Here is a 56,577-nt window from a genome sequence, read left to right as displayed (position 1 = left end):
ACTCCTGAATCTGTTTGACCCTGCGCCGCCCCAGCGCCTTGGATCGATTGTGTGTGAATGCATGCAGCCGCCGCCAACCGGTGATGCCGGCTGCAGTGAAATGCAATGTCCTGCCTGTTTCGTCGCCCGTCTTGCAGATGCCCGCCGCCAAAACTGTCTTATTTTTAATGACAGTTATGAAATAAAAATGAGGACCGTTGACCGATCCTCCTTTTTCGAGCATCCCTGAATGCGGCTTTTCGCCTTATGCGCAAGGCCTGGTAATCCAAAATCAGATCATCGGCCTTGTCGTGAATTTCATTGTTGATCCGGCCCGCTTGCTAGCCGCAGATCGTGGTGACCAGTTCGGATAGTTTCCTGCCCTTCAGCACTTTCAGCATCGCGCCCTCGACTTCGGAAATCACCGGTTCCAGCGCCATATCCATGCCGCAACTGACGCGGCAACATGGATCCTTGGGCCGCGTATTGTGCTTGAGCACCGGCTCTTCTTCCACCGCCTGGTAAATTTCAGCCAGGCTGATTTGCGAAGCCGCGCGCGCCAGTTGCGCGCCGCCGCCCTTGCCTTCCTTGGTCACGACCAGATGCGCCTTCGACAACTTGCGCAGCAGTTCGCGAACAAACACCGGATTGGTGTTGACGCTGGCCGCGATGGCGGCGGAGGACAAAAAAGCTTCCCCTCCCCGGGTCGCGTGCTCGACGCTGACCAATATGTGTGCCGCCACGGCAAATCGACTCGACTTCATACTGTATTTATATTCGATACAGATAGCGAAGTCAAGCAACTTGTCCGAATATGCTTATGCACCTGTTAAAACAACAAGCCCGAAACGAGCCTGATCAAGCGTCCGCAGCCGTCGATGTCGGCACGACCGTAATCTCGGTCAGCACCGAATTGGCCAGGAAACATTCTTCATGGGCCGCATGGTGCAGGACCTCGTCCTCATCCGACGTCGGCACACGGCCGCGATACACGACGACCGGTTGCAAGGTCGCCTTGCTGACCACCAGCTTGCCCCTGGCGTTCTTTTCCATCACGGCGCCGGCGCGGTCGACATAGCGATCGACCACGAAACCACGCTTTGCCGCGATGGCCAGGAACGTCAGCATATGGCAACTCGACAGCGACGCCAGGTAAGCCTCTTCCGGATCGACATTGTCCGGCGAGGAATACGGCAAAGGAACGATATGCGGCGATGACGACGCCGGCACTTCCACCCCGCCGTCGAAACGCCAGCGATGCACGCGGCTGTAGCGGTTGTCGGCGAACGCCTCTTCACTGCCGCGCGCCCACAAGATGGTTGCCTCGATTTCTATCATGTGCAATCTCCCGTCGAAGTGCGCCAGCATACCTGCAAAATTCCCCGGCTGCAGGCGAGCGTTTGGCGCCGGCCAACGAAAAAGCCCCGCACGGATGCGAGGCTTTCGAATTTTTTGGCTCCCCGACCTGGACTCGAACCAGGGACCTGCGGATTAACAGTCCGTCGCTCTACCGACTGAGCTATCAGGGAACAGCTGAGGGCGCGATTATGAACTAAATTTTCCTTCGCGGCTATATTTCCACGCCAGAAAATTGCTAAATAATTCGCTACGCACCGCCCTCTTCTTCATCGCGCATTGCGGACAACGCGCGACCACGAAAAACGATTCTGAAACATCTCGCGCTTGCTCGCCACCAGGCATGCGGCGCCATGCAGAAACAAACTCCGGAATAGAAAAAGCCCCGCACGAATGCGAGGCTTCTTCGATTTTTTTGGCTCCCCGACCTGGACTCGAACCAGGGACCTGCGGATTAACAGTCCGTCGCTCTACCGACTGAGCTATCAGGGAACAGCTGAGAAAAAGATTATGACTTGATTTTCACTTCCTGTCAAAACCTTTTTGCGTCCCGCCCGTTTCAGGGTGGAACGCTTTTCTCTTTAGAGCACCTTGGCGATGGCGTCAACGACGGCGTCGATATTCTTGCTGTTCAGTGCGGCGACGCAAATGCGGCCGGTATCAACGGCATAGATCGAGAACTCATTGCGCAGACGCTCGACTTGCGCCTTGGTCAGGCCCGAGTACGAGAACATGCCGCGTTGCTTGATGACGAAGTCGAAATCGTGCGCAGGCGCTTTTTCCTTCAGCTTCGCGACCAGCAGCTGACGCATTTCGCGGATGCGCACGCGCATCTCGGCCAGTTCGCTTTCCCACAGAGCACGCAGTTCCGGCGAAGCCAGTGCAGTGGCGACAACCTGGCCACCGTGGATCGGCGGGTTGGAATAGTTGGTGCGCACCACTCGCTTGAGTTGCGACAGCACGCGTGCAGCTTCTTCGTTGGTCGAAGCGACGATGCTCAGCGCGCCGACGCGCTCGCCGTACAGCGAGAACGACTTCGAGAACGAGTTCGACACGAACAACGGACCGCCTGCTTCAGCGAAGCGACGCACGACCTTGCCGTCTTCTTCGATGCCGTCGCCGAAACCTTGATAGGCCATGTCGAGGAACGGGATCAGGCCGCGCGATGTCACTACTTCAATGACTTGGGTCCATTGATCGGCAGTCAGGTCGGCGCCGGTCGGGTTGTGGCAGCATGCGTGCAGCAGCACGACCGAGCCGGAGGCCATAGTCTTGAGCGCATCGAGCATGCCCGCGAAGTTCACGCCGCGGGTGGCCGCGTCGTAGTAGGGATAGTTGTTGACGGTGAAGCCGGCCATCTCGAACAGCGCGCGATGGTTTTCCCAGCTCGGGTCGCTGATCCAGATCTGGGTCGATGCCGGCGAGAAATGTTTGATGAAGTCGGCGCCGAGCTTCAGTGCGCCGGTGCCGCCCAGGGCTTGCACGGTGATCGCGCGCTTCTCTTGAACAACCGCGCTATCGGCACCAAATACCAATTCCTGGACCGCCTTGTCGTACGTTGCCAGACCGTCGATCGGCAAATAGGTACGCGGCGCCAGTTTGGCGGCCAGTTCAGCTTCCGCCTTTTTCACGCACTCCAGCAACGGCACCTTGCCGTTATCGTCATAGTAGACGCCAACGCCGAGGTTGGTTTTGCCTGGATTCTTGTCGGCATTGTATGCATCGGTAATGCCGAGGATAGGGTCGCGGGGCGCCATTTCGATGGCGGTGAAGAGGGAGGCTGAGAGAGATGCGTTCATCGTGATAACATAAAAAGTTAGCTGCAAACGTAGATTGCAGTCGGGATGGATGCAGGGCAAAGCCGCGAGCCGAGCACCGTTTTGCAACACGTAATTTTACCAAAGGTCGAATGACAATGGCTGATTTATCCCCCGTTACTGCAGCATCTTCTACGCTCGACGAGAGCAAGTTCCTGACGTTCCCGGATTCTCCTTACCGTCTGTACCAGCCCTTCCCGCCTGCCGGCGACCAGCCGGCCGCAATCGAGAAGCTGGTCGAAGGGGTGCATGACGGCCTGTTCTTCCAGACCCTGCTGGGCGTCACCGGTTCGGGCAAGACCTATACGATGGCCAACGCCATCGCACGTCTCGGCCGGCCGGCAATCATCTTCGCGCCGAACAAAACGCTGGCAGCGCAGCTTTACAGCGAATTTCGCGAGTTCTTTCCGCAAAATGCGGTCGAATATTTCGTCAGCTACTACGATTACTACCAGCCGGAAGCCTACGTCCCGCAGCGCGATCTGTTCATCGAGAAAGATTCCTCGATCAACGAACACATCGAACAGATGCGCCTGTCGTGCACCAAGTCGCTGATGGAGCGGCGTGACGTTGTCATTGTGGCAACCGTCTCGGCGATTTACGGTATCGGTAACCCCAACGAATACCACCAGATGATCCTGACCTTGCGCGCCAAGGACAAGGTCAGCCAGCGCGACGTCATCGCGCGCCTGATCCAGATGCAATACTCGCGCAACGAAGTCGACTTCGGCCGCGGCACCTTCCGCGTGCGCGGCGACACCATTGACGTGTTCCCCGCCGAGCATGCCGAACTGGCCGTGCGCATCGAGATGTTCGACGATGAAATCGACAGCCTGCAATTGTTCGACCCGCTGACCGGCCGCGTGCGCCAGAAGATTCCGCGCTTCACCGTTTATCCCGGTTCGCACTACGTCACCCCGCGTGCAACGGTGCTGCGCGCCATCGAGACGATCAAGGACGAGTTGCGCGAACGGCTGGAATTCTTCCGCAAGGAAAACAAGCTGATCGAAGAACAGCGCCTTGAGCAGCGCACTCGTTTCGACATCGAAATGATGACCGAGATCGGCTTCACCAAGGGCATCGAAAACTATTCGCGCCACCTGTCCGGCGCCAAGGCCGGCGATCCGCCGCCGACGCTGGTGGATTACCTGCCGGCGGATGCGATCATGTTCCTCGATGAGTCGCACGTGCTGATCGGCCAGCTCAACGGCATGTACAACGGCGACCGCGCCCGCAAGACCAATCTGGTCGACTACGGCTTCCGGCTGCCGTCGGCGCTGGACAATCGGCCACTCAAGTTCGACGAGTTCCAGGGCAAGATGCGCCAGACCATTTTCGTCTCGGCCACGCCCGCCGAATATGAAAACACCCATTCCGACCAGGTGGTCGAGCAAGTGGTGCGTCCGACCGGCCTGGTCGACCCGCTGATTTCCGTGCGTCCTGCAACGACCCAGGTCGACGACCTGATGCAGGAAATCACCATGCGCGTGAAGAAGAACGAGCGCGTGCTGGTGACCACGCTGACCAAGCGCATGTCGGAGCAGCTGACTGAATTCCTCAGCGACAACGGCGTCAAGGTGCGCTATCTGCACAGCGACATCGACACCGTCGAACGCGTTGAAATCATCCGCGACCTGCGCCTTGGCACCTTCGACGTGCTGGTCGGCATCAACCTGCTGCGCGAAGGCCTGGATATTCCCGAAGTCTCGCTGGTGGCGATTCTCGACGCCGACAAGGAAGGCTTCCTGCGTTCCGAGCGCAGCCTGATCCAGACCATCGGCCGCGCCGCGCGCAACCTCAACGGCATGGCGATCCTGTATGGCGACAAGGTCACCGACTCGATGCAGAAAGCCATCGGCGAAACCGAACGCCGCCGGGCCAAGCAGCTTGCCTTCAACGAAGCCAACGGCATCACGCCTATGGGCATCAAGAAGGAAATCCGCGAACTGATCGACGGCGTCTACAGCCCGCAGGAAGCGCGCGTGGAACTGATGGTGGCGCAGGAACAGGCCAACTACGAAGCCATGAGCGAAAAGCAGGTCAGCAAGGAAATCAAGCGCCTCGAAAAGCTCATGCAGGAGCACGCCAAGAACCTCGAGTTCGAAAAAGCCGCCAAGGTGCGCGACCAGTTGCACCAGCTCAAGCAGCAATTGTTCGGCGCGGCCGGCGACGATACGGTGGCGGTGGCGTAATTGCGTTCGTCATGAAGCATCCCGGGCTGCCCGCATTGATTTATGATGCGGGCAGCTTTTTTATTTCCGATCAACCCTCAGCAATCGCTTCCTCATGCCGGCTACCGTCCCGACCGCCCTGCTCGACCTCTGCGCCACTGCCGATCCGTCCTGGCGCGCCATCCTGAAAACCGGCCTGCAGGCCATCGCCGCTCTCGACCCGGACTATCTTCCCGCGCTGGTGCAAGACGCGACCTATCTGCCGACCGAAGGCCGCATCTTCGCCGCGTTCAAACAGCCGATCGACGAGGTCCGCTACGTGTTGGTCGGCGAAGGCCCTTATCCGCGCGCGGCCAGCGCCACCGGCGTGTGCTTCATGGACGGCGCGGTCGGTTCGCTGTGGTCGGACAAGGGCTTGTCCAAACAAGTCAACCGGGCGACTTCACTGCGCAATTTCATGAAGATGCTGCTGGTCGCCGATGGCCGCGTGCCGGTCGACAAGACCAGCGGTGACGCCCTGCTCGACATCGCCGCCAAAGCGCAGGCCGACACCGCAGGCACCGTCCAGACACTGGCCGACCTGCAGGACAACCTGACCGCGCAGGGCTTCCTGCTGCTCAACGCCAGCCTGGTGTTCCGCACGCACGTCAAGCCGGTCAAGGATGCCAAAGCCTGGAAACCGTTCTTTGAAACCGTATTGAAGGGATTGGCGCAGTACGCCGAGGAAAAGAAGAAAGCGCTGCCGACGCTGGTCCTGTGGGGCAAGATCGCCGAGGAGCTGCACGGCTTGCCGGTGGTGGAACGCTTTCCGCGCGCCGTGGCGGAGCATCCCTACAACCTGAGCTTCATCGCTCACAGCGGAATGCAGGAGTTGTTCGGCCCCATGCATCTGCTGAAAAAGAAAAAGCGCGCCTGAGCATTGCCCCGGCGCGCAAAAAAGCCGGCCCTCGGCTACGGCTGCGGGCCGGCTTTTTTCATCTCAATTACTTTGCGAAAATCTGGTTCATCGAGGCGAAACCCTTGAACTCCAGCGAGTTGCCCGATGGGTCCTGGAAGAACATGGTCGACTGTTCGCCCGGCTCGCCCTTGAAACGCGTCTGCGGTTCGACGATGAACGATACGCCAGCCGCGGCGATGCGCCGAGCCAAGGCGTCCCATGACGTCTGATCGAGGATGATGCCGAAGTGCGGGATCGGCACGTTGTTGCCGTCGACGTTGCCGGCGCCCTGCGGCACCACCAGGTCTTTTTTCAGATGCAGCGACAACTGGTGTCCCATGCAATCGAAGTCGACCCAGCGCTCGGTGCTGCGGCCTTCCGAAAATCCCAGCACGCCGCCGTAAAAACCGCGCGCCTCGTCGAGGTCGCGCACGAAGAAAGCCAGGTGAAATGGGTGCAATGCGTTCATGTTCCGTTCCAGTTTGGGCAAATACATAGCTTATCGCATTCCGGTCATCGGGGCGGCAAGCCGCCTGCCGATCGCGGGCATGGCAAGAACATGAGACGGTTTCGCGCCGCCTGCGGCAGATCCTGCGCAGGCGATAACTTGCGGTGTCGAGTCAGAGGGCAGCGACAAAATTCGCTGCGGTGTCGCCGTATCCCGTGCATGCGGGACGGCATCTTGATTGCCGCGAGCCGGGGAAAATTCGTTCCGGCTCGGTCTCCAGGGTGGCGCATTTCAGGTTTCAGGATTGAAACCGGCGCCCATCATTTACATCTCTGGCATCACGCCAACATTCCAGCTGCATTGCAGTTTCATTGCAGCTTGTTTCAGCCCTTACGGCTGCAGCAGCAATCAGAATTGCGCTTGCAGTTGCGACAGTGCGCGCAAATGGCTGCGATCGAGTTCACGCAAACGGCGTTCCATCTCGGCGTGGCTGGTAACGCCTTCCAGGTAAGGAGCATCGTTGAGGTCGAACAGCGCGCCGTCGACAGTCTTGGCAGGCGAGCTGAATGCGCGCTCGACAAAGAACTGGAAAGCTTCCAGCAAACTCTGTAAATTATTAGAAAAACCGGCGGATTGATAAGTAGTCATTTCTTTCTTTCACATGAATAACGTTGCAGTGATAGTGAGAATAGGGGCTACCCATCACTTTAAAAAGCAATATTTTCCGACACCTGCATTAGAAAAACTTACATCATGTCACTTTCCTTGCCCCCCTTGAAGGCCCTCAAAGTGTTCGAAGCGGCCGCCCGTACGCGCAGCCTGACGATTGCGGCGCACGAGTTACACATCACGCACAGCGCAGTCAGCCAGCAAATAAAATTGCTGGAAGAGCATTTCGGCCAGCCCTTGTTTATCCGTTTGCCGCGTGGCGTGGAAGCAACGGAAGCGGCGCAAGCCTTTTATACCGAAGTGCGCGCCGCGCTCGATCGCATCGCCATGGCGGCGGAGCAGCTGACGCTGACCGGCAAGAACCGCATCGTGCGCCTGATCACTGCGCCGTCGGTGGCGATGCGCTGGCTGATTCCACGGCTGTCGCAGTTCCAGATCGACAATCCGCGCATCGAGGTGCGCGTGACGACCACCGTCTCGGAGCATTTCGAAGACCTCAAGGATCCCTTCGACGTCGTGTTATGGCGCAGTCCGCTGGAGCGCAGCGGCTTTGAATGCGTGCGCTTCCTCGATGACGTGTCGGCGCCGCTGGCCTCGCCGCATTACCTGGAGCTGCACCCGATTAACAAGCCGGCGGACCTGCTGCAGGCGTCGCTGATCCATCTGAGCGTGCGTGCGGACGCCTGGCAGCAGTGGCTGATCAAGGCCGGCGTGCCGGTGAAGAAGAAATTGCCGGGGACGAGTTACGAACACTTTTTCCTGAGCTTGCAGGCGGCGTCGACTGACCTGGGGGTTGCGATGGGATCGCTGGCGCTGGTGGACGACGACTTGTCGCACGGCCGCCTGCGCCAGCTGTTTCCTGAGGTGGTATTGCACGGCCAGGGCTTCCATATGTTGCACCGTACCGGCGAAACCAATGGCAATGCCCTCAAGACTTTCATTACGTGGCTGATGCAGATGGGAGCGGCATCAGCCTACGATCCGGGAAAAATTTACTCCGCCGATTCCATGACGTGAACGGCGCGTGCGGCGATCAGGTCCTTGGACTTGTCGCGGTAGTCGAGCATGTGCGGCTGGGTGAAGTGGAGCTTGAGCGCATCGGCGCTTTCCCATTTTTCGATGAAGGCGAAAGTGTCGGGGCCAAGTTCAGCCTGAGAACCGCCGAAACCCGGCACGTCGATGACCGGACCGTAGTCGATGCAGCCCTGCTCGGCGCGGACGGCGGCCAGATTGGCGCGCACCAGTTTCAGCAGTTCTTCGCGCTTGCCAGGCTTGGCGGTAATGATTGCGACTACGTGGACCATGTTGTCATCTCCGGTTGTTGTGAGGAAAAACGACAAGCATACGCGAAGTTGCGCAGACGTGACGGCGCCCTCCGTCATGCATGGCCGCGCGATCAGTTCAGCTTCATCTGCGCCAGCAACTGCCCGATGTTGTAACGCATCAGCTTCAGATAGGTCGGCGCAGGGCCGTCGGCCTGCGACAGCGCATCCGCATAAAGCTTGCCGCCCAGCGTGACGCCGGCTTCCTTGCTGATCTGTTGAAGCAGTTTGGGACTGCTCATGTTCTCGATGAAGACGGCGCGGATTTTTTCCTTGCGGATCTGGCGGATCAGACCGGCGACTTCCTTCGCGCTCGGTTCGCTTTCGGTCGACACGCCTTGCGGCGCGAGGAAGCGCACCTGGTAATGCGCACCGAAGTATTCGAAGGCGTCATGGGAAGTAATCACCTTGCGTTTGGCCGGCGGGAATTGGGCGAATTGCTGTATGGCCCAGCGGTCCAGCTCGTTGAGCGAGGCAATGTAGGCGTCGCCGTTCTTGCGATACAGCGCGGCGCCGGCCGGATCGAGCTTGCTCAGCGCGGCGACGATGTTTTGCGTGTAGATCACGATGTTGGCGGGGTTCTGCCAGGCATGCGGATCGTTCTTGCCGTGATGATGATCGTGGCCGTCGTGGCTGTCGTGATCATGTTCCTCTTCAACACGATCCCGCACCGCGATGCCCTGGGACGCCACCACGATGTCGCCGCGATAGTTGGCCGACTGCGTCACGCGCTCCATCCAGCCCTCGAAGCCGAGGCCGTTGACCACCACCAGTCTGGCGCGCGCCACCGATTTGATGTGATCCGGCGCCGGCTGGAACACGTGCGCATCCTGGTCGGGTCCGACCAGCGTGGTAACGACAATGCGGTCGCCGCCGATATTGGCGACGATATCCCCAAGGATGCTGAAGCTGGCGACTACCGGCAAGCGGGCATCTGCGGCGGATGCGCCCTGGACAGCCAGCATGGCTGCAATCGAAAGAAAGACTTGGCGAAACAGTTTCACGATGACTCCCGGAAGAATTAAGCGCGCAGATGCGGCCGGCGCAGGATGCGCGGCAACCAGCCGCGCGGGGCGAAGATCAGAGACAGAAAATAGAAGCCGCCGGCGCACACGATGATCACCGGCCCGGACGGCACCGAGGCGTAGTACGACAGCATCAGCCCCGCGTAGCCGGCCAGCGCGGCCTGCACGGCGCTGTTGGCCAATTGCGCCGGCAAGGTGTCATGCCACAACCGCGCCGACACCGCCGGCAGCATCATCAGGCCGACCGCCATCAGCGTACCCAGCGTCTGGAACGAAGCGACCAGGTTCAGCACCACCAGCATCAGGAACAATTGCTGGTACACGGTATTGCGTCCGCCGCCGGCGGCCAGGAAGGACGGGTCGAAACTCTCCAGCAGCAGGCCGCGATACAAACCCGCCATCAGCAGTACGCTCAGGCTGGATACGCCGGCCACCAGCAGCAGGCCCTCGGTATCTACGCCGAGGACGTTGCCGAACAGGATGTGCAGCAGGTCGAGCTGGGTGCCGTGTCCGGAAATCATGATCACGCCCAATGCCAGCGCGACCACGTAGACGGCGGCGAGGCTGGCGTCCTCCTTGAGTTCCGTATGGCGGCTGATCCAGCCCGCCAGCGCCACCACGATCACACCGGCGAGGAAGCCGCCGATGCTCAGCGCCGGCAGCGACAGGCCGAAGAAAATGAAACCGGCCGCCACGCCGGGCAACACCGCGTGGCTCAGCGCCTCGCCAAACAGGCTCATGCGGCGCAGCGTCAGCATCACGCCCAGCGGCGCGCTCGACAGCGCCAGGGCCAGCGTCGCCACCAGCGCGCGGCGCATGAAGGCGAACTCCTGGAACGGCGCAATCGCGAATTGATAGAAATCGTGGAGCAGCATCATCGCGGCGCACTCCCTTCATGGCCGGCATCGTGGACATCGACTGCGCACAGCGGCGCATGCTCGTCGACCGCTTCGGCCATGGAACGCGCGCGGTGCAGGTTTTCGTGGCACAGCACGCCTTCGGTCTCGCCCCAGGCGACCACATTGCGCGCCAGCAGCAGCGATTGCGGGAACGCCTTGCGCACTTGGTCGTAGTCGTGCAGCACCGCGATCACGGTGCGCTGCTCGGCGTGCCAGGACTGGATGATGCGCAGCAAGTCGCCGGCGGTCCGGGTGTCGATGGCGTTGAACGGCTCGTCCAGCAGGATCAGCTCGGCGTCCTGCAGCAGGATGCGCGCGAACAGCACGCGCTGGAACTGCCCCACCGACAAGCTGGAAATGGCGCGCTGCGCGAAGCCGCCGAGGCCGACTGCGGCCAATGCCTCTTCCGCACGCTGCACCATGTCGCGGCTGATGCGGCGAAACAGCCCGGCGCGCGCCCAATAGCCCAGCAGCACGCAATCGAGCACCGAGATCGGAAAGCTGCGGTCGATCTCGGCCTGTTGCGGCAAATAGGCGATGCGCTCAGCCGCCAGATGCGTGACCACGCGGCCGCTATTGCAGCGCACCTGACCCATGATGGTTTTCAGCAGCGTACTCTTGCCGGCGCCGTTGGGACCGACCACGGCGGTCAGCGAACCGCGCGCGAACTCCCCGCTGACATGATGCAAGGCGGGATGGCGGCGGTAGGCGACGGTGAGATTTTCCAGCGAGATGACGGCGGACATGTTCAATCTCCTCCCAGGGCCCACATCACGCCCAGCCACAGCAGCAGGCACACCGGCGCGACCAGCAGCACGCGCTGCCACCACGGCAGCGCAAGCACGCTGGTTTGTTGAATGAAACGGAAGAGCATGGGAACGAGATTTTCTTGTTGGGTTATGGAACAGCTTCTTGCCGGGCAGGCGTCGAAAAATAAGCTGCAACCGAGTTGCATTTCGATGAAAGATCGGAATTATAATGCAACATTGTTGCAAGATGTGACAAAAACCCAAGAAATCGCTCAATCCAGTCAAAATGCAGCCCGGGACAGCTTTCCGCTTTGCGGATCGCCCTGTGCAGCTCACCTGAAGAAAGATCTCGCCCATGTATTCCCACTTCCGCAAGACCCTGCCCCTGGCCGTCGCCGCTGCCCTGCTGTTCTCCGCTGCGCTTGTCCACGCCCACGAAGCACACGTGCACGGCGTCGGCAAGCTCGATGTCGCGCTCGACGGCCAGACGCTGTCGCTGCATCTCGATTCGCCGCTGGTCAACCTGGTCGGCTTCGAACACGCCGCCAACAGCGCGAAGGACAAGCAAGCTGTCCAGGCCATGACCAACACCCTGCGCAACGCCGGCGCCGTGTTCGTCACCAGTCCGTCAGCGGAATGCAAGCTCAATGGAGTCAAATTGGAATCCGCCGCGCTGGACCCGGCATTGCTCGGTGAAGCGGCAGCGGCCAAACCGGCTGCGCAAGCCGACCATGACGGTCACGCCGATCTCGACGCCGATTTCACTTTCCGCTGCGCCCATCCGGAACGGCTGCAGAAAATCGAGGTCCGTCTGTTCGATGCGTTCAAGGGATTCAACAGCATCGACGTGCAACTGGTGACAGGCAAGCGCCAGGGCGCAGCCAAACTGACGCCTGCCGCCAACAGCATTACCGTCCCCTAACATTTTTCAGCCAGCGAACATCACGATATGAGCGACGCCGCCATCGCCTTGCGCGACATCACCTTCACCTGGCCCGGCCAGAAAACGCCGACGCTGGCGCTGGACCGGTTCGAGGTGCAGGCGCGCGAGCAAGTCTTCGTCAGCGGTCCCAGCGGCAGCGGCAAGAGTACGCTGCTGGCGCTGATCGGCGGCATCAGCAGCGCCCAGGCCGGCAGCGTCGCCATCCTCGGGCAAGCGCTGGAGGCGCTGCCGGCGTCGCGGCGCGATCGTTTCCGCGTCGACCATATCGGCTTCATCTTCCAGCAGTTCAATCTGATTCCTTACCTGTCGATTCTCGACAACGTAGTGCTGCCCTGCCGCTTCTCGGCCTTGCGCCGTGAACGTGCGCTTGCGCAGGGCAGCGATTTGCGCACGGCGGCCGAATCGCTGCTGCGCAGCCTCGACCTGACGCCGGACTTGTGGACGCGTGCAGCGACGCAGCTGTCGATCGGCCAGCAACAGCGTGTCGCTGCCGCCCGCGCGCTGATCGGCCGGCCGGAAATCGTGGTCGCCGACGAGCCGACCTCGGCGCTCGACAGCGACCGTCAACAGGCTTTTCTGAACCTGATCCGGCACGAGTGCGAACAAGCCGGCGCCAGCCTGGTGTTCGTCAGCCACGACCAGCGCCTGGCCGAACGCTTCGACCGCCGCATCGCCCTCAACGACATCAACCGCTGCGCGCAGGAGGAACCGGCATGAGCTTCCTGTTCCGCCTGGCCGCGCGCAGCGCCTGGAATCGCCGCTACACGCTGGGCCTGATGCTACTGGCCATCGCGCTGTCGAGCGCCATGCTGCTCGGCATCGAGCGCGTGCGCCATGAAGTGCGCGACAGTTTTTCGCAATCGGTGTCAGGCACCGACCTGGTGGTCGGCGCGCGCACCAGTCCGGTCCAGCTGATGCTGTACGCGATCTTCCGTATCGGCGGCGCCACCAACAACATGGGTTGGGACAGCGCGCAAAAGCTCGCGAAGAATCCCGCCGTCGCCTGGACCATTCCATTGTCGCTGGGCGATTCTCATCGCGGCTTCCCGGTGTTGGCGACCAACGGCGACTATTTCAGGCATTTCCACTACGGCGACGGACAGCCGCTGCAACTCGGCGAAGGCCGCGTCTTCGGCAATGTCTTTGAAACCGTACTCGGCGCGGAGGTAGCGCAACGCCTGCATTACAAGCTGGGCGACCGCATCGTGCTGAGCCACGGCATGGGCAGCCTGCATCTGACCGACCACGCCGACAAGCCGTTCACGGTCACCGGCATCCTGGCGCGCACCGGCACCCCGGTGGACCGCACCGTGCATATCGGCCTTGACGCGATGGAAGCCATCCACCTCGACTGGGAAGGCGGCGCGCCGATGCCGGGCCTGTCGATTGCGCCGGCGCTGGTGAAAAAATTCGACCTCACGCCGAAGACCGTGACCGCCGTGCTGGTCGGCCTGAAAAGCCGCGCTGCAGTCTTCGGCGTGCAGCGCGACATCGCCGACGACAACAGCGAACCGTTGATGGCGGTACTGCCGGGCGTGGCGCTGGATGAATTGTGGCAAGTAGTCGGCATCGGCGAAAACGCCTTGCTGGTGGTATCGGGCATGGTCGTCATCGTCGGGCTGGCCGGGCTGGTGTCAGCGATTCTCGCGAGCCTGGGCGAACGGCGGCGCGAGCTGGCAGTGCTGCGCTCGGTGGGCGCACGGCCGGGCGACGTGTTCTTGCTGCTGGCGCTGGAAGGACTGGCGGTGATGCTGGCCGGCGTGGTGCTGGGCGTGGTCCTGCTGACGCTGGCGCTGTTCGCGCTGGGGCCCTTCCTGAGCGCGCAATTTGGCGTAACATTGCATCCTGCCTTGCCGGCCGCCGGCGAGCTGCAGCTGCTGGGCTGGACCGTCCTCGCCGGCTTCGCCGCCAGCCTGCTGCCGGGCCTGCGCGCCTACAGGCTAAGCCTGGCCGACGGCCTGACTCCCCGACTTTAATTTCGCGGCCTCGTTGCCGCAACTATGACGACTGCAACATCATGAAAAGCATTACCTGGATAGGCGGCATCGTGGCTGCCGGATTGCTGGTCGGTTACTCGGTGCATCTGGCGGCCACGCCGAACGGGCCCAAGGCCGCGCCGGCTGCAGAAGCTGCCGCGCCCGCAGCGACCACCGCTGCAGCAGCCCCGTACTCCGACAACGCCCAATACAAGGTCGGCGACCACCTGCAACAGGCACCCGACCTGCAAAAGACGCCTTACAAGCCCTCCGGCAAAAACGAAGGCGGCTTCCGCGAAATCGCCTGGGAGTCGCTCATGCCGAAAGACTGGGACGCCATGGCGCCGTTCAAGGGCCTGAAGCTGGACAAGATGGAAGACGGCGACCCGCGCGCCATGGAAGCATTGTGGAAAGCCAAGAAGTACTGGAAGAACGCGCCCGTCGATCCGGCCATGAACGGCGCGGCAATCCGCATTCCCGGCTTCGTCGTTTCGTTGGAACGCGAGGGCGAGGCGTTGAAGGAATTCCTGCTGGTGCCGTATTTCGGCGCCTGCATCCACGTACCGCCGCCGCCCGCCAACCAGATCATCCACGTGCACAGCAGCAAGCCGGTCAAGAACACCCGCACCATGGATGCGGTCTGGATCAGCGGCGTGCTGAAGATCGAACGCTCCGACACGATGATGGGCAGCGCCGGCTACAGCATGACCTCGGTCAAGGTGGAACCGTACACCGACGGCGCACCGCAAGGCGGTTGAAACAAGGTTGGGATACTGCGAATTTGCTGTGGATTTGTCGGGAAGTTATCCCCACATTTTGGTAGCAAGCCTGTGGATAAGCACTGGAGAACTTGCTTAAGTCGTTGATAACAAGGGAAATTCCATTCCTGGTCATTCTTGAGCAAGTGGAAGACAAAAACGCACCCCGCGCCGCCGGGCTGGATCACCAGCAGGGAGATTGGCGGCTTCCATGACGTGTGCGTGCAGCCGGGTTACGACGCCACTATCCGGCATTGGCTACTTCAACGGACGCTGCGGCAACTGCGCAGTACAAAATTCTGAGAAAAAAAAACCTGCGATACGTCTGTATCGCAGGTGAATCTAAAGCAAGTTTAGAGGAGACAAACGAGATTCTATCGGCATCGTATGACGGCTTCGTGACACTCTGAAACGGTTTCGCGCATTCCTGAATCTCGCAGCAACCACCATGGGATGATTGTCACTGTCATCAACAAGTCACAAAGCCGGCTTATCCTGTCAACTCTTTCGCGATACATGCAACCGATATGCATGATTGCACGGTGTGCCGGACCAATCGTCCGGTGCACCACTCCCCCTTCTCCCCCACTCCTGCTCCCCTCAAGACGACAACTACAGTTCACTTCCCCAAGTGCTGTACGTACTTCTGTTGCTGCTACTGCTGCTTCCCCCACCCCAAATTCATATGCCTCGCGGCAGCCGTCACCAGGCGCCGGTAATCTGCAAGCGGCTCAGCGCCATCCTGGTGCCTTCGCCTTCGGCGTTCTGCATGACCACGCCGCTGCCCAGTTCCTTCGGCGGCTTCTGGTACCAGTCCATGCACACCTGCGACAGATTGCTCAGCGCCGGCTTGTTCATGAACTGCTGCAACAAATCACGCGTCAGCGCCAGGTTCGGCTCCAGCCTGAAGTCTCCCAGCGCGCTCAATCCCGTCGGCGACGCCGACATGCGCGCCAGATCCTTCTGGAACATTTGGCGCGGCACCGCCATCGGATGGCCCGCGTCTTCCAGCAATTCTTCAAACACCGGCGCCATGAAGTCCAGCGCATAACCGTCGCATTGCACCCAGCAGTGGAACGCGTCGCTGTTGCTGTCGACCTTGTCGCCGTCCAGCGTGCCGAAGGACAAGGCGCCGCTGCCATCTTTGCTGATCAGGTAGAACGCCGCACCGGCGACCGGAAAGGCGTTCTTCTTGTAAAACTTTTTCAATATCTGCGCCGCGGTGACGCTGAAGAAAAAACTCGCGGCCGGGATATTGGCGTCGACACTATCGAGTACCGAGTGAATGACGCGAAAAATACGTTGGTAATCCGCAAGCGGGATGAGGGGGCGAATGTTGGATGATTTCATCCGCGTATTTTCTCATACCGCATGCGGCTCCAGCCGGGTCAGGCCGACTCAGGCAGCATTCTTGCCTGTGGCGTCGGCATCGTTGCTGTGCAGGAAGCATGCGCAGTTGACGTCGTGATGCACCGAGCAGGCGGTCAGTTCGCGCAGGCGATCCGAATTTTCCCGGTCGGCCGAGAGTACGCGCAGGCGCTCGCGGGACAACTTCATTTCACGCTTGTTCCACTCGCAATCGGCGCGAATGAACAGAAACATCAGCAACATGCAGAAACCCAGGTAAGTGACGAACATCAGGGCGATATCGTTCGGCACTGTATCGACGATGAATTGCATATGACCTCCATGAGCTTGATTACGCAGAAGGTCTGTTGTCGCAGGGCTGTCGCCGTGTTGCAAACCGTCTGTCCATGGAGTGCATCATAGACACGCAGGCAGGCACAATCTATCGGGGAATTCCCTATGCCGGCACGGGTGGTGGACAGCGCGATACAAGTGCAAAACAAGCGCAAAACAAGCGCAATAGAAGCGGGAAAGCGAAGAGGAAAAGCAGAGGAAAACAAAGTCGGGAACGCGTGTTCCTGCACAGACGCCGCAGTTGCTGCGCCCTGCGCCCTGCGCTCAGGGCATCAGCACATCAGCGCGATTGCGCGTCGATATCGGCCAGCGATTCACGGCCGCGCTGGGTGATCTCGAACTGCTTGCTGCCTTCCTTGGCGACGATATGCCCCTTGCGGCTGAGGAAGATCGCGACGTCGGCGTCGACCACCGCGTCGGCATCCGCGTTCAGGCCGCGCAAGGCTTCGATGCAGCGATAGATGAACAGCGTCTGCAAACCCTTTTCCGTCAGCGCCAGATGGCCTTCGCGGGTGTATTCGAGCATCTTGATGCCGGTCAGGCGCTTGGTGTTGCGCGCCACGCAGGCGCTCGGGCGGCCGCGATGTTCCTTGCGGCTGATCTGACCGAGGGCGTCAAATTCATCTTTGGTCAAATCATTGCTCATTGCTGCGTTCTCCGGGTGGGCTTGCTGTAGGCGGATATCCGAACGGATGTCCCGGCCGCCATGGTACGCGCGAAACGCCGTTCTGCCCAGACTTGACCGCCGAGTTACCCACAGCGCCTGTGAACAGCCCTGTGGACAAGCTGTGGGGGATCGGCGCAATCCCTTGCTGCGACGGCACCGGCAACAGATTGATTATTTATTGGGCGGCAACGTGAGCGATCGGCGAAAAAAAACCCGCCGGGCGCGGGCCGGGCGGGTTCAATCTCAAAAACTTCTTCCAGGAGGTTATTGAGGAGACAGTGCCACTTTAAAGCCAAAAACCGCGCATGGAAACGATCAATATCCTATTCGCTTATTCCATGGCGGCATAACAAGCTGCCTCCCTGCCATACTCACATCGGCGGCTTGACGCCATCCTTCTCGATCAGGAGACGTCCGGCCTTCCACTCCTCGCCGCTGCGCGACGCCACCGCAAATACCGCCAGGCCCGGTTTCAGGTCCTGTGCAGTGGCCGGCACGAAGGTCACGACCGGCACATCCTTCGGGACCTGAATCTTGATGCTCTTGCCCTGGTAAGTCAGCTCCAGATCGCGTCCGGCATTGCCCGACACCACCGCCGAGACGGTGGCGTTGGTCATGCTGCTGCCCGGCAACAGGTCCCAGTCGTAGTGACCTTCACCGGAACCGCGCGCCTCTTCGGGGAACACCACGACTTCCAGCGCTTCGATGCCGCCGTTGGCGGTCGGCTTGCCGGCCGTACCGATGAAGCTGCCTTGCTTGATCGATGCCAGGTCGAGCGCCTTGACGAAGGAATAGCGTGTGGCGTCGTTCAGCTGCAGTGTCAGCTTCTTCCCTTCGCGCGTCAGTATGTCGACGCTATTGCCGCTGATTGCGGCAACCGTGCCGCGGATCCTGGCGGGCGCCGCATTCTGCGCCTGGACCAACATGGGCAACGCCAGCGCGGCAACTGCAAACAAGGACAACAACCTGGAGCGACTCGACATGACGATTCCTTAGGTGAGAGAAAAAATCAGTCTAGCATCGGACCCGCAATGCTGCCGGCGCGCCACAGACGCGCATTTGTCGCCTGCCCGCCACGCGCCGTGTCCTCGCCCCGCGATTCGTTTTTAAGCCGGGAGCGCTCACCGCACGTTCAACCAGCGACAAATCAGCGAGCAAAATATTTACAAAACAAAAAATGAAGTTATTTGCCAAGGTAGCAGGACGAGTATTGGATTCGACGGCAATAACTATCTCGTAACTCTCGAATTTATTCGATATGAATTGCCTCCCGGATTTGCCAGAATGCAGTCAAGTCACTCGCATCCCTATCGGTTACTGCACCTGAAGCCGCTCCTCTTCAGGCGCCATTGCAAGTCCGTGGACCACGTCCCGGGCCGCCAGGTTTTTCGGGGGAGTGACGAGCTTTCCCGGTGCCGGTTCCCCTGGCACCGGGTTTTTTTATGCCGCGGCAAAAACGTCCCGCCATGAAAAAAGCAGCATCCGACGCGATGTCGAATACTGCTTTCAGCCCTGCATTCCCACTTCTTCGCCGCTTGCCGTCAAGCGCGGCAAAGGCGCGGCAAGACTTATCCCAAACGCCAGTTGGAACGATGCCGATAGCGCGATTTGACGATATGCAACTCGTCGTTCGCCGCCGGTGACGTCCGGCGGAATACATTGCGACCCGCGCTGGTCAGGTTGAAGGCGCCGCCCAGATTGGGAATGCCCAGACCCTTGCTGATCACGCTCTGCACCACGCGACGCGGAATGATGCGGAAGTCGCCCTTGAACACGCTGTACATCCAGCGCAGTTCTTCGCCGGTCAGTTCGACGTCGGGATCGACTTCGGCAACGGCGCGTACGGGTTTCTTCGGGATGCTTCGCTCGCTGATTTTCTCGGCGCGGTCTTCTAGCGTGTATTCGGTATCCAGCTCGATAGTTTTCATGATTTCCTCACGGCAATGAATCGATACTAGCACAAACTCCGGAGAAGTGTGAAAGCCTGAATGCCGCGCCCAGCAAGGGATGCCAAGGCATCAACATGTCTTTTGCACATGTTTTTGCGGACGTAAAAAAAGCCGGCTCAGCCGGCCGGGCGATGCCGCGTGGAAATCATGCGGCCGTTTCTTCGGTCATCGCCTTGCGGGACGTACGCCGGATTGCGACATGCGCTGCTGCACGCTCTTCCGCCGTGAGGTCCAGCATGTCCTGATACACCAACTGTTGCGCCTGCAAGCCGTTCAGATGAGGGAACAGCGCACACTTTTCTTCGACCAGACGCGCGGCTTTCCGACGGTCGCCGTCGCAGACGTCGACGATGAAATCGTAGCGGCGCTGTTCCGGCGTGGCGGCGACGCGGTTGTCGGCGGTGGCAAAGCGATTGAACACATAGGCCAGGCCGCAGAAGGCAACGAAGATCCAGAGAAGGCTGTTCATGACAAACTTTCGCAAGTGGGTGGATGCCTTGCATTGTGATTTTTTGCCGCTCCGGGCGATATAGGAAAACTCTCAAATGCAGCCTGGCCATCGTCATCAGTTACACTGAGGCCTGCGCGCAACAAGGAAAGCGGCCACTAAACGCCCACTTCGCGCTACGAAAACAAGTCATCTTCTGGTAAGATGTCGCATAACCTTCCGACGCGCGATGTATCAGGATCCGCACTTCACGCCACTTTCACGCACCCACTTATAAAAATGGAAGTTACCGAGACCCCCAGCCCGCTGATGCGTCCTCGCAAAAAGACCCAAAGCCTGTCGCAGGAAGTGGTCGGCGCGATTTCCGAAATGATTTCCAACGGCTCGATCAAGCCGGGCGAGAAGCTGCCCACCGAGTCCGAGATCATGCTGACCCAGGGCGTCAGCCGCACCGTGGTGCGCGAAGCGATTTCGCGCCTGCAGGCCGCAGGGCTGGTGGAAACGCGGCATGGCATTGGCACCTTCGTGCTGGAGGCGCAAAAAGCCGGCAACATCAACATCGATCCGGCCACCATCACCACGATGAAGGACTTGCTGGCGCTGCTGGAACTGCGCATCAGCCTGGAAACCGAAACCGCCGGTCTGGCCGCAGCGCGTCGCAGCGAGGCGCAATTGCTGGAAATCCGCCAGGCGCTCGACGCCTTCCACGAGAACCTGAAAAAGGGTGTCGACACGGTCGGCCCCGACTTCCGCTTCCACTTCCAGATCGCCAACGCCACCGGCAACCGCTATTTCATTGAGATCCTGAGCCACCTCGGCGCCGGCGTGATTCCGCGCAAGCGTCTCAACACGGCCGAACTGGCGCGCGATCCGCAGGCCAGCTACCTCGACCGCGTGCAGCGCGAGCATGAAGACATCTACGAAGCCATCGCCCGCCGCGACACCGAAGCCGCGCGCGCCGCCATGCGCAACCATCTGACCAATAGCCGCGAGCGCCTGCGCCGCGCCCAGGAAGCCGCCGAATCGGCTGCCGACGCGCAACAGCAGGAAAAAGCGTCGGACAAGTAGTCATTGGCAAAACAGCAATCAGGTAGCAAGGCACGACCCGGCCGGCAGCAAAAAACTGCTGGCTTTCTTTTAATTCATGTTGTACGATGACTGATATCTTAAGTTCGCATGAATTCAAATGAGCCGAATCCATCCGGTCACTGGACTCATCCCGGCCCGACGGACTGAACAGCCCTGAACGGACACACTGCAGCGCGAAGATACTTTTCTCTCATCACTGGCACCTACCGACACCGACATGTACACACCACAAGACCTGAAACAAATCCTCTCCGCCGGCCTGCTCTCTTTCCCGCTGACCGACTTCGACGAACAGGGCGACTTCCGTCCGAAGAGCTATATCGAGCGCCTGGAATGGCTGGCTCCTTACGGCGCCAGCGCACTGTTCGCGGCAGGCGGCACAGGCGAGTTCTTTTCGCTGGTGCCGGGTGAATATTCCGACATCATCCGTACCGCCGTGGATACCTGCAAAGGCAAGGTGCCGATCATCGCCGGCGCCGGCGGCGCGACCCGCGCCGCCATCGGCTATGCCCAGGAAGCCGAACGCCTCGGCGCGCACGGCATCCTGCTGATGCCGCACTACCTGACCGAAGCCAGCCAGGAAGGCATCGCCGAACACGTTGAAGCCGTCTGCAAATCGGTCAAGTTCGGCGTGATCATCTACAACCGCGGCGTCTGCAAACTCAACGCCGACATGCTGGAACGCCTGGCCGACCGCTGCCCGAACCTGATCGGCTTCAAGGACGGCGTCGGTGAAATCGAATCCATGGTCACCATTCACCGTCGCCTCGGCGACCGCTTCACCTACCTCGGCGGCCTGCCGACCGCGGAAGTCTACGCAGCGGCTTACAAGGCGCTGGGCGTGCCGGTCTACTCGTCGGCCGTGTTCAATTTCATTCCCAAGACCGCGATGGACTTTTACCACGCGATCGCCAGGGAAGACCACGCTACCGTCGGCAAGCTGATCGACGATTTCTTCCTGCCTTACCTGGCCATCCGGAACCGCAAGGCCGGTTACGCAGTCAGTATCGTCAAGGCCGGCGCGCGTGTCGTCGGACACGACGCAGGACCGGTGCGCACCCCGCTGACCGCCTGCACGGAAGCGGAACACGAAGAACTTGCGGCACTGATCAAGCGCCTCGGCCCGCAATAAATGCACCGCAGTTTTTTCACCGATAAGAAGTAATCAAGCCAAAACTGACCGCCGGAAGATTCCCGCGGTCAGTTTTGGCTTCCACATTCAGGAGATCACGATGTCCCAATTTGCGAACTACATCAACGGCGAATGGCTGCAAGGCGCCAGCGTCAACAAGAACATCAACCCATCCGATCTGTCCGACGTCATCGGCGAATACGCACAAGCCGACGCAGCGCAAGCCGACATCGCCATCGCCGCCGCCCACGCCGCTTTCCCCGCCTGGAGCACCGGCAACATCCAGGCGCGCTCGGATGCGCTCGACAAGATCGGCTCGGAAATCCTGGCGCGCAAGGAAGAACTCGGCCGCCTGCTCTCGCGCGAAGAAGGCAAGACCCTGGCCGAAGGCATCGGCGAAGCCGGCCGCGCCGGCAACATCTTCAAGTTCTTCGCCGCCGAAGTGCTGCGCATCCAGGGCCAGAAACTGGCATCGGTGCGCCCTGGCATGGATATCGAAATCACCCGTGAACCGGTCGGCGTGGTCGGCATCATCGCCCCGTGGAATTTCCCGATGGCGATTCCCGCCTGGAAGATCGCGCCGGCGCTCGCCTACGGCAACACCGTCGTCTTCAAACCGGCCGAACTGGTGCCGGGCAGCGCCTGGGCGATTGCCGACATCATCAGCCGCTCGGGCATCCCGGCCGGCGTCTTCAACCTGGTCATGGGCCGCGGTTCGGTAGTCGGCCAGCGCTTCATCGACGACCGCCGCGTCACCGCCCTCACCTTCACCGGCTCGGTCTCGACCGGCAACCGCGTGGCGCAAGGCTGTATCGCGCGCATGGCGAAGTTCCAGCTGGAAATGGGCGGCAAGAATCCGCTGGTGGTCCTCAACGACGCCGACCTCAACGTCGCCGTCACGGCAGCCGTGCAAGGCGCGTTCTTCTCGACCGGCCAACGCTGCACCGCTTCGAGCCGCATCATCGTCGAAAAGGATATCTACCCGCGCTTCATCGAAGCGGCACGCGCGCAACTGGCCGGCCTGAAGATCGGCCACGCGCTGTCGGCAGACACCAACATCGGCCCGGTGGTCGATCAGTCGCAACTGGATCAGAACCTGTCGTACATTGAAATCGGCAAGCAGGAAGGAGCCAGCCTGGTGTCCGGCGGCGAGCGCATCAAGCGCGACACCGACGGCTTCTACATGACGCCGGCGCTGTTCGCCGACTGCAACAACGACATGCGTATTTCGCGTGAAGAAATCTTCGGACCGGTCGCCTCGGTGATCCCCGCCGACAACTACGAACACGCGCTGCAACTGGCCAACGACACCGAGTTCGGTCTGTCGTCGGGCATCTGCACCACGTCGCTGAAGCACGCCACCCACTTCAAGCGCCACGCACAAGCCGGCATGGTGATGGTCAACACGGCGACCGCCGGCGTCGACTATCACGTCCCGTTCGGCGGCCGCAAGGCGTCGAGCTACGGTCCGCGCGAACAAGGCGCGTACGCCGCCGAGTTCTACACCACGGTCAAGACTTCATACACCGCGGCATAACGCGTGCACGGAATGTAGCAAGCTTACCTCCTCAGGTATCCACAGCTGCCGGCAACGGCAGTTTCAGCGCCGGCGCATCAGCTCCGGCGCTTTTTTTTTGCGCGGGCTGCGTCTTTCTGCAACCTACTAATCATAAGGTGTCCGAATATCTATCCAGAGCGTCAATGGCAAGAAAAACATCAGAAATATCCCGATAGCATCCCCGCATTTCGCACACTACTCTTCCCTCTGTTCATTGCCCGGCGGTCACATTTTTGAGGTCGTCTTCCTTGGATATCGCCGTCCCTTACAAATCGCGCCTGCTCTGCCCCATGACCACCTGCAAGCGCACCCAAACCCCGACATAGAGGAGTAGAAAATGAAAATCTCCAATCTCAAAATAGGTGTCCGTCTTGGCTCAGCTTTCGCCTTGGTGGTCGCCCTGCTGATCGGCACCGCCGTCGTCGGCATCCGGCATCTCGACACCAACAACGAAAAAATGGATCGCATCGTCGGCGAACGCTATTCGCTGATCGCCATCAGCAATCAGATCAAGAACAACGGCAACAAAGGCAACGCCATCCTCAGCAACCTGCTGCTGACAAGCTCGCCCGAACGCGCCAAGCAATATATGGACGACTATGCCGCCTTGCGCAAGACCAATGCCGAGGCATATTCCAAGTTCGAAAAGATGCTGAAGAACGACCAAAGCAAATCCCTGTTCAAGCAACAGTTCGAATCGCGCTCGGCCTATGGCGTCACGGTGCGTAAATTCTTCGAACTGATTGCAGAGAACAAGTCGCAGGAAGCACGCGATATCTACCAAGGAGACATGGCTCGTACGCAGGCAGCCTATTACGTACTCGTCGACAAGATGGTCGACTATCAGGCGAAGGAAATGGAAAACGACGTCATCAATGCGGCCGTACAGGCCCGCAATGCGAAGATCCAGATGGCGATCCTGTCGGCTTGCGCAGTGATGCTGTCCATCGTGACCGGGATCTTCATCACCCGCACCATCACGCGGCCGATCAATCGCGCGGTCGACCTGGCGGAGGCAGTCGCCCAGGGCAACCTGACACACCACCTTCAAATCGATAGCAAGGACGAAATCGGCCGCTTGCTCGTCGCACTGAAAATCATGATCGAGAACTTGCACGGCATCGTGAGCAACGTGCGCAAAGGCACCGATACGATCGCCGAAGCTTCGCGCGAGGTCGCCAGCGGCAACATGGATCTGTCCAGCCGGACCGAACAGCAGGCCAGCTCGCTGGAAGAAACCGCCTCTGCGATGGAGCAGCTCACCTCCGCCGTCAGGCAGAACGCCGACAACGCGCGCCAGGCCAACCAGCTCGCGTCCAATGCATCCGCCGTTGCGGTCAAAGGCGGCGACGCCGTCGGCCAGGTGGTCGACACCATGACCGCCATCAACAACTCGTCGCGCAAGATCGTCGACATCATCGGCGTGATCGACGGCATCGCGTTCCAGACCAATATCCTCGCCCTCAACGCCGCCGTCGAGGCAGCCCGCGCCGGCGAGCATGGCCGCGGCTTCGCCGTGGTCGCCAGTGAAGTGCGCAACCTGGCGCAACGCAGCGCCGTCGCCGCGAAAGAAATCAAGACCCTGATCGACCACTCCGTCAATCAGGTCGGCAACGGCAGCAAAATGGTCGAGCAAGCCGGACAAACCATCCAGGACGTCGTCACCAGCATCCGCCACGTCACCGACATCGTTGCGGAAATCAGTTCTTCCAGCCAGGAACAAAGCATCGGCATCGAACAGATCAACCAGGCCATCACGTTGATGGATCAGGTCACGCAGGAAAACGCCGCGCTGGTCGAGCAAAGCGCCGCAGCGGCGCAAGCGCTGCAAGACCAGACCGGCCGGCTGACCGGGATGATGAGCACTTTCACGCTCCAGAGCGACTTGCTGCCGGCGCCCGGTAACGCACGCAGCGGCATGCCCGGTGCGCGCCGTTCAGTCGACATCACTGAAAAGCCATCCCGCCTGAACGGCACCAAGACGCCGGAACTCGCGTTCAGCGCCACGGCATAAAAAGTGCGGGCCGCTCTTCGCGGAGCGGCCCGACATGGAGCAGCGACTTTCACAACAACACCTATCCTATCCTCTCCCCGCCATGTCCAACAATTATCCTGAACATCTCGCGCTGCCGCGCTTGTCCTTCCTCCCGTCCCACGAACCTGCAGCCGATGCCGATGCGCTGTCGTCCTGGCACATCGCGCAGTTCATCCAGGCACACCGTAACGCCGGCCATCGCATGGCCCGCCTCGATCCGCTGACAGCGACGGCTCTGCAATCCGCGCCGGCTTTGCCGGAGCTGACGCCCGAATTCCATGGACTCGATCCCGCCATGCCGCGTCCGCCCGGCAGCACTATTTTTCCTGCGGCAGTCACCGTGCAGCAGCTGGACCGCCAGCTCAAGGCCATCTATTGTGGCGCCATTGCGCTGGATTGCAGCGGCGTCCGCGATGAAGCGCGCCGCGACTGGCTGTTCGCACGGATGGAAAACGCATCCCCCGCCGTACCTGCTGCGCAGCGCCAGTCCATACTGCATCGCCTGATCACGGCGGAGGTATGGGAACGCCACCTCGCCGTCACGGCGCCGCACGCCAAGCGCTTTTCAATGGAAGGCTGCGAAAGCCTGCTGCCGCTGATGGACCTGCTGATCGAGAACGCCGCGCGCCATGGCGTGCAGCAAATGTTCCTCGGACTGCCGCATCGCGGCAGGCTGAACATGCTGGTCAATCTGATGGATATGCCGGTTGAACATATCCTCGCCTGCCTCAATCCCGACGCTCCCGAATCCGTCAGCCAGAACGACCTGCCCTTCCATCTCGGCGGCAGCGCCGTGAAGCAAACCGGACAAGGCGAAGTCGCGCTGTTCCTGGCGCACAATCCGTCGCACCTGCAAAGCGTTTATCCGGTCGTCAGCGGCATGGCGCGCGCCTGGCAGGACGACAATCCCGATCTCGGCTGCGTGCCGGTCATGGTGCACGGCGACGCCGCATTTGCAGGCCAGGGCATCGTCATGGAGACCCTGAACCTGACGCGCACACCTGGCTATACTCTCGGCGGCACCGTCCACATCATCGTCAACAACCAGATCGCGTTCACCACGTCCAATGCCATGGATGTGGCCGGCAATCTCTATTGCACCGACATAGGCCGCCTGGTCGATGCGCCGGTGATCCGCGTCAATGCCGATCATCCCGACGAATTGGTGCGCGCCGCGGCCATCGCTCTCGATTACCGCATGAAATACGGCGCCGATGTCATCATCGACCTGATCGGCTATCGCCGCCTCGGCCATTCCGAACACGACATCCCGGCCCTCACGCATCCGCGTTTGCAGGCTGCCATCACGCGCCATCCTCCGGTCACCGAGCTTTACCACGCCCGGATCGCGGGTGAAACGGCGCATGCAGCAACGGCGGATTCGCTCGACCGTTTGCGCATCGACATGTTGAGGATGGTGCTGACAGGTGTCTTGGCCGGTAAACCCGCCATGCAGATGCTGCCGGCAATCGACGACGATGCCTCCGGCATGTTCTCGCGGCCGCCGTCGATCGAGCGCCTGCAAGCGCTGGCAGCAAGCATCACCACGCCGCCGGACAACTTCCAGGTACACGAGGTCATCGGCAAGCTGATCCGGAAATGGCAAACCGGCGCCGCCGACGCGCAAAATCCGATCGACTGGTGCTTCGCCGAAAACCTCGCCTGCGCCTCGTTGCTCGGTGATGGCGTCGACATCCGCCTGTCCGGCCTGGATGTAGGCCACGGCACCTTCATGCACCGCCATGCCCGCTGGTTTGACCAAAACGACGTCGATGGGCAAGCAGGCGAGGTATTCGTTCCGCTCGATCACATCGGCCCCGGCCAAGGGCGCATCGACATCGTCAACTCCCCCCTGACCGAAGAAGCCGTGCTCGGTTTCGAATACGGCTACAGCGTCCAGGCACAACGTCGGCTGGCCATCTGGGAAGCGCAGTTCGGTGACTTCGTCAACGGCGCCCAGGTCATCGTCGACCAGTACATTGCGTCCGGCGAACACAAATGGGGCTATCGCTCGGGCCTGACCATGCTGCTGCCGCACGGCCAGGAAGGCGCCGGTCCGGAACACTCGACCGCTTATCTGGGGCGCTTCCTGCAACTCTGCGCCGACCGTAACATCCGCGTCGCGTTTCCCTCGACGTCGGCGCAATGGTTCCACCTGCTGCGCCAGCAAGCCGTGACGGCAGATCCAAAACCGCTGGTCGTGATGTCGCCGAAGTCGCAACTGTATGGCAACCCGCGTTCGCATTCGTCGTTGCAGGAATTAAGCGAAGGGGGATTCTTGCCGCTGCTGGCAGATAAGAACGCCGCTGATCCGGCGGCGGTGAATCGCGTCATCCTTTGCAGCGGGAAGTTCTTTTACGACATCGAGGCGGCGCGCAATGACACCCATGACGCATCCACTGCGGTGATCCGGGTCGAGCAGCTCTACCCTTTCCCGCAGGAGGCCCTGGCTGATGCGCTGGCGGCTTTTCCGAATTTATGCGAGGTGGTGTGGACGCAGGAAGAGGACAAGAACCAGGGCGCGTGGCGTTTCGTACGCGACACTCTCGAACACTGCCTGCCGGCAGGAGTCTCCCTGCGCAACGTGTGCCGCATCGCTACCGCGGCCGGCGCGCACTCGTCGATAAGGCGCCACCAGCAAGAGCAGCGCCGGCTGGTGAGCGAAGCACTGGAAAGAAAGCAGAGCTAGCGGAAGAAAGCCGCAGCGACGCTGTCGCTGCGGCAGTAGCTGTCCGGATCAGAACTGTTCCCAATCGTCATCGGAAGCCGGCGGAAGCTTGGGTGCGGTCCGGGCGATCACAGGCTTGGCCGGTGCCGCGTTGGTGCTTGCAGCAGCAGCGGGAAGCGCGGCGGCAGGAGCGCTTCCCGCTGCTGCTGCCGCGACTTTAACGGCAGCACGCGGCGTCAAGGCGACCGGTGCATGTTGCCGTCCCGCCGCCACGGCGCCGGCGTCGATCCGGAAAATACTCACCGCCTCGGCCAGCGTCACCGCCTGCGTCTGCAGCGACTGCGCCGCTGCGGCGGCCTCTTCCACCAGCGCTGCATTCTGCTGCGTCACTTCATCCATCTGCGCAATCGCATTGTTGACCTGGGCGATGCCGTCGCTCTGCTCACGGCTGGCCGAGCTGATCTCGCTGACGATATCGGTCACACGGCGCACGCTGTCGACCACTTCGCCCATGGTCATGCCGGCGTGCTCGACCAGGCGGCTGCCCGACTCGACCTTGTCCACCGAATCGGTGATCAGTCCCTTGATCTCTTTGGCCGCCGCCGCCGAGCGTTGCGCCAGGCTGCGCACTTCCGACGCCACCACGGCAAAACCGCGGCCCTGCTCGCCGGCGCGCGCGGCTTCCACTGCCGCGTTCAAAGCCAGGATATTGGTCTGGAACGCGATGCCGTCGATCACGCTGATGATGTCGACGATCTTCTTGGAAGAGTCGTTGATCGCGTTCATGGTATCGACCACCTGCGCCACCACCTCGCCGCCCTTGACTGCCGTCTGGGACGCCGAATGCGCCAGCTGGTTGGCCTGCTGGGCGTTCTCGGCATTCTGCTTGACGGTGCCGGTCAGTTGCTCCATCGACGCAGCGGTCTCTTCCAGCGAGCTGGCCTGGGTCTCGGTGCGCGACGACAGATCGAGATTGCCGGAAGCGATTTCCTGCGCTCCGGTATTGATGATGTCGGTGCTGGTGCGCACGCGCGAGACAGTACTGAGCAAGGCCTGCTGCATGCTGCGGATCGAGGCGAACAGACGGCCGATTTCATTGCGGCCCGGTTCGCTGATCTTCATCGTCAGGTCGCCACCGGCCACCTGGTCGAGCAAGCTCACGGCGCGGTTGAGCGGCCTCAGCACGATGCTGCGCAACAGAAAATGCACTGCCAGCACAAGTATCAAGGCGCCGATCAGGCCAACCGTTACCAGCCAGACCACCATGTTGTATTCACGGCTGCGCTGGTCGACGATGTCTTCGGAGACGTCCTTGGTCAACTTCTGGAACTTGTCCAGCTGCGTGGAAAAGTTCGCGCCCCGGGACGTGATGTCGCGGCCGTTGATTTCGACATAGGAACTGGTGTCGTTGGCGCGCAAGGCCTCGGCGGCCTTGTTGAGTACATCGGAGAGCTGCTTGCCGGCGCTGACCAGATCCGCCTTGAGCTTGTCGTCCTGGCCCTTGAACGGCGCCGCCTTGTCAAACTCATCGATCAGCTTGAGCGTACGATCGTAACTGGCCTGCGCGCTCTTCAAGGCGGAATTCTTGACCTCCTGGTCGTTCTGCTCCTTCAACGCGCTGTACGCGCGCGTCAGGGCGGCGCGGGTGCGCGTCGTGTCCTTGTAGGCGTCATTGATGGTCAGCGCGCGCGAAGCCACGTCATGCACCATCACGGTGGAGTCGTTGGCGCGGCCCAGCGCGAACACGCCCACTGCGGCGCCGAACACGATCATGGCGGCAAACAGCGCCAGCGCGCTCATCAGACTAAAACGAACGGTGATGTTCCGCATTTCTACTCCCAGTATCGGTATTTTAATTTTCGATGCACGTGGACGTGCCCTGCGCAATCTTAAAGCAAGGGAAAATACCCGATGCGATTTTCTGTACGGTTTTTGAGCGACATCAAATGCCGCATTATCGAATCGACAACTCCGGCGCTTCAATGCAAAATCCCCCGCACGCCATAGCCTGCGGGGGATTTTCTCAAACTGAATAGCGCCGCATCAGGGAAACGCGACTATCTCCACCCAGTTCGGATTCTTGCCCAGCTCGTAGTGTTGCAAAGGCGTCAGCGCACCGGTTTTCCGGTTGATGGCGTAGCTGGTCAGCCCGTTCGATTTTTGTCCGACCGCGAGCAGGTATTTGCCTTGCGGATCGATGTTAAATCCGCGCGGCTGAGTCTCGGTAGCGACGTTGCCGATGGCGGTCAGCTTGCCGGTTTTGGCATTAACCCGATAAGCCGCCAAGGTGCTCGACGTGCGCTCCGATGCGTAGAGGAAGCGTCCGTCCGGCGTCAGGTGGATATCGGCGGCGGCCGGCGCATCGCCCTTGAAGCCCGGCGGCACGGCCGAGACGACGCTCTTTAAAGTGAGCGTACCCTGAGCGGCGTCATAGGCGTACGTGTTGACTGTGCCGTCGAGCTCGTTGGTGGAAAACACATAGCGCAGGTTCGGATGGAACACAAAGTGGCGCGGACCGGCGCCGGCCTTGGTCGCGACCGACGGCGGCGTATTCGGCGTGATCTTGCCGGTAGTGGCGTCGAACTTGAATTGCAGGATCACGTCGCTACCCAGATTGGATGCGAACAGGAAACGGTTGTGCGGATCGGTGGCAACCGCGTGGGCGTTCTTGCCGGTGTTGATGACCTCGACGCCCTCTTGCTGCACCAGACCGGTTGCAGAAATCGGATTGATGGAAATCTTGTGGCCGGTGTAGGACGCCGCCAGCAGGAAGCGGCCGCTCTTGTCGGTAGCCAGATTGGCCATGTTGTCGGCCAGCGGAACCGTCGCCAGCGCTTTCAGTTTGCCGCTCTGCTGATCGATCGCGAAAGTCGTCACCGAATACGGCTGCGAGCGCAGCGACGCGTACAGGCGATGGTGATCGGGACTGAACGCCAGCGGCATCACCGTGCCGCCGGTCGGCACCTGCTCGACCGGCGTCAGGCTGCCGTCCTTGTTCAGTTGCAAGACCGAGATGTCCTTGCTGTCGGCGTTGGACACGTACACCATTGTCGCCGCGTTGGCGCCGATACTTGCCGCACAGCCAAGCACTGCCGCGCCGGCCATCAGTGCATACTTTCCGAATTCCATGCTTCCTCCCGTTGATAAAAAATGCTCCCGCTATCGATGACGCGGGAGCTTGTAGTTTTGTGTTTTCCTGTACTGAATCAGGTGATCGGCGCCGGGTTGAACAGCGTCAGCGCGTTATGCAATTTCCACTTCTCGGCCCAGGTCTGCTTGCGGCCGCTGGCCACATCCAGCATCAGCTGGAACAGCTCCCAGCCGACGTCGGCAATGGTTGCCTCACCGCTGGCGATGCGGCCGGCATTGACGTCCATCAGGTCATGCCAGCGCCGTGCCAGATCGTTGCGCGTGGCGACCTTGATCACCGGCACCGCAGCCAGGCCGTATGGCGTACCGCGGCCGGTGGTGAAGATATGCAGGTTCATGCCGGCGGCCAGCTGCAAGGTGCCGCAGACGAAATCGCTGGCCGGTGTGGCGGCGTAGATCAGACCCTTCTGTTTGAGCTTGTCGCCCGGCGCCAGCACGCCGGAAATCGGCGCGCTGCCCGACTTGACGATGGAGCCCATGGCCTTTTCGACGATGTTGGCGAGGCCGCCCTTCTTGTTGCCCGGCGTGGTGTTGGCGCTGCGGTCGACGCCGCCTTTTTGCAGGTAACTGTCGTACCAGTCCATCTCGCGGATCATGGCCTGCGCGACTTCTTCGTTGATCGCGCGCGAAGTCAGCTGATCGATGCCGTCGCGCACTTCAGTGACTTCCGAGAACATCACGGCGGCGCCCGCACGCACCAGCAGATCGGTGGCAAAGCCGACCGCCGGGTTGGCGGTCACGCCCGAGAAGGCGTCGCTACCGCCGCACTGCACGCCGACCACCAGATCCGACGCCGGGCAAGTCACGCGACGGCGCTTGTCGAGTTCCTGCAGGCGCAATTCGGCCATCTTCAAAATGGAGTCGATCATCGAGTTGAAGCCGACGTGTTCCGAATCCTGCAGGCAGACCACGTAAGCCTCGCCCTCCTTGTGGATCGGGATGATGCTTTCCGGCAGCAGGCGATTGGGTTGCAGCTTTTCGCAACCGAGGCTGACCACCATCGCCTGGCCGCCGAAGTTGGGGTTCAGGCTGATGTTGCGCAATGTGCGGATAGGGATGTCGGCGTTGGGCGCATCGATGGCGACGCCGCAGCCGTAGGTGTGTTCCAGCGCCACCACGTCTTCGACATTGGGATACTTCGGCAGCAGCTCCTCACGGATGCGCTTGACCGCATGCTCGACCACGCCGGCCACGCATTGCACGGTGGTGGTGATCGCCAGCAGGTTGCGCGTGCCGACCGAACCGTCGGCGTTGCGATAGCCTTCGAAGGTATAGCCTTCCAGCGGCACCGAGGCCAGCTCGGGCGCCTTGCGCGTGGCGATCGGCAGGTTGTCGAGTTCGCGCGCCGGCGGCAAGGTCACCACCGATTCTTCGATCCAGCTGCCTTTGGCGATATCGCGCGCGGCATAGCCGATGGCGACGTCGTAGCGGATGATCGCTTCGCCCTGGGCAATATCGCGCAAGGCGATCTTGTGGCCTTGCGGCACCTGGCTGACCAGCGTCAGGCCATCCGGAAAAACCGTGCCGGCCGGCAGGCCGCGGTCGTTGACGACGATGGCGACGTTGTCGTTCTCGTGCATCAGGATGTAGCGAGGAATATTGGTGTTGCTGGCTTGAGTGGTTGTTTCGGCGCTCATGGCGATTCCATTGACAACGTGCTGCTGGTTAACGACATCGCCGGGACACGCAGGTCCCGGCAACTACACATGTTTATTGCGACGTCAGAGCGGCTTGAGCTCGACGCGCTTGATTTCCTTGACGATCACCAGGTAGCTGATCACCGTCACCAGCGCATTGGCGCCGACGAAGATCAGGGCGCCGCTGAACGAGCCGGTTTCCTTCAGGATATAGCCGATCACGATCGGCGTGGTGATGCCGGCGATATTGCCGAAGGTGTTGAACAGGCCGCCCGACAGGCCGACGATTTCCTTCGGTGCGGTATCGGCCACCACGGCCCAGCCCAGCGCGCCGACGCCCTTGCCGAAGAAGGCCACGGCCATGATGCCCACCACCATCCACTGCGCATCGACGTAGTTGCACAGGATCATCGTGGTCGACAGCAGCATGCCGCCGACGATAGGGATTTTGCGCGACATGGTGACGCTGTTGCCGCGCTTGATCAGGCGATCCGAAATCAGTCCGCCGACCACGCCGCCGATGAAGCCGCATACCGCCGGGATCGATGCCACGAAGCCCGCCTTCAAAATCGACATGCCGCGCTCCTGCACCAGGTACACCGGGAACCAGGTCAGGAAGAAATAGGTGATCGTGTTGATGCAGTACTGGCCGATGTACACACCCAGCAGCATGCGATTGCTCAGCAGCTGTTTGATGTAGCCCCACTTGGCCTTGCCGGCGTCAGTCCCGGCGGCCGCTTTCGGCTTGGCCTGGTCCATGTCGACCAGCCCGCCGCCCTGCTCGATGTGCTGCAGCTCGGCATGGTTGATCATCGGATGATCCTTGGGGCTATGGATGATCCGGATCCAGATGAAGGTCAGCAGGATGCCGAATGCGCCCATCACCGTGAACACATGGTGCCAGCCGTAGACGTGCGTGATCCAACCCATCAATGGCGTAAACAGCACCGCCGCGAAATATTGCGCCGAGTTGAAAATCGCGGATGCCGTGCCGCGTTCCGCCGTCGGAAACCACGACGCGACGATGCGCCCGTTAGCCGGGAACGACGGCGCTTCCGCCAAGCCGACCATGAAGCGCAGCAGGAACAGCAGCACTACCGCAGCGGCCGTGCCGAACCAGGTGACGCCGCCTTGCAGCAGCGTGAAGAAGGACCACAGGAAAATGCTCAGCGCATAAATTTTCTTGGAGCCGAAACGATCCAGCAACCAGCCGCCCGGCAATTGCGCCAATACGTAGGCCCAGCTGAACGCCGAGAAGATATAACCCATCATCACCGGATCGAGACCCAGTTCGGCCTTCATCGACGTGCCGGCAATCGACAGCGTGGCGCGGTCGGCGTAGTTGACCGTCGTCACGATGAACAGCATGAACAGGATCAGATAGCGAACATGGCTTGGCTTGATGTTTTCCTTGGCGCTTGCGCTGATGGCTGCGCCGACTTGATTGACACTCACTGATTGTCTCCTGACCGGAACTGCGCCGGCCCGGGAGGAAACGCCAAATAACGAACCGGAATGCAGCGAAGCGCGGCGTTCAGCTCATGTTTGGCGTTGTCCGACGAAGCGGCAGCGACAGTATCTATTATTGAAAGGCTGCATGACAACTTTGTCATCAGTCATCATACAACACAGATCGCAGTATAAACATGCCTTTTTGGTTTGGCAACGGAATTATTGCCGGCGCTCTTTGGCCCCTTGAAATCCTTTACGGCATTGGAATTTGGCAACTTCCCGAGTCGCCGACAGCGCCAAAATCCGATCTGCCCTCTTCAAACAGTCTTCCGGCCTCCGGCGCACTCCCCATCGTTAAATGAACGTAGTTGTATGACCATTCAGGGAGAAACAAACCTGCGCCCACAAAAAAGCCACCCTCGCGAAAGGATGGCCTTGGATGCCGGAAGAGATCCGGCTCGCAATCTGAGGCGCCTTATTTCGGCAGCAGCTGACCGCGGATTTCACCGCCCGGATGTGCAGCCGTATGGACGTTGACGTACAGTCCGCCGGCCAGGTAGGCGGCATATTGCTCCTCGGTGAATTTGGCGCCGGCGGGAACGGTCCAGCCGTTATCGCCGTCCTTGGTCAGGCCCACCAGCACCGGACCATTGGCGCCGGCGGCGCCGGTATGGATGTGCGCCATCTTGCCCTCGATGCCGGTGGTCGTGATCTTGCCGCTCACGCTTTTATCGGCTGCGACGCTGATGCTGCCGGCGCCGCTGGCGGTGGAGTTGTTGGCGGGGACTTCGCTGGCGCCCTTGAGGTCGACGCTGACGGTTTGTGCGATGGCGGCGGTGCTGAACAACAGGACTGCGGACAAGGCGATGGCGATACGGCTGGCTGTGACGTTGATCATGCTTAGTTCTCCTTGATGTTGTGGACTTTTTGAGGAAACCGCTCGCGCAGTGTAGAACACAAACGCGAGCGTTGCAGCGCAACGGCTCTTTCCATATCCTTCATCAACGCTGCTTCAAACCTTCTGCAACGCCGCCTTCACTCGCTCCGGCGTGAACGGCACCGTGCGCAAGCGGATGCCGACGGCGTCCCACACCGCATTGGCCAGCGCTGCCGTCACCGGCGACGCCGCCGCCTCGCCACCGCCCAGCGGCGGCATGGCGGGACGGTCGATCAGTTCGATGCGCAATTCCGGGACCGCCGGGAACGCCAGGATGGGATAGCCGGCCCAGTCGACGTTCTGCACCCGGCGCGTATCGAAACGGATCTCTTCATACAAGCTGCGCGAGATGGTTTGCAGGATGCTGCCCTCGATCTGCGCACGCAGGCCGTCGGGATTGATGATGAGTCCGCAATCATGCGCGCAGGCCACGCGCAGCACGCGGATCTCGCCGCTGGCGCGGTCGACCTCGACTTCCATCGCCATGGCGACATAGGTTTCGTTGTGCTTGTAATGCGAATAGGCGATGCCGCGTCCGCGCTTGTTGGTCTTGTTGGTCTTGTTCGCGTTGTTGGTCTGGTTGGCGACGCCTGCGGCGACGGCGCGCGATTGCCAGCCGAACAATGCCGCCGTACGTTTGAGCACTTCCGCACCGCGCGCATCCTTGAGCGATTGCAGGCGAAACGCCAGCGGATCCATGCCCGCCTGCGCCGCCAATTCGTCGGTGAAGCATTCCACCGCATAGATGTTCGCAATCTTGCCGGGCGCGCGGATGTTGGCCGGACGCAGCGGTGCGCTGTCATGCCAGTGCACGCCGACCGTGACGTTGGCCACCTCGTACGGCGGATCGCCGTTCTGTGAAATCAGGCCCGTGGAAATTCCCTTCGGCTGCGGCATGCCCGCCGTCTGCGGCGCCAGCAAGGGCACCGTCGGCAGGCTGGCGGTGGCGCGCGGCAGCCACATTTCTGTGCGCCACACCGCGATCGACTTGTCGGCGTTCAACGCGCCTTCCAGCGTCAGCGCCTGCGGCGGTCCTTTCGGATCGAAGCCGTGTTCGTCCTGGCGCGACCACTGCACTCGCACCGGCTTGCCCAGCGCCTTCGACATCAGCGCCGCATCGGCGGCGGCGTCGTCATGGCCGTTCATGCCGTAGCAGCCGGCGCCGTCGACATATACTAGGCGCACCGCTTCATTGGGCATGCCCAGCATCTGCGCGTAGGCCGGACGATAGCGATGCGTCCCCTGCGAGGCGGTATAAATGGTCGCCTGCTTCGCGCCCACGTCGGCTACCGCACACGAGGGGCCGATCGAACCGTGCGTCTGTATCGGCCAGTAATAGCTGGCGCTGATTTTTCCTGTCGCACCTTGCAAGGCGGCGGCCGCATCCCCTTTTTTGACCAGCGTTTCTTCAGCGTCGAAAGGACCGTTGCGCAACCACTGCTCGACCTTGTCGTGGCCCATCAGTTTGTCGCTGACGCTCCAGACCACTTTGAGCGCGGCGGCGGCCTGGATCGCATCCCATTCGTCGGGCGCCGCGACGGCGAGGAAATCGCCCAGCCGCACCACCTTCACACCGGGGAATTTACTGATCGACGATTGATCGACGGAGACGATATGCGCCCCTTCGGATGCAGCACGAATCACGCGCCCATGCAGCATGCCCGGCAACTTCACGTCATGGACATAGGTATGCGTGCCGGTCACCTTGGCCGGCACATCCGGGCGCAACAGCGGCTTGCCGACCACCCGGTAATGTTGCGGATTGTTCAGCGGCGCCTTGGCATCCACCTTGAGATCGAAACGCTTGCCGCCGACCAGCTCGGCGAAACTCAATCCAGCCCCGCCGGCTTTCGGCCGCACCACTCCATCCTGCACCGTCAAACCGGACGCCGGTGTCTGCAAACGCGCGGCCGCCATGGCGATCAGCGCCTCGCGCGCGGTCGCGGCGGCCTGGCGGATCTGCACGCCGCCGCGCATGACGCCGCTGCTGCCGGCGGTCGGTCCCTGGTCGGGCGTGAGCGCGGTGTCGCCCTCGATCATTTCTATCTTGTCGACGCCGATGCCGAGTTCTTCCGCCGCCATTTGCCGGATCGCGATGCGCAGCCCCTGGCCGAGATCGACCTTGCCCGAAAACAAGGTCACCGTGCCATCCTGATGGATCGCGATATAGCCATCCACGGCGCCGGCGTCGAGCGTCTTGTCCAGCAGCGCATGGGCCTGCGCGTTGCCGGCCTTGTCGCGCAATACCTGTTCCGTGGCCAGTACCGTCACCGGAGCAACCAGCGTCACCACCAGCGCGCCGCCGGCTTTGAGCAGCCGGCGCCGGCTCATTTGCATGTCGAAAGCGGCGTTCATGACGGCGTCCTCCCCGAAGCGCGCATCACCGCGCGCAGGATGCGCACGTGGGTGCCGCAGCGGCACAGGTTGGCCGCCAGCGCGTCCTTGATTTCGGCTTCGCTGGGCTTGGGGTTCGAGGCCAGCAAAGCGGCGCTGGTCATCACCATGCCGTTGGCGCAGTAGCCGCACTGCGCCGCCTGCTCGGCGATGAAGGCGGCCTGCACCGGATGCGGCTTGTCGGGCGTCCCGAGGCCTTCAATGGTGGTGATGGATTTGCCGGCCACCGCCGACAGTGGCGTGACGCAACTGCGCAGCGGCGTCTGGTCGAGCAGCACGGTGCAGGCGCCGCATTGACCCAGCCCGCAACCGAACTTGGGACCGGTCAGGCCGAAGCTGTTGCGCAATGCGTAGAGCAGGGGTTGGTCGGGATCGCGGACATCAACGGAACGGGCGGTGCCGTTGACGGTGAAAGTGACGGTAGGCATGACGCTCTCCGGGTCATTGAAGCTGGATTAAAAATCTGCGGGGATTTCCAAATCACTCGCGCTGCCATTGCAGGTAGCGCGATGGATTCTAGCACGGCGACATTCGCGGCAGAATGATTCCGGCCTGATGAAATGATGATGGTCTTGCAAGAAAAAAGGAGCCGGAAGGCTCCTTTTCGTTGCCGCACCGCAGCCGGCCTACCAGGTGCTTTTCGCCTTCTGCCATTCTTCCAGCGCCGCCCTGCCGGTGCCGCTGAAATCGGTAAAGACACCGTCCACGCCGGCATCGAAGAAGGCCTTGTACTCCGCCTTCGGATCGCCCTTGTAAGTGGCGGTCAGGCGCGCCGCTTCGTCGCGGAAGGTGAACGGATGCACGAACAGGCCGAGCCGGTGGGCGTCGGCCACCAGCGAGGTCGGCACCATGTTGGTTGCCTGGCTCAGCGCCTTGACCGGATTGCCGGCGCCATCCACGCCCTGGGCTGAGATGATGTACACCTTCCATGGACCGATGCCGTCGGCATAGGTCTTGATCTCGGCCAGCCCCTCCGGCGTCGCCATTGCCGCGAACGTGCGCGGATCGCCATGCTGCAGCCATGAATACGGTTTGGCCGTGTCGGGCGAGTTGTAGGTCAGCATGCCGTTCCGGAAGTCGATGCCGTCGCCGTCCATCAGCTGCACCGCGCGGGTCTTCAGGCCGAGGCGGCGCATCATCTTCAGGCTTTCCGGCTCGAAGGACTGCACGATGATCGGCGCGTCGAAGCTGTTCCAGCCTTCCTTGTTGATCATCTCCACCAGCTTTTCTTCCAGCGGCACGCCCAGCAGCCGCTGGAAGATCGGGTTCTTGGTTTCCGGATAGACCAGCAACTTGCTGGCGGGATTGGCCGCGCGCGTCGCCTTGGCCAGGTCGATCACTTCCTGGAATGTCGCCAACGGATATTGGCCGTCATATTGATGGCTGCGCACCGCAATCGGCTGTTTCACGCGCAGGGTCTTCAGCTCGGCTGCGGTGAAGTCGCTGATGTACCAGTCCGGCGGCACTGCCACGCCGTCGACGCTGCGGGCCTTTTTGCGCGAGGCGAATTCGGGATGATTCGCGACGTCGGTGGTGTCGCTCAGAAAGGGATTATGGCAAACGAACAGCACGCCGTCGCTGGACGACATCAGGTCCATTTCCAGCGCGTCGGTACCGGCGGCGATGGCGGCCTGGTAGCCGGCGATGATCTCTTCCGGATACAGTCCCGGCAAACCGCGGTGGCCGATGATCAGGGGTGCTTTGCCGTCCAGCGTGCGGTTGCCGGCGTATCCCTGCGGACCGGCGCAACCGGCCAGCAAGGTGACGGCAGCGATGAGGGAGATTGAAAGTGAGGCTGAAAGTGAGGCTGAAAATGCGAATGATAGGCGGTTCATGCGATCTCGGTTCATGCGTTCTCTTTTCCTGGCTGAGGGTTTCGGAAAGCGGCTTCCTGCAAATCTTGGCTGCCGAAAAGTAGACCGTATTAATGTGACCTTGGTATGACGCTACGCAGGGCCGCCTGCCTGCCGGACTCCCTGGCTCGTCCGCGCGAACCAGCCATGGATCAGGCCGCATTGGTAAAACTGCACGGGCGCGTCGAAGCCGGCGGATGCAATGATCCCGCCGACCAGTTTCGGCGCCAGGATGGCAACATCGCGCCGGTACGCCGTCCGCATCTGTTCCAGCTTTTCCTGGCTGAGATCGGCGCCGGCCATGGTGCGCATCCAGACTTCCAGCAGTGCGCCGTAGTGCGACGCATCGACATCGGAAGCGAGATCCGAATTGATCAGCCAGCCGTCCGGGCGCAAACGCTCACGAATGCCGCGGAAGAAACCGGCGCGCTCATCCTGCTGCAGGATGAAGTGCGACACCAGCAGCGAGGTGGCGGCATCGTAGGGTTCCCCGTGCGGCAGCGAATCGAGATAGCCCGCATGAAACGTGCAGCGCGATGCAATGCCCTGCTCTTGCGCCTTGCGGCGGAACACGTCGAGCATCGGCGCCGACGGCTCGACCGCAGTGAAATGCCAGCCCGGGAATTTTTCGGCCAGGGCAATTATCTCCGCACCGGTGCCGGCGCCCACGCACAGGATGTGCGCCTCGGCCGGTAGCCCGGTCAGGACCGCGGCCGCAAGCAAGTGCAGCGCGTCGCGGAACGGCGCCAGCCTGGCCCACTGGCTGTCATAGGCCGAGGCGGCCTGCTGGTTGAACGTGGCCTGGAGTTTTTCGTCGTTCATGGCTTACCCGCCTTCCGTCGTTTCTTTTCAAATCGCTGGTGGAAGTCCGCACTCAGCATCGCCAGCGTCACTTCGCCGAAGCGGGACAGCAGCAATGCCTCGGCGTCATCAAACGTCTTGTTCAGGGCGGCATTAACCGCTTGCTCCACCAGGCAGGCCGGTGTCTCGGTCCTGCTGCCGATGGCCAGCAAGGACGGGCTACCCAACGCCGTATAGACGTCGCGCAAAGTGATTCGATGAAGATCGCAGGTCAGCATCCAGCCGCCGCCATGCCCCTTCTCCGAACTGACATAGCCTTGCTCCCGCAAACCGGCCATGATGCGCCGGATCACCACCGGATTGGTGTCCATGGCTTTCGCCAGCGACTCGGAAGTCATCGGGGTCGGATGTTCGGCAAGGTGCAGCAGCACGTGCAGCACGCCGGATAGTCGGCTGTCTTTTTTCATGTAACTTTTATTATTACATGAAATCGACGGACCGATGTTTTTTGTGCCGCGGCGAGCTGCTCCGCCGGAAAGACGAGAGTGTCCGTAGCCCGATGACCGCTAACGCGGTTGCAAGCGCTTCAGGGCGCCGGCGTTTCCGAAGCGGCGGGAGCCGGCTTGCTGCGGCGGGTCTTGCGGCGCTCGCCATGTTGCATCACGGCCATGCGTTCTTCGTTGGTAAGTTCGAGCATGTCGAGATACACATCTTCCACGGCCTGCTCGTACGACAAAGTCGTATCGAGCGCCATCTTCTCGGTCATGAGTGCGCTGGATTTCTTGAGGTTGCCGTCGCACACGTCGCGGATGAAATCGAGCTTGCGCTGGAAATCCGAAACCGGCGCTTCTTCGCGCAGCTTGTGTCCAAAGCGCAGCCACAACCATCCGGCGCCGAACGAAAATGCGCATGCGCCGATCCAAAGTGATCTCATGTAATTCTCCAGCCGAGTTGTTAATCGTTGTTATGACTCGTCACGCAAAAAATCCCGCGACCTGCATGCAGTGTCCGGAATTCTTCTTGCGATATTTGCTTGGATTTCCCCCCAAGACTTGGCCCGCCGCCATGCTGCCTCGACTATTTTCTGGCATCGGACAGGCGACATTAAGCGACATATTTCGGCGCTTCGCAACACATCTTTACAACATACCAAGGCGACTTTCCGAAGTATTTCCGTAGCGAATTTTTTGTCAGTTTTCCGTCAGCATGGCGAGTCCTTTTTCGAGTCCCAGACGTGCAATCAGACGTCTTGCATCGAAGGGCGCCTTGACCTTGATGTCATTATCGAAATAGCAATACACATCCCTGCTCTTGCGGGCTTTCGGTTTGCTCTCGGACGCACATTGCGCATCCTGCGGCTGCCCGCCCTCGCTCCATTTTTCGATGCGCCGGGCCCAGCGCTCCAGCGCCGGCTTGGTGTAGCCGCTGGCGTACAGTTCCTTGTCGCCATGCAGGCGTAGGTACATGAAGTCGGCGGTGACGTCCTCCAGATACGGCCACTTGCCTGCGGTGTCGGCCACCACCAGCGCGACGTTATATTTGCGCAGCAGCGCAATGAAATCGTCGTCGATAAAACTCTCGTGCCGGATCTCCATGGCATGGCGCAATTTGCGCTTCTTGTCGATCTTGAGCAGGCTGCGCTCCTTCATGCGCGGCTCGCACTGCTGCGCCAGTTCCAGCGCCGTTTCGGTGTCATGCGGCAGCAGGCTGAGAAAGTGTTCCACCAGTTCGGCGTCGTAACGAAAACTCGGCGGGAACTGCCACAGGAACGGGCCCAGTTTTTCCTTGAGGTTGAACACGCCGGAAGCGAATACGTTGGCGAGCGGACCGTCGATGTCGCGCAAGCGCTGGACGTGGGTGATGAAGCGATTTCCCTTGATGCTGAACACGAAGCCCGGCGGCGTCGCGTCATACCAGGTGGCGTAGCTCTGCGGTCGCTGCAAGGCGTAGAACGAGCCGTTGAGTTCGATCGAAGGCAAGGCGCGCGATGCGAATTGCAATTCGTCGGCCTGCTTCAGTCCTTCTGGATAGAAATCTCCGCGCCACGGCGCATAGCGCCAGCCGGAAATGCCGATACGGATTTTTGCCATGGCCGTCACTCCGAAACAATTGATCTGTCAAAGCAGACAGGCACAGGATTTCAGAGTTCACCGGGCGAGCCGATATGAGACATCCGCTGACGGCGTGTCGCACCTGGTCGTCTCCTCGAACCTGCCTGAGCACATGAGGCCGGACACCGATCGAGGGCTTCCCATTCGCGGATCGCGGCCTCGTAGTAACATCCTGCACAGGTCCTGAGAACGGCGCCCCCAACAAGTAAGTAAGCAAGCAAGCAAGTAACACTTCCGATCAACAAGGAAACATCTCCATGACTTATCACGCATCCAACACCCGCTACGAAACCATGCAGTATCGCCAGTGCGGCCGCAGCGGCCTGAAATTGCCGTTGCTGTCGCTGGGCATGTGGCACAACTTCGGCGACACCACCTCGCTGGCGACGCAGCGCGAAATGCTGCGCACCGCCTTCGATCTGGGCATTACGCATTTCGACTTGGCCAACAATTACGGTCCGCCGTACGGCAGCGCGGAAGCCAATTTCGGCCATCTTTTCAAACAGGATTTCCTGCCTTACCGCGATGAACTGATCATCTCGACCAAGGCCGGCTGGGACATGTGGCCCGGCCCCTACGGCCAGGGCGGCGGCTCGCGCAAGTACGTGCTGGCCAGCCTGGACCAGAGCTTGAAACGCATGAACCTGGACTACGTCGACATCTTCTACTCGCACCGCTTCGACCCGGAGACCCCGCTGGAAGAAACCATGGGCGCACTGGCCACCGCCGTGCAGCAAGGCAAGGCGCTGTATGTCGGCGTGTCCTCGTATTCGCCGGAGAAAACCAAAGAAGCCGCCGAACTGCTCAAGCAATGGAAGGTGCCCTGCCTGATCCATCAGCCGTCGTACAACATGTTCAACCGCTGGATCGAGCAAGGCCTGCTCGACGAACTGGAACGCCAGGGCATGGGCTGCATCACCTTCACGGCGCTGGCCCAGGGACTGCTGAGCGACAAGTACCTCAACGGCATTCCGGAAGATGCACGCATCAATCGCGCCGGCGGAGGCTCGCTCAAGAGCGATCACCTCAGCGAGGAAAACCTGCAGCGTGTGCGTGCGCTCAACGACATCGCCAAGGCGCGCGGACAAACGCTGGCGCAGATGGCGCTGGCCTGGGTGCTGCGCGATCCGCGCGTGACGACCACACTGATCGGCGCCAGCAGCAGCAAGCAAATTCGCGAGAACGTCGCGGCGCTGGACAAGCTCGGCTTCAGCGCCGACGAACTGGCCGCCATCGACAAGCAGGCGCAGGACGGTCATCTCAATTTGTGGGAAGTGTCCTCGCGCCACAAGTAATCCTGCCGCGCAGGTAAAAACGGGCCCGCCGCCATTCCCTGTTCTGTATGGCGATGGGCCCGTTTCATGTCAAAGCAGGAACTGAATCAAGCCTTACCCAGCGCTGCCGCCACCGATGCCGACAGGGACACGGTCGGGTGGCCGATCAGCGCCGACAATTGACGGCTGTCATCAAACAAGGCGCCCTTCGACGCCGCCGTGTCGGAATCGGAAAGCAGAACGGCGATCACTTCCGGCAGGCCGAAACCGAGCAGCGCCGCCTTGTAATCGGCTTCGGGAATGTTGCGGTATTCCACCGGCTTGCCCGACTGACGCGCTGCTTCCGCTGCCAGTTCGCTCAGCGTGTAGGCGCTATCGCCGGCCAGTTCATACACCTTGCCTGCATGGCCGCTGCCGCTCAGCACGGCTGCCGCCGCCTCGGCGTAGTCGCTGCGTGGGGCCGAAGAGATGCGGCCGTCGCCGGCGCTGCCGTAGATCGCGCCATTGGCGACTGCCGTCGCTACGCCGGCGGTGTAGTTCTCGGTATACCAGCCGTTGCGCAGGATGACGGCCGGCACGCCGCTGTCCTTGATGGCTTGTTCGGTGTGCTTGTGTTCGGCCGCCAGCCCGAGTGTCGAGGTGTCGGCGTGCAGCACGCTGGTGTATGCCAGCAGCTTCACGCTGGCGCGCCTGGCGGCGTCGATCACGGCGCGATGCTGGTTCAGTCGTTCGCCGATTTCGTTGGAAGAAATCAGCAGGACTTTTTCTGCGCCTTGCAGCGCGCTGTCGAGGCTGGCGGGGTGGGTGTAATCGGCGCGGCGCACCTGCACACCGAGCGCGGCCAGGTCGGCGGCCTTTTCAGGGCTGCGCACGGCGGCGACGATGTGCGCTGCCGGGACGGTTTTCAACAATGCTGCGATGACGAGACGGCCCAATTGGCCGGTGGCTCCGGTGACGACGATCATGACAATTTCCTGTTCGGTGAAGTGAAAGAAATTGCAGCTTAGACGATACACTTACTTTTAGTAAGTACGCACAAAAAGGTTAGTGTAAAATGATCGCCATGAATACACGAAACCCCGCACGAGACCCCCTTGCCGACCACGTTTCGCTGAAGGACCGCATGCAGCGCGGTGAGTTGTTTTCCGCCGACTGCCCGTCGCGCGCCGTGCTCAAGCACATCACCAGCCGCTGGGGCGTGCTGTTGTTGGTTGCCCTGCTGGGCGGCACACATCGCTTCAGCGACCTTCGCCGCAAGGTCGGCGGCGTCAGCGAAAAGATGCTGGCGCAGACGCTGCAAGAGCTGGAAGGCGACGGCCTGGTGATTCGCAAATCGTATGACGTAGTGCCGCCGCACGTTGACTACACGCTGTCGCCGCTGGGGCTGGAAGCGGCCCAGCGCATCGAGACGCTGACCGACTGGATCGAGATGAGTTTGCCGCGCATCATGGCGGCGAGGCAGGAAAAGGAAGAGGGAAAGGAAGACGCAAAGGAAGGACGAGCTGGCAAGTGAAATCCGCCCGGAAAATAAAAAAGGCCCTGCTGAATGCGGGCCTTGTTTATTTGTACTGCTGTTCAAACTGGGGTGGCTGACGGGGCTCGAACCCGCGACAACAGGAATCACAATCCTGGACTCTACCAACTGAGCTACAGCCACCACTGCATGACCAAGACCTGAATTACTGCCTTGAGTCAGTGAAGCAAAAGATTATACAAAACTGTACGGCTTCTGGCAAATGAAATAGTCGCCTCGATGAAATTTGCCGGAATCCCCGGCGATGGTGCCTAATTCGTCGCGATCTGGCGTACTTCTGCGTCCATCTTGAGCAGATTGCGCAAAGCGGTCGACAATGTGCCGGCGCCGGCGGTGGTATAGGCCACCAGAGTTCCGTCATTTTCAGCAGCATCGCCGGAACGCATCAAGGACTTCGCCTCCAGCAAACGACTCAATTGCCGCGTCACCGCTTCACCGGTATCGATGACGAGGGGCGCAACGCAACCGGCGTGCCGCGCCGCCGACTCGATCAACTCGCGTACAAACGGATAGTGGGTGCAACCGAGCACCAGCGTATCGGCGCCCTGCGCAATCAGCGGCATCACGTAGCGATCCACCAGTGCTGCGGTAGCCGGCGATTGCAGCTCGCCCTTCTCGATCTGATCGACCAGTCCGACGCAGGCTTGCGAAATGAATTGCACCTTGCCGGCCGCGGCGATCTGTTCGCGCAAGGCGATGAAGCGCGCGCTCGCCAATGTGCTGCGCGTGGCCAGTACCCCAACCACGCCGCTCTTGCTGTGCAGCGCCGCCGGCTTCAGGCCGGGCTCGATGCCGACCACGATCAATGCCGGCCACTGCAAGCGGATCGCCTGGATCGCCGCTGCGGTGGCGGTGTTGCACGCCACCACCAGGGCCTTGATGCCCTGCCCGATCAGGAAGCCGGCAATCGCCAGCGAGCGTTCGACGATCTGCTGCTCGTCCTTGTCGCCATAGGGCGCGTAGCCGGAGTCGGCAAAGTACAGCAAGTGCTCCTGCGGCAAGGCCGCGCGTACGTGACGCAGCACCGACAAGCCGCCGATGCCGGAATCGAAAATGCCGACGGGCGCATCACGATCAGTGTGAGCGTCCGCCGGCATCGGTGTTGCTGGTGAAACTGCTGCGGTCATCGGCGAGCGACTCCCGCTTGTGGCTTCGGTTGATGCGTCCGCTGTTGCATCGTTATGCAGTCGTGACCGCAATCTTGCTCAGCGCAGTGTTGGTCGCGATCTTTTCCTTCCACTCGGCAGGACCGGTGTTATGCACCGAGATACCGTTGGCGTCGACCGCGACGGTGACCGGCATGTCCTTGACGTCGAACTCGTAGATCGCTTCCATGCCCAGGTCCGCAAAACCCAGCACCTTGGCCGACTTGATCGCCTTCGACACCAGATAGGCCGAGCCGCCGACCGCCATCAGGTAGGCCGACTTGTGTTTCTTGATCGCCTCGATTGCGGCCGGGCCGCGTTCGGATTTGCCGATCATGGAAATCAGGCCGGTCTGCTCCAGCATCATGTCGGTGAACTTGTCCATGCGCGTAGCCGTAGTCGGACCGGCAGGACCGACGACTTCGTCGCGCACCGGATCAACCGGACCGACGTAATAGATCACGCGGTTGGTGAAGTCGACCGGCAGCTTCTCGCCCTTGGCCAGCATCTCCTGGATACGCTTGTGCGCGGCGTCGCGGCCGGTCAGCATCTTGCCGTTCAGCAGCAGGGTCTGGCCCGGCTTCCACGAAGCGACTTCTTCCTTGGTCAGCGTGTCGAGGTCGACGCGCTTCGACTTTTCGGTGTCCGGCACCCAGTGCACTTCCGGCCATTCGGACAGCGACGGCGGCTCCATGTAGGCCGGGCCGGAGCCATCCAGCACGAAGTGGCCGTGACGGGTTGCCGCACAGTTCGGGATCATCGCGACCGGCTTGGACGCGGCGTGCGTCGGATACATCGCGATCTTGACGTCGAGCACGGTGGTCAGGCCGCCCAGGCCTTGTGCGCCGATGCCGAGCGCGTTGACCTTGTCGCACAGTTCGATGCGCAATTCTTCGGTCTTGTTTTGCGGACCGCGCTGCTTCAGTTCGTACATGTCGATGTCGTCCATCAGCACTTCCTTGGCCATCAGCATGGCCTTCTCGGCAGTGCCGCCGATGCCGATGCCGAGCATGCCCGGCGGACACCAGCCGGCGCCCATGGTCGGCACGGTCTTGAGGACCCAGTCGACCAGGTTGTCGGAGGGATTGAGCATGACGAACTTGGTCTTGTTCTCCGAACCGCCGCCCTTGGCTGCGATACGCACGTCGACGGTATTGCCCGGCACCAGTTCCACGTGCACCACGGCCGGCGTGTTGTCCTTGGTGTTCTTGCGGTCGAATTGCGGGTCGGCCACGATCGACGCGCGCAGCACGTTGTCCGGATGGCTGTAACCCTGGCGCACGCCTTCATTGACGGCGTCGGTGATGGAGCCGCTGCCGAAACCTTCGAAGCGCACGCCCATGCCGACCCGCAGGAACACGTTCACGATGCCGGTGTCCTGGCAGATCGGGCGCTTGCCTTCGGCGCACATGCGCGAGTTGGTCAGGATCTGGGCGATGGAATCCTTGGCTGCCGGGTTTTGCTCCAGCTCATAGGCGCGCGCCAGATGCTGGATGTAGTCCACCGGATGGTAGTAGCTGATGTATTGCAGCGCGGCGGCCACGGATTCGATGAGATCGTCTTGCTTGATGATGGTCATGGCTGGTTCTCTCGGGTTGAATGAAAAATCTCTTTAGTGTGCTTCCGGCGGCTCAGCGGAAACTGCGGGATGGCTCATGAGCCGGTCGCAATAGGCGATCGCCATGGCGGACAACAGGAAGGTGATATGGATGCCGGTCTGCGCCAGCAACGTCTTGACGTCGTACAGATTGGCGTTGATGAAGGTCTTGAGCAGATGGATCGACGAGATGCCGATGATCGCCGTGGCCAGCTTGACCTTCAGCACCGAGGCATTCACGTGCGACAGCCACTCGGGCTGGTCGGGATGGCTTTCGAGGTTCATGCGCGAGACGAAGGTCTCGTAGCCGCCCACGATCACCATGATCAGCAGATTCGAGATCATCACCACGTCGATCAGCGCCAGCACCACCAGCATGATGGTTTGCTCGTTGAGCTTTTCGGGACGCAGCGCGCCTTCGATGGCGACCGCGTCGAGGATGTGCTCCAACGAGGCTGCATTGCCCATGGCCGCACCGATCAGGTCGCTCAGCTCGACCCAGAAGTGATAGACGTAGACGCACTGCGCCAGGATCAGGCCGAGGTACAAAGGCAGCTGCAACCACCGGCTCATGAAAATCAGATTGGGCAGGATGCCGATCTTTTTACCGGAAGGGGTGGAGCGAGTGTCTTTCATTGGCGCGGATCTCAAAATGAAACAGTGATGTGAGCAGGCTGTCGGCCTCGCCTCACGGTGGCTCGCGTGCATTCAGGCGGGCGAATTCAGGCCGCTATTTTACACTCCCTTGCCGCTTTCTTGGCTGTGTGCGCTCTGCCGGAGATCGCCACAGATGCGATAATGCACTCTGGCAATACCGCCGCACAAACTTCGCTGCATCCTTGCGGTCAGACCCTTTGATGTAGCGCAAGCGCTTGCGCAGCGGCCTTCCCCGCCTCCGATCAATTCCGAATGTGTAAGGACTGAGTAAGTGAAAACGCCTATGTTTTGCAAAAAGCAAAACCGATAGTTTCGCGGGACGCAAAACCATCGGCTTTTGGATAAAGCAAAAATCATCAATCGCAGGAGACTAATCGTGGCAGACATCGAAACATTCAAGCAAGAAAACCGTGTATTCGCTCCACCGGCAGAGTTCGTCAAGAACGCCGCCGTGTCCGGCATGGACGGCTATAACGCCTTGTGCGCCGAAGCCGAGCGCGACTACGAAGGCTTCTGGGCCCGCCTCGCACGTGAAAACCTGCAATGGAAAAAGCCCTTCACCAAGACCCTGAACGAAGCCGATGCGCCGTTCTACAAATGGTTTGAAGACGGCAAGATCAACGTCTCGTACAACTGCCTCGACGTCAACCTGGAAAACGGCAACGCCGACAAGACCGCCGTCATCTTCGAATCCGACGACGCCAAGGTCACCCGCGTCACCTATCGCGAACTGCACAAGAAAGTCTGCCACTTCGCCAACGGCCTGAAATCGCTCGGCGTCAAGAAAGGCGACCGCGTCGTCATCTACATGCCGATGTCGGTCGAAGGCGTCGCCGCCATGCAAGCCTGCGCACGCATCGGCGCCACGCACTCGGTGGTGTTCGGCGGCTTCTCCGCCAAATCGCTGCAGGAACGCGTGATCGATGCCGGCGCAGTCGCCGTCATCACCGCCGACTACCAGGTGCGCGGCGGCAAGCAATTGCCGCTGAAATCCATCGTCGACGAAGCGCTCGCCATGGGCGGCTGCGACACGATCAGGAACGTGGTTGTCTACAAGCGCGCCGGCGCCGACATCAACTGGGTCGAAGGCCGCGACCTGTGGCTGCACGACGTCGTCGCCAACCAGCCCGACGCCTGCGAACCTGAATGGGTCGACGCAGAACATCCGCTGTTCATCCTCTACACCTCCGGCTCCACCGGCAAACCGAAGGGCGTCCAACACGCTTCCGGCGGCTACCTGCTGTGGGCCGTGCTGACGATGAAGTGGACCTTCGACATCAAGCCGGACGACGTCTACTGGTGCACCGCCGACATCGGCTGGATCACAGGCCACACCTACATCGCCTACGGCCCGCTGGCAGTCGGCGCGACCCAGATCGTGTTCGAAGGCGTGCCGACCTATCCGAACGCCGGCCGTTTCTGGGACATGGTGCAGCGTCACAAGGCAACGATTTTCTACACCGCCCCGACCGCGATCCGCTCGCTGATCAAGGCCGCCGAAGCCGACGAAAAAATCCATCCCAAGCAATACGACCTGTCGTCGCTGCGCCTGCTGGGTTCGGTCGGCGAACCGATCAATCCGGAAGCCTGGATGTGGTACTACAAAAACATCGGCCAGGAAAAATGCCCCATCGTCGACACCTTCTGGCAAACCGAAACCGGCGGTCACATGATCTCGCCGCTGCCGGGCGCAACGCCGCAAGTGCCGGGCTCCTGCACGCTGCCGCTGCCGGGCATCACCGCCGCCATCGTCGATGAAACCGGCAACGACCTGCCCAACGGCACCGGCGGCATCCTGGTCGTCAAGCGTCCATGGCCGTCGATGATCCGCACCATCTGGAACGACCCCGAGCGCTTCAAGAAGAGCTACTTCCCCGAAGAGTTCGGCGGCAAGGTCTACCTCGCCGGCGACGGCGCGATCCGCAACAAGGACACCGGCTACTTCACCATCACCGGCCGCATCGACGACGTGCTCAACGTCTCCGGTCACCGCATGGGCACGATGGAGATCGAATCCGCGCTGGTCGCCAACCCCATCGTGGCCGAAGCCGCCGTGGTCGGCAAACCGGACGAAACCACCGGCGAATCGATCTGCGCCTTCGTGGTCCTGAAGCGCCCTCGCCCGACCGGCGACGAAGCCAAGGCCATCGCGAAGGAACTGCGCGACTGGGTCGCCAAGGAAATCGGCCCGATCGCCAAGCCCAAGGAAATCCGTTTCGGCGACAACCTGCCCAAGACCCGCTCCGGCAAGATCATGCGCCGCCTGCTGCGCGTGCTGGCCAAGGGCGAAGACATCACGCAGGACATCTCGACCCTGGAAAACCCGGCCATCCTGGACCAGCTCAAGGAAGCACAATAGGCCGAAATCAAGCGGAAAGGCGCCCTGTTCCCGGCCGCAAGCCCCATCTGCACCGGGAATGCCAATCTGACAAGAAATAATGGCGATGCCGCAACGCATCGCCATTATTTTATGGGGGACAGTGCAAAACCATCTCATTTCCTGAAAAATGTTGCTATAATCAGCGGCTTCGCTAAAAACGAAGCCAAATTCCGGAGAGATGGATGAGTGGTTGAAGTCGCACGCCTGGAAAGCGTGTATAGGTTAATAGCCTATCGGGGGTTCGAATCCCCCTCTCTCCGCCAAGTATACGTTCCAAGAAGTTCCAAGAAGTTCCAAGAAGTCCAAGAACCCGCATAAAGCTTAATGCTTATGCGGGTTTTTTGTTTTTTAACGTTCAACAACGTTCATTTACTTCCAAAGATTTTAGGGGTACTTTTAGGGGTATTCAAAATCCAGAATAAAAAAAGTACCCCATGCCTTTAACAGATGTTGCTTGCCGTAGCGCTAAGCCTAAAGACAAAGACTACAAAATAGCGGATAGCGGCGGCTTGTTCCTCCTAGTCCAGCCGAATGGAAGCAAGTTTTGGCGACTTAAATACCGATACCTACAGAAAGAAAAATTACTTTCTATTGGAAAGTACCCCATCTTTTCGCTTGCTGATGCACGTGAAAAACGTGATGAGGCAAAACGCTTGCTGATTAACGGGGTCGATCCTTCAGAGAAAAAACGCAGCGAAAAGCAAAGTCAAATTTTAAATAGCTCAAACACTTTCGAGATCATGGCACGTGAGTGGCACAAGACTAACTATGATCGATGGACACCGAAACATGCTGCAAACATTCTTCATCGCCTAGAAATGGACATCTTCCCTACACTAGTGTTGATTTGCGCCGAAAATTGACCCACTTTGCCGCATAAATTGCACCGAGAATTGACCCACGTATAGAACACAATTCTGCTTATGACCATAAGCAGGAGATCGGAGTGATCGACGTGGCATTATTAGGCATTATTCGACGCTGGCACCTTCGTGACCAGGTCTCATTGCGAGAGATATCCAGACGTTTGGGCATCTCACGCAACACCGTCAGGCGGTATATCCGCGCTGAAACCATCGAGCCAGCCTATGCAGATAGGCGTCCCCGGAGCTCTCTAGATAAATACACACTAAAACTCTCAGCGTGGTTAAAGACCGAGGCGGTCAAATCACGCAAGCAGCGCCGTACCTTAAAGCAGCTCCACTTAGAGCTGCGATCCTTGGGTTATGAGGGGTCGTACGATCGCGTGGCAGCCTTCGCAAGACGCTGGAAGGTGGATCAATTGGAGAGGGTCAATTCCGCGAGCAAATCAACATGCGTAGTTTTTGCGCATCCATGTATTCGAAAAAGTCCGTAAAATTTTCGTGTATCGCAGAAGGATCACCGTTTGCAAATGCACGTACTGCAATTGCTCCTCTAGTATCGATAGAGCCAAATAAAAACTTCTCTATTTCATCGTTGAAAGTATCGCCGAAACGGGTCGTGTACAGATCGTATTCACAGAAGCATTTCGCTGGCCCCCAAATGTGCTGATCGTTAAGGGCAATAACGCGGCCATCGGGCAGGATGCGTTCCTCGGGCTGCTGATTTAGGTAGGGCATACGAGTCTGACCGACTCCGTGGAAATCGTACTGGTACCACTCAGGAACATAATGATTATTTCTTGTGACTTGCCTCATATGCGCTCCAAGGGGCGCACATGCTCCGCCTCCATGCTTTGTTAAAAGTAACTGATGCGTCGCATGATTGCTTAAAACTGAACAGCGACTTTTATACTTATTTTGGAATCACTAACTGTTACGAGGACGACGAGACCGTTAGTCGATTTTAGCATTTACGTGCCAGTCGTATTTTTTCGCTTTACGTCGGAAATTTTATTTAATTTTCACCGACGGGAAAAATAAAGGGGGTACATTCGGGGGTACGTTTTTAGAAATGTTTTTGTTTCTTCCGTATTCTAGAGACATCTAGAGCAGAATGGTAATTCCCCTCTCGTCAGAATAAAAATGCCCGCGCAAGCGGGCATTTTTATTTGTTGTCCCCATTTTGTTTGCGCAGCAAACCCTATTCTCGGAGAGAAGTAAGCCGCCTGCGCGGCTTACACGGGGGATTCGAAGGGAATCGCTTGCAAGCGCTTCCCCTACCCAGAAAATTCAGGCAAATTCACGCATTCAAACAGTATTGCGTTATGACGCAGATGCGTCGTAGGGGAGCTCATGTCGAAATGAGGTAAATATGAATGAACGTGTTTCCACACCCGCAGAACTGATTTCTCGCCTTCGTCTCCTGCCGCATCCTGAGGGCGGTCACTTCAGGGAAACCTATCGTGCCGCAATGGAAGTTGCGCGAGCAAGCGATGGACTCATCCGCTCAGCCTCAACTGCGATCTACTATTTGCTATGCGCCGGTGAGAGATCTGCCTGGCATCGGATCAAGTCCGATGAAATGTGGCATTTCTATGACGGGTCGCCCCTGCACATTTACGTCCTCGAGCAGACCGGCAATCTGACCGTGCTCCGCTTGGGCAATCCCGTGATCCACGACGGCGCAGAATTCCAGGCATTGGTGCCTGCCGGCGCTTGGTTCGCCGCGGAATGCGCAGATCCGCAAGGCCATTCCCTGGTTGGATGCACGGTGGCCCCGGGCTTCGAATTCGAGGAATTCGAACTCGCCGACAAAGAGGTGCTCACGCGGACCTGGCCTCAGCATGCGCAGGTGATTGAACGCCTCGCGTAAAGGCACACCACCAACGCCGTCGTCATCGACTGCCTACTCAGCCGTCAAGGTGTACAACCTTTGAATGGCCGTATCGTACTGCGTGGGCTGATTGGGAAGCGTGCGCAGAACGGCATATTGCGGCAATACGGTGTCGCGCAGCAGCGGCTCCTTGATCGGCAAGCCGTTCTTGTCTCGTACCACAGCCACCAAAGGCGCCGTCGGCGTATGGCCGCGCCGGATCGTCACCGCCGTCTCGCCGCTTTTCAGCAGCACAAAACAACCCGGCGGATAGATGCCGAATTCCTTGAGCAGCGCCGATGCAATCGGATGTCCGTCGCTCGCCAGATAAACCGACTGGGCAGCCTGTCTCGATGGCATCGCCGCCCTGTTCTTGCGTGCGGAATACTTGGCGGTGAAGATATCGGCGAACCGGATCATTTGCGACAATTCGCTGAGCTTGTGTTTCGTGCCGTAGGGATAACCGCCGCCATTCGGGCTTTCGTGATGTTGTTCAACCGCCTGCAGCCAGTCCTCATCGGTCACACCGGCATCCTGCAGCATGCGCACGCTTTCAGCCGGGTGCACGTGTATCAGTTGCCGCTGTTGCCTGGTGGGCGCACTCTCACTCCGCGCAAGTTCGCCTTGCAAGCCGATGATGGACAGATTCATCGTCAACGCGGCGTTGATGACGGTTTCCCTGTTCTTCTTCGACCAACCGAGCCGTTTGGCGAGAATGCTGCAGACGCATGCGACGTGGATCGAATGCGTGATTCCGTAGGCAGCGAAGCGCTCCTGATCGTGCCGGATGACCGAATAGATTGTCTGGTCGGCGTGTTCTTCCGAGGCGATGGTGATCATGGATTCCACGTCGCGGATTCCGCTCAGGAATTGCGCGTCGCGATAATTCGCGAGCAGCGCAGTCAAGCGTTTTTCCACAGCGTCCCACTGTGCAGCGAATGGCAATACCGGGCGCTGGGTGCCACCAAACAGCAATGGCGACGATTCCCGGCTGGCCTGAACCTCGTCCGCATCCACAAACACACCGCGCCGCAAAAGGTTGTGCTGCATCGCCATCGTCTCGACCAGATGGCCGCGCGCCAGCAACAACTTCCCTTCCACATCCCGGACATTCCAGGGCAGCGGCGCGCCACAGTGGATCTGCGCGGAGACTTCTCCAATCGGTATCAGATTCATGATGAGCAAACGAAAGATTTGTCTTGGATTAACCGCATGGAGCATCTGCACCCAAGTCACCCACTCCGGACATACAAGCCACTGCCCGGACGCCTGGAACTGGAGCGTCGATTGAATCCGTGAATGGCGATGCAGAAAACGGGTGTCGGCCATGCTGAACGAGATACTAAAAGGGACGCAAAAATATATCTGTCGGGAAACCCTGACTCTTTTAGGAAAATATGAATACAGAATTGGCAATATTTGAGGAATATCTGCGTCGGCCAAAGGAGAGGCCCTACAACCGCCCGGCAGATGACGAAAATGTATCGGTGGAATCGAAGCTGAAAGATGGGGACGTTGTTGCGCGTGACATGCAAGGTGGGCTTGCTTCTGATCTGCAGCAGTGATTATTTTTTTGGCAACACGCTTCCGGCAGCCATTTTTTCTTATGAATGGATGGAAGACATGACGTGAATCGACAACGAAAGACGAACGTCGTCATAGGATTGTCCGCGGTCGTCTCGGCTGGCACGTACGTGGACGGGATCGATACGTTCCCGGACAATGATTCGAGCAGAAACGGACCCTCAAGGTCTTATTTCTCTCGAGAACTACGCTTGCTTTAATGCCCCCTCAAGCAACAAAAAAGTCGATGACACGCTGAGTGCCATCGACTTTCATTTTCCGAGATTGCTGCATCAATCCATCAAACCGCAGCACGCCTATCCATGCGCGACCCACTCAAGAACTCCCCCATCAACACCTCCCACTCCCGATCAGCCCTATCCATCGCCGCCAGCTTAACGTGCCCATACCCACGAATCTGCTCCGGCAACTGCGCCAGCTTCAACGCCACTCCCTTGTTGTCAACATTGAGCCGATCCGCCAGCATCAACACAAAATCCAGATACCGATCCCTTAACGCCCGCTCACGCCGCCGTTCCTCGGTATAGCCAAACACATCCAACGGCGTCCCGCGCAGCGACTTGAATCGCGACAGCACTGCAAACCCCGACATCATCCACGCCCCAAAACGCATCTTGGCCGGCACATCTGAGCCCGGTTTCTTGCGCGCCAGCATCGGCGGCGCGAGGTGGAAGGCCAGCTTGTAGTCGCCGTCGAACTGCGCGGCGATCTGTTCGCGGAATACCGGGTCGGCGTGCAGGCGTGCGACTTCGTATTCGTCCTTGTAGGCCATCAGCTTGAACAGGTTGCGCGCGACCATCTTGCTGATCGGGCGCCTGGAGGCGTTGTCTTCCAACCTTGCTTCGGCGCGTTCGACGGCGGCCACGGCTTCTTCGTAGCGGCGGGCGTAGGCACGGTTCTGGTACTTGGTCAGCCAGTCGATACGGAAGGCGACCGTGTCGGCCAGCGACTTCGGTGCGGCGAACTGGATGACCTGCTGCTTCGGCTTGCCGAGCTTGTCCAGTGCAGCGGCGTCGGCGGCGGCGAGGCGGCCGAGGGT

General features: G+C 60.3%; 53 protein-coding genes, 4 tRNA genes and 1 pseudogene (1 of these 58 cut by a window edge). 20 read left to right on the top strand and 38 right to left on the bottom strand.

Features of this window, described 5'->3' with window-relative positions; translation table 11 throughout:
• Positions 1–320 precede the first annotated feature (320 nt).
• The 5 genes from F506_RS10115 to F506_RS10095 form a co-directional block, all read right to left on the bottom strand.
• On the bottom strand, positions 321–743 hold the full coding sequence (locus F506_RS10115) for an Rrf2 family transcriptional regulator (protein ID WP_083457740.1): 423 nt from the start codon (positions 741–743) through the stop codon (positions 321–323).
• 94 nt (positions 744–837) lie between these two features.
• Positions 838–1,317, bottom strand: coding sequence for an OsmC family protein (locus tag F506_RS10110; protein ID WP_053201457.1), 480 nt, complete (start codon positions 1,315–1,317; stop codon positions 838–840).
• 115 nt (positions 1,318–1,432) lie between these two features.
• A tRNA-Asn gene (locus F506_RS10105) sits at positions 1,433–1,508 on the bottom strand.
• 243 nt (positions 1,509–1,751) lie between these two features.
• Positions 1,752–1,827, bottom strand: a tRNA-Asn gene (locus F506_RS10100).
• Between the two features lie 89 nt (positions 1,828–1,916).
• Positions 1,917–3,134, bottom strand: a complete 1,218-nt coding sequence (locus F506_RS10095; RefSeq protein WP_053197110.1) for an amino acid aminotransferase — start codon at positions 3,132–3,134, stop codon at positions 1,917–1,919.
• Between the two features lie 116 nt (positions 3,135–3,250).
• Between F506_RS10095 and uvrB the strand changes: the two genes are divergently transcribed.
• A complete protein-coding gene (gene uvrB / locus F506_RS10090) occupies positions 3,251–5,344 on the top strand; it encodes an excinuclease ABC subunit UvrB (RefSeq protein WP_053197108.1) in 2,094 nt (697 codons plus the stop codon).
• A 94-nt stretch (positions 5,345–5,438) separates the two neighbouring features.
• Complete coding sequence (locus F506_RS10085) at positions 5,439–6,239, top strand: uracil-DNA glycosylase family protein (protein ID WP_053197106.1); 801 nt, start codon at positions 5,439–5,441, stop codon at positions 6,237–6,239.
• Positions 6,240–6,306: 67 nt separating this feature from the next.
• Here the strand turns inward: F506_RS10085 and F506_RS10080 are convergent, their stop codons facing one another.
• On the bottom strand, positions 6,307–6,729 hold the full coding sequence (locus F506_RS10080; protein ID WP_053201455.1) for a VOC family protein: 423 nt from the start codon (positions 6,727–6,729) through the stop codon (positions 6,307–6,309).
• A 387-nt stretch (positions 6,730–7,116) separates the two neighbouring features.
• Complete coding sequence (locus F506_RS10075) at positions 7,117–7,356, bottom strand: hypothetical protein (protein WP_053197104.1); 240 nt, start codon at positions 7,354–7,356, stop codon at positions 7,117–7,119.
• 105 nt (positions 7,357–7,461) lie between these two features.
• Here F506_RS10075 and F506_RS10070 point away from each other — a divergent pair, with 105 nt between their 5' ends.
• Entirely contained in the window at positions 7,462–8,394 is a 933-nt protein-coding gene (locus F506_RS10070; RefSeq protein ID WP_053197102.1) for a LysR substrate-binding domain-containing protein, read from the top strand.
• On the opposite strand, the gene F506_RS10065 is transcribed toward F506_RS10070, so the two are convergent.
• The 5 genes from F506_RS10065 to F506_RS23735 form a co-directional block, all read right to left on the bottom strand.
• Complete coding sequence (locus F506_RS10065; RefSeq protein WP_053197101.1) at positions 8,370–8,681, bottom strand: putative quinol monooxygenase; 312 nt, start codon at positions 8,679–8,681, stop codon at positions 8,370–8,372. The genes F506_RS10070 and F506_RS10065 overlap by 25 nt on opposite strands.
• Before the next feature lie 92 nt (positions 8,682–8,773).
• Positions 8,774–9,703 (bottom strand): metal ABC transporter substrate-binding protein, encoded by a 930-nt coding sequence (locus F506_RS10060; RefSeq protein WP_053197099.1) that lies wholly within the window; start codon positions 9,701–9,703, stop codon positions 8,774–8,776.
• Positions 9,704–9,720: 17 nt separating this feature from the next.
• Positions 9,721–10,602 (bottom strand): metal ABC transporter permease, encoded by an 882-nt coding sequence (locus F506_RS10055; protein WP_053197097.1) that lies wholly within the window; start codon positions 10,600–10,602, stop codon positions 9,721–9,723.
• On the bottom strand, positions 10,599–11,369 hold the full coding sequence (aztA, locus tag F506_RS10050; RefSeq protein WP_053197095.1) for a zinc ABC transporter ATP-binding protein AztA: 771 nt from the start codon (positions 11,367–11,369) through the stop codon (positions 10,599–10,601). The genes F506_RS10055 and aztA overlap by 4 nt, the downstream gene beginning before the upstream one ends.
• Positions 11,370–11,371: 2 nt before the next feature.
• Positions 11,372–11,497 carry a hypothetical protein gene (locus F506_RS23735; RefSeq protein ID WP_268762601.1) on the bottom strand — a complete coding sequence of 42 codons (126 nt, stop codon included), beginning with the start codon at positions 11,495–11,497 and terminating at the stop codon, positions 11,372–11,374.
• A gap of 230 nt (positions 11,498–11,727) precedes the next feature.
• Between F506_RS23735 and F506_RS10045 the strand changes: the two genes are divergently transcribed.
• The 4 genes from F506_RS10045 to F506_RS10030 are packed head-to-tail and all read left to right on the top strand — an operon-like array spanning position 11,728 to position 15,049.
• Positions 11,728–12,294 (top strand): DUF2796 domain-containing protein, encoded by a 567-nt coding sequence (locus tag F506_RS10045; RefSeq protein ID WP_053197093.1) that lies wholly within the window; start codon positions 11,728–11,730, stop codon positions 12,292–12,294.
• Positions 12,295–12,321: 27 nt separating this feature from the next.
• Positions 12,322–13,032 (top strand): ABC transporter ATP-binding protein, encoded by a 711-nt coding sequence (locus F506_RS10040; RefSeq protein WP_053197091.1) that lies wholly within the window; start codon positions 12,322–12,324, stop codon positions 13,030–13,032.
• Positions 13,029–14,291 carry an ABC transporter permease gene (locus F506_RS10035; RefSeq protein ID WP_053197089.1) on the top strand — a complete coding sequence of 421 codons (1,263 nt, stop codon included), beginning with the start codon at positions 13,029–13,031 and terminating at the stop codon, positions 14,289–14,291. The genes F506_RS10040 and F506_RS10035 overlap by 4 nt, the downstream gene beginning before the upstream one ends.
• A 41-nt stretch (positions 14,292–14,332) precedes the next feature.
• Positions 14,333–15,049: a DUF3299 domain-containing protein gene (locus F506_RS10030; RefSeq protein WP_053197088.1), complete on the top strand. Its 717-nt coding sequence runs from the start codon at positions 14,333–14,335 to the stop codon at positions 15,047–15,049.
• A gap of 702 nt (positions 15,050–15,751) precedes the next feature.
• Here F506_RS10030 and F506_RS10025 read toward each other — a convergent pair.
• The 6 genes from F506_RS10025 to F506_RS10000 form a co-directional block, all read right to left on the bottom strand.
• A complete protein-coding gene (locus tag F506_RS10025) occupies positions 15,752–16,399 on the bottom strand; it encodes a DUF2026 family protein (RefSeq protein WP_053197086.1) in 648 nt (215 codons plus the stop codon).
• 48 nt (positions 16,400–16,447) lie between these two features.
• Positions 16,448–16,729: a hypothetical protein gene (locus F506_RS10020; protein WP_053197084.1), complete on the bottom strand. Its 282-nt coding sequence runs from the start codon at positions 16,727–16,729 to the stop codon at positions 16,448–16,450.
• Between the two features lie 301 nt (positions 16,730–17,030).
• Complete coding sequence (locus F506_RS10015) at positions 17,031–17,396, bottom strand: hypothetical protein (protein ID WP_053197082.1); 366 nt, start codon at positions 17,394–17,396, stop codon at positions 17,031–17,033.
• A gap of 392 nt (positions 17,397–17,788) precedes the next feature.
• Positions 17,789–18,400, bottom strand: a complete 612-nt coding sequence (locus tag F506_RS10010; RefSeq protein WP_053197080.1) for a hypothetical protein — start codon at positions 18,398–18,400, stop codon at positions 17,789–17,791.
• Positions 18,401–18,985: 585 nt separating this feature from the next.
• Complete coding sequence (locus tag F506_RS23640; protein WP_235471467.1) at positions 18,986–19,345, bottom strand: hypothetical protein; 360 nt, start codon at positions 19,343–19,345, stop codon at positions 18,986–18,988.
• A gap of 166 nt (positions 19,346–19,511) precedes the next feature.
• Entirely contained in the window at positions 19,512–19,835 is a 324-nt protein-coding gene (locus F506_RS10000; RefSeq protein ID WP_053197078.1) for a hypothetical protein, read from the bottom strand.
• Between the two features lie 258 nt (positions 19,836–20,093).
• Here F506_RS10000 and F506_RS09995 point away from each other — a divergent pair, with 258 nt between their 5' ends.
• The 5 genes from F506_RS09995 to F506_RS09975 all read left to right on the top strand — a co-directional run bounded on the left by F506_RS09995 (position 20,094) and on the right by F506_RS09975 (position 28,317).
• Positions 20,094–20,882, top strand: a complete 789-nt coding sequence (locus F506_RS09995; RefSeq protein WP_053197076.1) for a FadR/GntR family transcriptional regulator — start codon at positions 20,094–20,096, stop codon at positions 20,880–20,882.
• A 238-nt stretch (positions 20,883–21,120) separates the two neighbouring features.
• On the top strand, positions 21,121–22,035 hold the full coding sequence (gene kdgD, locus F506_RS09990; RefSeq protein WP_053197074.1) for a 5-dehydro-4-deoxyglucarate dehydratase: 915 nt from the start codon (positions 21,121–21,123) through the stop codon (positions 22,033–22,035).
• Between the two features lie 100 nt (positions 22,036–22,135).
• Positions 22,136–23,572, top strand: a complete 1,437-nt coding sequence (locus tag F506_RS09985) for an aldehyde dehydrogenase family protein (protein ID WP_053197072.1) — start codon at positions 22,136–22,138, stop codon at positions 23,570–23,572.
• A 358-nt stretch (positions 23,573–23,930) separates the two neighbouring features.
• Positions 23,931–25,607 (top strand): methyl-accepting chemotaxis protein, encoded by a 1,677-nt coding sequence (locus F506_RS09980; RefSeq protein ID WP_053197069.1) that lies wholly within the window; start codon positions 23,931–23,933, stop codon positions 25,605–25,607.
• 82 nt (positions 25,608–25,689) lie between these two features.
• Positions 25,690–28,317 carry a 2-oxoglutarate dehydrogenase E1 component gene (locus F506_RS09975; RefSeq protein WP_053197067.1) on the top strand — a complete coding sequence of 876 codons (2,628 nt, stop codon included), beginning with the start codon at positions 25,690–25,692 and terminating at the stop codon, positions 28,315–28,317.
• Between the two features lie 48 nt (positions 28,318–28,365).
• On the opposite strand, the gene F506_RS09970 is transcribed toward F506_RS09975, so the two are convergent.
• The 12 genes from F506_RS09970 to F506_RS09915 all read right to left on the bottom strand — a co-directional run bounded on the left by F506_RS09970 (position 28,366) and on the right by F506_RS09915 (position 42,610).
• Complete coding sequence (locus F506_RS09970; protein WP_053197065.1) at positions 28,366–30,126, bottom strand: methyl-accepting chemotaxis protein; 1,761 nt, start codon at positions 30,124–30,126, stop codon at positions 28,366–28,368.
• A gap of 213 nt (positions 30,127–30,339) precedes the next feature.
• Positions 30,340–31,425: a lactonase family protein gene (locus F506_RS09965; RefSeq protein WP_200907725.1), complete on the bottom strand. Its 1,086-nt coding sequence runs from the start codon at positions 31,423–31,425 to the stop codon at positions 30,340–30,342.
• 77 nt (positions 31,426–31,502) lie between these two features.
• Entirely contained in the window at positions 31,503–33,083 is a 1,581-nt protein-coding gene (garD, locus tag F506_RS09960; protein WP_053197063.1) for a galactarate dehydratase, read from the bottom strand.
• Positions 33,084–33,167: 84 nt separating this feature from the next.
• The gene (locus tag F506_RS09955) at positions 33,168–34,451 is read right to left on the bottom strand and encodes an MFS transporter (protein ID WP_235471523.1); all 1,284 of its coding nucleotides are present in this window, start codon (positions 34,449–34,451) and stop codon (positions 33,168–33,170) included.
• Positions 34,452–35,010: 559 nt separating this feature from the next.
• Complete coding sequence (locus tag F506_RS09950) at positions 35,011–35,433, bottom strand: CHRD domain-containing protein (RefSeq protein WP_053197062.1); 423 nt, start codon at positions 35,431–35,433, stop codon at positions 35,011–35,013.
• A 114-nt stretch (positions 35,434–35,547) separates the two neighbouring features.
• Positions 35,548–37,827: a xanthine dehydrogenase family protein molybdopterin-binding subunit gene (locus tag F506_RS09945; RefSeq protein ID WP_053197060.1), complete on the bottom strand. Its 2,280-nt coding sequence runs from the start codon at positions 37,825–37,827 to the stop codon at positions 35,548–35,550.
• Positions 37,824–38,294 carry a (2Fe-2S)-binding protein gene (locus F506_RS09940; RefSeq protein WP_053197057.1) on the bottom strand — a complete coding sequence of 157 codons (471 nt, stop codon included), beginning with the start codon at positions 38,292–38,294 and terminating at the stop codon, positions 37,824–37,826. The genes F506_RS09945 and F506_RS09940 overlap by 4 nt, the downstream gene beginning before the upstream one ends.
• 198 nt (positions 38,295–38,492) lie before the next feature.
• Positions 38,493–39,701: a glycerophosphodiester phosphodiesterase family protein gene (locus F506_RS09935; protein WP_053197055.1), complete on the bottom strand. Its 1,209-nt coding sequence runs from the start codon at positions 39,699–39,701 to the stop codon at positions 38,493–38,495.
• 111 nt (positions 39,702–39,812) lie between these two features.
• Complete coding sequence (locus F506_RS09930; RefSeq protein ID WP_053197053.1) at positions 39,813–40,541, bottom strand: class I SAM-dependent methyltransferase; 729 nt, start codon at positions 40,539–40,541, stop codon at positions 39,813–39,815.
• Positions 40,538–40,987 (bottom strand): Rrf2 family transcriptional regulator, encoded by a 450-nt coding sequence (locus tag F506_RS09925; RefSeq protein WP_053197051.1) that lies wholly within the window; start codon positions 40,985–40,987, stop codon positions 40,538–40,540. The genes F506_RS09930 and F506_RS09925 overlap by 4 nt, the downstream gene beginning before the upstream one ends.
• A 119-nt stretch (positions 40,988–41,106) precedes the next feature.
• A complete protein-coding gene (locus F506_RS09920; protein WP_053197049.1) occupies positions 41,107–41,454 on the bottom strand; it encodes a hypothetical protein in 348 nt (115 codons plus the stop codon).
• 256 nt (positions 41,455–41,710) lie between these two features.
• Complete coding sequence (locus tag F506_RS09915; protein ID WP_053197047.1) at positions 41,711–42,610, bottom strand: DUF72 domain-containing protein; 900 nt, start codon at positions 42,608–42,610, stop codon at positions 41,711–41,713.
• Positions 42,611–42,888: 278 nt separating this feature from the next.
• Between F506_RS09915 and mgrA the strand changes: the two genes are divergently transcribed.
• Positions 42,889–43,926: an L-glyceraldehyde 3-phosphate reductase gene (gene mgrA, locus F506_RS09910; RefSeq protein WP_053197045.1), complete on the top strand. Its 1,038-nt coding sequence runs from the start codon at positions 42,889–42,891 to the stop codon at positions 43,924–43,926.
• Positions 43,927–44,012: 86 nt separating this feature from the next.
• On the opposite strand, the gene F506_RS09905 is transcribed toward mgrA, so the two are convergent.
• Positions 44,013–44,870, bottom strand: a complete 858-nt coding sequence (locus F506_RS09905; RefSeq protein WP_053197043.1) for an SDR family oxidoreductase — start codon at positions 44,868–44,870, stop codon at positions 44,013–44,015.
• Between the two features lie 98 nt (positions 44,871–44,968).
• On the opposite strand from F506_RS09905, the gene F506_RS09900 reads away from it, so the two are divergent.
• Positions 44,969–45,418, top strand: a complete 450-nt coding sequence (locus F506_RS09900; RefSeq protein WP_053201447.1) for a winged helix-turn-helix transcriptional regulator — start codon at positions 44,969–44,971, stop codon at positions 45,416–45,418.
• Positions 45,419–45,486: 68 nt separating this feature from the next.
• Here the strand turns inward: F506_RS09900 and F506_RS09895 are convergent.
• The 4 genes from F506_RS09895 to F506_RS09880 form a co-directional block, all read right to left on the bottom strand.
• Positions 45,487–45,562, bottom strand: a tRNA-His gene (locus tag F506_RS09895).
• Positions 45,563–45,690: 128 nt separating this feature from the next.
• A complete protein-coding gene (gene murI / locus F506_RS09890) occupies positions 45,691–46,566 on the bottom strand; it encodes a glutamate racemase (RefSeq protein ID WP_053197041.1) in 876 nt (291 codons plus the stop codon).
• 52 nt (positions 46,567–46,618) lie between these two features.
• Positions 46,619–48,163, bottom strand: coding sequence for a fumarate hydratase (locus F506_RS09885; protein ID WP_053197039.1), 1,545 nt, complete (start codon positions 48,161–48,163; stop codon positions 46,619–46,621).
• A gap of 33 nt (positions 48,164–48,196) precedes the next feature.
• Entirely contained in the window at positions 48,197–48,817 is a 621-nt protein-coding gene (locus F506_RS09880) for a YqhA family protein (RefSeq protein WP_053197036.1), read from the bottom strand.
• A gap of 397 nt (positions 48,818–49,214) precedes the next feature.
• On the opposite strand from F506_RS09880, the gene acs reads away from it, so the two are divergent.
• The 4 genes and pseudogenes from acs to F506_RS22665 all read left to right on the top strand — a co-directional run.
• Entirely contained in the window at positions 49,215–51,197 is a 1,983-nt protein-coding gene (acs, locus tag F506_RS09875; protein WP_053197034.1) for an acetate--CoA ligase, read from the top strand.
• Between the two features lie 193 nt (positions 51,198–51,390).
• Positions 51,391–51,481 (top strand) — tRNA-Ser (locus F506_RS09870).
• Between the two features lie 171 nt (positions 51,482–51,652).
• A complete protein-coding gene (locus F506_RS22670; protein ID WP_083457731.1) occupies positions 51,653–52,081 on the top strand; it encodes a tyrosine-type recombinase/integrase in 429 nt (142 codons plus the stop codon).
• 83 nt (positions 52,082–52,164) lie between these two features.
• Positions 52,165–52,539, top strand: a pseudogene (locus F506_RS22665) (helix-turn-helix domain-containing protein); the annotation flags it as partial.
• Here the strand turns inward: F506_RS22665 and F506_RS23465 are convergent.
• Positions 52,511–52,897, bottom strand: a complete 387-nt coding sequence (locus F506_RS23465; RefSeq protein WP_053197032.1) for a hypothetical protein — start codon at positions 52,895–52,897, stop codon at positions 52,511–52,513. The pseudogene F506_RS22665 and the gene F506_RS23465 sit on opposite strands and share 29 nt — an antisense overlap.
• Positions 52,898–53,453: 556 nt before the next feature.
• Here F506_RS23465 and F506_RS09860 point away from each other — a divergent pair.
• Positions 53,454–53,954: a cupin domain-containing protein gene (locus tag F506_RS09860; RefSeq protein WP_053197030.1), complete on the top strand. Its 501-nt coding sequence runs from the start codon at positions 53,454–53,456 to the stop codon at positions 53,952–53,954.
• Between the two features lie 33 nt (positions 53,955–53,987).
• Here the strand turns inward: F506_RS09860 and F506_RS09855 are convergent, their stop codons facing one another.
• Positions 53,988–55,283 carry an HD-GYP domain-containing protein gene (locus F506_RS09855; RefSeq protein WP_083457729.1) on the bottom strand — a complete coding sequence of 432 codons (1,296 nt, stop codon included), beginning with the start codon at positions 55,281–55,283 and terminating at the stop codon, positions 53,988–53,990.
• 68 nt (positions 55,284–55,351) lie between these two features.
• On the opposite strand from F506_RS09855, the gene F506_RS23400 reads away from it, so the two are divergent.
• On the top strand, positions 55,352–55,519 hold the full coding sequence (locus F506_RS23400) for a hypothetical protein (RefSeq protein WP_158443126.1): 168 nt from the start codon (positions 55,352–55,354) through the stop codon (positions 55,517–55,519).
• A gap of 299 nt (positions 55,520–55,818) precedes the next feature.
• Here F506_RS23400 and F506_RS09850 read toward each other — a convergent pair whose 3' ends face one another.
• On the bottom strand, positions 55,819–56,577 hold the final stretch of the coding sequence (locus tag F506_RS09850) for an indolepyruvate ferredoxin oxidoreductase family protein (protein ID WP_083457726.1). It continues 2,865 nt past the right edge of the window; 759 of the gene's 3,624 nt are visible here — the last part of the coding sequence; its start codon lies off the right edge, out of view — the gene reads right to left on this strand; the stop codon is at positions 55,819–55,821.

This window comes from Herbaspirillum hiltneri N3, assembly GCF_001267925.1.
GTDB lineage: Bacteria > Pseudomonadota > Gammaproteobacteria > Burkholderiales > Burkholderiaceae_D > Herbaspirillum > Herbaspirillum hiltneri.
Note: the sequence above shows the minus strand (reverse complement) of the source record. Positions and strands in the feature narration are given on the sequence as shown.

What these genes read in the sequence shown, in the direction of transcription:
- F506_RS10115 (WP_083457740.1), bottom strand. Translation starts at nt 743, where the DNA reads ATGAAGTCGAGTCGATTTGCCGTGGCGGCACACATATTGGTCAGCGTC.
- F506_RS10110 (WP_053201457.1), bottom strand. Translation starts at nt 1,317, where the DNA reads ATGATAGAAATCGAGGCAACCATCTTGTGGGCGCGCGGCAGTGAAGAG.
- F506_RS10095 (WP_053197110.1), bottom strand. Translation starts at nt 3,134, where the DNA reads ATGAACGCATCTCTCTCAGCCTCCCTCTTCACCGCCATCGAAATGGCG.
- uvrB (WP_053197108.1), top strand. Translation starts at nt 3,251, where the DNA reads ATGGCTGATTTATCCCCCGTTACTGCAGCATCTTCTACGCTCGACGAG.
- F506_RS10085 (WP_053197106.1), top strand. Translation starts at nt 5,439, where the DNA reads ATGCCGGCTACCGTCCCGACCGCCCTGCTCGACCTCTGCGCCACTGCC.
- F506_RS10080 (WP_053201455.1), bottom strand. Translation starts at nt 6,729, where the DNA reads ATGAACGCATTGCACCCATTTCACCTGGCTTTCTTCGTGCGCGACCTC.
- F506_RS10075 (WP_053197104.1), bottom strand. Translation starts at nt 7,356, where the DNA reads ATGACTACTTATCAATCCGCCGGTTTTTCTAATAATTTACAGAGTTTG.
- F506_RS10070 (WP_053197102.1), top strand. Translation starts at nt 7,462, where the DNA reads ATGTCACTTTCCTTGCCCCCCTTGAAGGCCCTCAAAGTGTTCGAAGCG.
- F506_RS10065 (WP_053197101.1), bottom strand. Translation starts at nt 8,681, where the DNA reads ATGGTCCACGTAGTCGCAATCATTACCGCCAAGCCTGGCAAGCGCGAA.
- F506_RS10055 (WP_053197097.1), bottom strand. Translation starts at nt 10,602, where the DNA reads ATGATGCTGCTCCACGATTTCTATCAATTCGCGATTGCGCCGTTCCAG.
- aztA (WP_053197095.1), bottom strand. Translation starts at nt 11,369, where the DNA reads ATGTCCGCCGTCATCTCGCTGGAAAATCTCACCGTCGCCTACCGCCGC.
- F506_RS23735 (WP_268762601.1), bottom strand. Translation starts at nt 11,497, where the DNA reads ATGCTCTTCCGTTTCATTCAACAAACCAGCGTGCTTGCGCTGCCGTGG.
- F506_RS10045 (WP_053197093.1), top strand. Translation starts at nt 11,728, where the DNA reads ATGTATTCCCACTTCCGCAAGACCCTGCCCCTGGCCGTCGCCGCTGCC.
- F506_RS10040 (WP_053197091.1), top strand. Translation starts at nt 12,322, where the DNA reads ATGAGCGACGCCGCCATCGCCTTGCGCGACATCACCTTCACCTGGCCC.
- F506_RS10035 (WP_053197089.1), top strand. Translation starts at nt 13,029, where the DNA reads ATGAGCTTCCTGTTCCGCCTGGCCGCGCGCAGCGCCTGGAATCGCCGC.
- F506_RS10030 (WP_053197088.1), top strand. Translation starts at nt 14,333, where the DNA reads ATGAAAAGCATTACCTGGATAGGCGGCATCGTGGCTGCCGGATTGCTG.
- F506_RS10025 (WP_053197086.1), bottom strand. Translation starts at nt 16,399, where the DNA reads ATGAAATCATCCAACATTCGCCCCCTCATCCCGCTTGCGGATTACCAA.
- F506_RS10020 (WP_053197084.1), bottom strand. Translation starts at nt 16,729, where the DNA reads ATGCAATTCATCGTCGATACAGTGCCGAACGATATCGCCCTGATGTTC.
- F506_RS10015 (WP_053197082.1), bottom strand. Translation starts at nt 17,396, where the DNA reads ATGAGCAATGATTTGACCAAAGATGAATTTGACGCCCTCGGTCAGATC.
- F506_RS10010 (WP_053197080.1), bottom strand. Translation starts at nt 18,400, where the DNA reads ATGTCGAGTCGCTCCAGGTTGTTGTCCTTGTTTGCAGTTGCCGCGCTG.
- F506_RS23640 (WP_235471467.1), bottom strand. Translation starts at nt 19,345, where the DNA reads ATGAAAACTATCGAGCTGGATACCGAATACACGCTAGAAGACCGCGCC.
- F506_RS10000 (WP_053197078.1), bottom strand. Translation starts at nt 19,835, where the DNA reads ATGAACAGCCTTCTCTGGATCTTCGTTGCCTTCTGCGGCCTGGCCTAT.
- F506_RS09995 (WP_053197076.1), top strand. Translation starts at nt 20,094, where the DNA reads ATGGAAGTTACCGAGACCCCCAGCCCGCTGATGCGTCCTCGCAAAAAG.
- kdgD (WP_053197074.1), top strand. Translation starts at nt 21,121, where the DNA reads ATGTACACACCACAAGACCTGAAACAAATCCTCTCCGCCGGCCTGCTC.
- F506_RS09985 (WP_053197072.1), top strand. Translation starts at nt 22,136, where the DNA reads ATGTCCCAATTTGCGAACTACATCAACGGCGAATGGCTGCAAGGCGCC.
- F506_RS09980 (WP_053197069.1), top strand. Translation starts at nt 23,931, where the DNA reads ATGAAAATCTCCAATCTCAAAATAGGTGTCCGTCTTGGCTCAGCTTTC.
- F506_RS09975 (WP_053197067.1), top strand. Translation starts at nt 25,690, where the DNA reads ATGTCCAACAATTATCCTGAACATCTCGCGCTGCCGCGCTTGTCCTTC.
- F506_RS09970 (WP_053197065.1), bottom strand. Translation starts at nt 30,126, where the DNA reads ATGCGGAACATCACCGTTCGTTTTAGTCTGATGAGCGCGCTGGCGCTG.
- F506_RS09965 (WP_200907725.1), bottom strand. Translation starts at nt 31,425, where the DNA reads ATGGAATTCGGAAAGTATGCACTGATGGCCGGCGCGGCAGTGCTTGGC.
- garD (WP_053197063.1), bottom strand. Translation starts at nt 33,083, where the DNA reads ATGAGCGCCGAAACAACCACTCAAGCCAGCAACACCAATATTCCTCGC.
- F506_RS09955 (WP_235471523.1), bottom strand. Translation starts at nt 34,451, where the DNA reads ATGCTGTTCATCGTGACGACGGTCAACTACGCCGACCGCGCCACGCTG.
- F506_RS09950 (WP_053197062.1), bottom strand. Translation starts at nt 35,433, where the DNA reads ATGATCAACGTCACAGCCAGCCGTATCGCCATCGCCTTGTCCGCAGTC.
- F506_RS09945 (WP_053197060.1), bottom strand. Translation starts at nt 37,827, where the DNA reads ATGAACGCCGCTTTCGACATGCAAATGAGCCGGCGCCGGCTGCTCAAA.
- F506_RS09940 (WP_053197057.1), bottom strand. Translation starts at nt 38,294, where the DNA reads ATGCCTACCGTCACTTTCACCGTCAACGGCACCGCCCGTTCCGTTGAT.
- F506_RS09935 (WP_053197055.1), bottom strand. Translation starts at nt 39,701, where the DNA reads ATGAACCGCCTATCATTCGCATTTTCAGCCTCACTTTCAGCCTCACTT.
- F506_RS09930 (WP_053197053.1), bottom strand. Translation starts at nt 40,541, where the DNA reads ATGAACGACGAAAAACTCCAGGCCACGTTCAACCAGCAGGCCGCCTCG.
- F506_RS09925 (WP_053197051.1), bottom strand. Translation starts at nt 40,987, where the DNA reads ATGAAAAAAGACAGCCGACTATCCGGCGTGCTGCACGTGCTGCTGCAC.
- F506_RS09920 (WP_053197049.1), bottom strand. Translation starts at nt 41,454, where the DNA reads ATGAGATCACTTTGGATCGGCGCATGCGCATTTTCGTTCGGCGCCGGA.
- F506_RS09915 (WP_053197047.1), bottom strand. Translation starts at nt 42,610, where the DNA reads ATGGCAAAAATCCGTATCGGCATTTCCGGCTGGCGCTATGCGCCGTGG.
- mgrA (WP_053197045.1), top strand. Translation starts at nt 42,889, where the DNA reads ATGACTTATCACGCATCCAACACCCGCTACGAAACCATGCAGTATCGC.
- F506_RS09905 (WP_053197043.1), bottom strand. Translation starts at nt 44,870, where the DNA reads ATGATCGTCGTCACCGGAGCCACCGGCCAATTGGGCCGTCTCGTCATC.
- F506_RS09900 (WP_053201447.1), top strand. Translation starts at nt 44,969, where the DNA reads ATGAATACACGAAACCCCGCACGAGACCCCCTTGCCGACCACGTTTCG.
- murI (WP_053197041.1), bottom strand. Translation starts at nt 46,566, where the DNA reads ATGACCGCAGCAGTTTCACCAGCAACACCGATGCCGGCGGACGCTCAC.
- F506_RS09885 (WP_053197039.1), bottom strand. Translation starts at nt 48,163, where the DNA reads ATGACCATCATCAAGCAAGACGATCTCATCGAATCCGTGGCCGCCGCG.
- F506_RS09880 (WP_053197036.1), bottom strand. Translation starts at nt 48,817, where the DNA reads ATGAAAGACACTCGCTCCACCCCTTCCGGTAAAAAGATCGGCATCCTG.
- F506_RS22670 (WP_083457731.1), top strand. Translation starts at nt 51,653, where the DNA reads ATGCCTTTAACAGATGTTGCTTGCCGTAGCGCTAAGCCTAAAGACAAA.
- F506_RS23465 (WP_053197032.1), bottom strand. Translation starts at nt 52,897, where the DNA reads ATGAGGCAAGTCACAAGAAATAATCATTATGTTCCTGAGTGGTACCAG.
- F506_RS09860 (WP_053197030.1), top strand. Translation starts at nt 53,454, where the DNA reads ATGAATGAACGTGTTTCCACACCCGCAGAACTGATTTCTCGCCTTCGT.
- F506_RS09855 (WP_083457729.1), bottom strand. Translation starts at nt 55,283, where the DNA reads ATGGCCGACACCCGTTTTCTGCATCGCCATTCACGGATTCAATCGACG.
- F506_RS23400 (WP_158443126.1), top strand. Translation starts at nt 55,352, where the DNA reads ATGAATACAGAATTGGCAATATTTGAGGAATATCTGCGTCGGCCAAAG.